General features: G+C 59.8%; 49 protein-coding genes and 1 riboswitch (2 of these 50 only partly in view). Of the genes, 18 read left to right on the top strand and 31 right to left on the bottom strand.

Going from position 1 to position 57,671, the window contains the following annotated elements; all coding sequences use genetic code 11:
- A protein-coding gene (locus J2Y55_RS22945; RefSeq protein WP_310158264.1) for an AprI/Inh family metalloprotease inhibitor crosses the window boundary here: on the top strand, positions 1-258 show its 3' portion. Its footprint begins 453 nt before the window's first position; the window shows 258 of its 711 coding nt (coding positions 454-711); the start codon falls outside the window, past its left edge; its stop codon occupies positions 256-258.
- A 148-nt stretch (positions 259-406) separates the two neighbouring features.
- On the opposite strand, the gene J2Y55_RS22940 is transcribed toward J2Y55_RS22945, so the two are convergent.
- From J2Y55_RS22940 to J2Y55_RS22860, 17 genes are all read right to left on the bottom strand, one after another.
- Positions 407-1,021, bottom strand: a complete 615-nt coding sequence (locus J2Y55_RS22940) for a GNAT family N-acetyltransferase (protein ID WP_310158263.1) — start codon at positions 1,019-1,021, stop codon at positions 407-409.
- A 117-nt stretch (positions 1,022-1,138) separates the two neighbouring features.
- On the bottom strand, positions 1,139-2,557 hold the full coding sequence (locus J2Y55_RS22935) for an ABC transporter ATP-binding protein (protein WP_310158261.1): 1,419 nt from the start codon (positions 2,555-2,557) through the stop codon (positions 1,139-1,141).
- On the bottom strand, positions 2,554-3,513 hold the full coding sequence (locus J2Y55_RS22930) for an ABC transporter permease (RefSeq protein ID WP_310158259.1): 960 nt from the start codon (positions 3,511-3,513) through the stop codon (positions 2,554-2,556). The genes J2Y55_RS22935 and J2Y55_RS22930 overlap by 4 nt, the downstream gene beginning before the upstream one ends.
- A complete protein-coding gene (locus tag J2Y55_RS22925; RefSeq protein ID WP_310158258.1) occupies positions 3,510-4,463 on the bottom strand; it encodes an ABC transporter permease in 954 nt (317 codons plus the stop codon). The genes J2Y55_RS22930 and J2Y55_RS22925 overlap by 4 nt, the downstream gene beginning before the upstream one ends.
- Complete coding sequence (locus tag J2Y55_RS22920) at positions 4,460-5,998, bottom strand: ABC transporter substrate-binding protein (RefSeq protein WP_310158257.1); 1,539 nt, start codon at positions 5,996-5,998, stop codon at positions 4,460-4,462. Before J2Y55_RS22920 ends, J2Y55_RS22925 begins: the two co-directional genes overlap by 4 nt.
- 24 nt (positions 5,999-6,022) lie before the next feature.
- Complete coding sequence (locus J2Y55_RS22915) at positions 6,023-6,835, bottom strand: class I SAM-dependent methyltransferase (RefSeq protein WP_310158254.1); 813 nt, start codon at positions 6,833-6,835, stop codon at positions 6,023-6,025.
- A 127-nt stretch (positions 6,836-6,962) separates the two neighbouring features.
- A riboswitch (cobalamin riboswitch) is annotated at positions 6,963-7,159 on the bottom strand.
- Positions 7,160-7,204: 45 nt separating this feature from the next.
- On the bottom strand, positions 7,205-9,406 hold the full coding sequence (locus J2Y55_RS22910; RefSeq protein ID WP_310158252.1) for a TonB-dependent receptor: 2,202 nt from the start codon (positions 9,404-9,406) through the stop codon (positions 7,205-7,207).
- Positions 9,407-9,462: 56 nt separating this feature from the next.
- Positions 9,463-10,692, bottom strand: a complete 1,230-nt coding sequence (zigA, locus tag J2Y55_RS22905) for a zinc metallochaperone GTPase ZigA (protein WP_310158251.1) — start codon at positions 10,690-10,692, stop codon at positions 9,463-9,465.
- 160 nt (positions 10,693-10,852) lie between these two features.
- Entirely contained in the window at positions 10,853-12,511 is a 1,659-nt protein-coding gene (locus tag J2Y55_RS22900) for an OFA family MFS transporter (RefSeq protein ID WP_310158250.1), read from the bottom strand.
- A gap of 99 nt (positions 12,512-12,610) precedes the next feature.
- A complete protein-coding gene (locus J2Y55_RS22895; protein ID WP_310158249.1) occupies positions 12,611-12,880 on the bottom strand; it encodes a formate dehydrogenase subunit delta in 270 nt (89 codons plus the stop codon).
- Positions 12,877-13,719, bottom strand: coding sequence for a formate dehydrogenase accessory sulfurtransferase FdhD (gene fdhD / locus J2Y55_RS22890; protein WP_310158247.1), 843 nt, complete (start codon positions 13,717-13,719; stop codon positions 12,877-12,879). Before fdhD ends, J2Y55_RS22895 begins: the two co-directional genes overlap by 4 nt.
- Positions 13,706-16,588 carry a formate dehydrogenase subunit alpha gene (gene fdhF, locus J2Y55_RS22885; protein WP_310158246.1) on the bottom strand — a complete coding sequence of 961 codons (2,883 nt, stop codon included), beginning with the start codon at positions 16,586-16,588 and terminating at the stop codon, positions 13,706-13,708. The genes fdhD and fdhF overlap by 14 nt, the downstream gene beginning before the upstream one ends.
- 10 nt (positions 16,589-16,598) lie before the next feature.
- The gene (locus J2Y55_RS22880; RefSeq protein ID WP_310158245.1) at positions 16,599-18,182 is read right to left on the bottom strand and encodes a formate dehydrogenase beta subunit; all 1,584 of its coding nucleotides are present in this window, start codon (positions 18,180-18,182) and stop codon (positions 16,599-16,601) included.
- A complete protein-coding gene (locus J2Y55_RS22875) occupies positions 18,179-18,676 on the bottom strand; it encodes an NAD(P)H-dependent oxidoreductase subunit E (protein WP_310158243.1) in 498 nt (165 codons plus the stop codon). The genes J2Y55_RS22880 and J2Y55_RS22875 overlap by 4 nt, the downstream gene beginning before the upstream one ends.
- A 210-nt stretch (positions 18,677-18,886) precedes the next feature.
- Positions 18,887-19,801 (bottom strand): LysR family transcriptional regulator, encoded by a 915-nt coding sequence (locus J2Y55_RS22870; protein WP_310158242.1) that lies wholly within the window; start codon positions 19,799-19,801, stop codon positions 18,887-18,889.
- Positions 19,802-20,017: 216 nt separating this feature from the next.
- A complete protein-coding gene (locus J2Y55_RS22865) occupies positions 20,018-20,467 on the bottom strand; it encodes a Ros/MucR family transcriptional regulator (protein ID WP_069688922.1) in 450 nt (149 codons plus the stop codon).
- Positions 20,468-20,980: 513 nt separating this feature from the next.
- Positions 20,981-21,385 (bottom strand): hypothetical protein, encoded by a 405-nt coding sequence (locus tag J2Y55_RS22860; protein ID WP_310158241.1) that lies wholly within the window; start codon positions 21,383-21,385, stop codon positions 20,981-20,983.
- Here J2Y55_RS22860 and J2Y55_RS22855 point away from each other — a divergent pair.
- The gene (locus tag J2Y55_RS22855; protein ID WP_310158240.1) at positions 21,378-22,658 is read left to right on the top strand and encodes a relaxase/mobilization nuclease domain-containing protein; all 1,281 of its coding nucleotides are present in this window, start codon (positions 21,378-21,380) and stop codon (positions 22,656-22,658) included. The genes J2Y55_RS22860 and J2Y55_RS22855 overlap by 8 nt on opposite strands.
- Positions 22,659-23,593: 935 nt before the next feature.
- Here J2Y55_RS22855 and J2Y55_RS22850 read toward each other — a convergent pair.
- Positions 23,594-24,448 carry a hypothetical protein gene (locus J2Y55_RS22850; RefSeq protein WP_310158239.1) on the bottom strand — a complete coding sequence of 285 codons (855 nt, stop codon included), beginning with the start codon at positions 24,446-24,448 and terminating at the stop codon, positions 23,594-23,596.
- Positions 24,449-24,554: 106 nt separating this feature from the next.
- Positions 24,555-24,794, bottom strand: a complete 240-nt coding sequence (locus J2Y55_RS22845) for a hypothetical protein (protein ID WP_310158238.1) — start codon at positions 24,792-24,794, stop codon at positions 24,555-24,557.
- Between the two features lie 271 nt (positions 24,795-25,065).
- Between J2Y55_RS22845 and J2Y55_RS22840 the strand changes: the two genes are divergently transcribed.
- From J2Y55_RS22840 to J2Y55_RS22830, 3 genes are all read left to right on the top strand, one after another.
- Positions 25,066-25,644 (top strand): helix-turn-helix domain-containing protein, encoded by a 579-nt coding sequence (locus J2Y55_RS22840; RefSeq protein WP_310158237.1) that lies wholly within the window; start codon positions 25,066-25,068, stop codon positions 25,642-25,644.
- Complete coding sequence (locus J2Y55_RS22835) at positions 25,637-26,860, top strand: type II toxin-antitoxin system HipA family toxin (RefSeq protein WP_310158236.1); 1,224 nt, start codon at positions 25,637-25,639, stop codon at positions 26,858-26,860. The genes J2Y55_RS22840 and J2Y55_RS22835 overlap by 8 nt, the downstream gene beginning before the upstream one ends.
- 74 nt (positions 26,861-26,934) lie before the next feature.
- Positions 26,935-27,387, top strand: a complete 453-nt coding sequence (locus tag J2Y55_RS22830; protein ID WP_310158235.1) for a hypothetical protein — start codon at positions 26,935-26,937, stop codon at positions 27,385-27,387.
- A gap of 128 nt (positions 27,388-27,515) precedes the next feature.
- On the opposite strand, the gene J2Y55_RS22825 is transcribed toward J2Y55_RS22830, so the two are convergent.
- Both J2Y55_RS22825 and J2Y55_RS30145 read right to left on the bottom strand, forming a co-directional pair.
- A complete protein-coding gene (locus tag J2Y55_RS22825; protein ID WP_310158233.1) occupies positions 27,516-28,028 on the bottom strand; it encodes a hypothetical protein in 513 nt (170 codons plus the stop codon).
- A 25-nt stretch (positions 28,029-28,053) separates the two neighbouring features.
- Positions 28,054-28,428: a L,D-transpeptidase gene (locus J2Y55_RS30145; RefSeq protein ID WP_404979011.1), complete on the bottom strand. Its 375-nt coding sequence runs from the start codon at positions 28,426-28,428 to the stop codon at positions 28,054-28,056.
- 321 nt (positions 28,429-28,749) lie between these two features.
- Between J2Y55_RS30145 and J2Y55_RS22820 the strand changes: the two genes are divergently transcribed.
- The 3 genes from J2Y55_RS22820 to J2Y55_RS22810 all read left to right on the top strand — a co-directional run bounded on the left by J2Y55_RS22820 (position 28,750) and on the right by J2Y55_RS22810 (position 36,146).
- A complete protein-coding gene (locus J2Y55_RS22820; protein ID WP_310158232.1) occupies positions 28,750-30,216 on the top strand; it encodes a PIN domain-containing protein in 1,467 nt (488 codons plus the stop codon).
- A gap of 208 nt (positions 30,217-30,424) precedes the next feature.
- Positions 30,425-31,990 carry a hypothetical protein gene (locus J2Y55_RS22815; RefSeq protein ID WP_310158231.1) on the top strand — a complete coding sequence of 522 codons (1,566 nt, stop codon included), beginning with the start codon at positions 30,425-30,427 and terminating at the stop codon, positions 31,988-31,990.
- Positions 31,991-32,081: 91 nt separating this feature from the next.
- A complete protein-coding gene (locus tag J2Y55_RS22810) occupies positions 32,082-36,146 on the top strand; it encodes an NACHT domain-containing protein (protein ID WP_310158230.1) in 4,065 nt (1,354 codons plus the stop codon).
- A gap of 441 nt (positions 36,147-36,587) precedes the next feature.
- Here J2Y55_RS22810 and J2Y55_RS22805 read toward each other — a convergent pair whose 3' ends face one another.
- The 5 genes from J2Y55_RS22805 to J2Y55_RS22785 all read right to left on the bottom strand — a co-directional run bounded on the left by J2Y55_RS22805 (position 36,588) and on the right by J2Y55_RS22785 (position 42,653).
- Positions 36,588-38,564, bottom strand: coding sequence for an ATP-binding protein (locus J2Y55_RS22805; protein ID WP_310158229.1), 1,977 nt, complete (start codon positions 38,562-38,564; stop codon positions 36,588-36,590).
- Positions 38,564-39,886, bottom strand: coding sequence for an SIR2 family protein (locus J2Y55_RS22800; RefSeq protein WP_310158228.1), 1,323 nt, complete (start codon positions 39,884-39,886; stop codon positions 38,564-38,566). The genes J2Y55_RS22805 and J2Y55_RS22800 overlap by 1 nt, the downstream gene beginning before the upstream one ends.
- A gap of 195 nt (positions 39,887-40,081) precedes the next feature.
- Complete coding sequence (locus tag J2Y55_RS22795) at positions 40,082-40,372, bottom strand: hypothetical protein (protein WP_310158227.1); 291 nt, start codon at positions 40,370-40,372, stop codon at positions 40,082-40,084.
- Positions 40,373-40,375: 3 nt separating this feature from the next.
- On the bottom strand, positions 40,376-41,272 hold the full coding sequence (locus J2Y55_RS22790) for an ArdC family protein (protein WP_310158226.1): 897 nt from the start codon (positions 41,270-41,272) through the stop codon (positions 40,376-40,378).
- Between the two features lie 475 nt (positions 41,273-41,747).
- Positions 41,748-42,653 (bottom strand): LysR family transcriptional regulator, encoded by a 906-nt coding sequence (locus tag J2Y55_RS22785; protein ID WP_310158382.1) that lies wholly within the window; start codon positions 42,651-42,653, stop codon positions 41,748-41,750.
- A 128-nt stretch (positions 42,654-42,781) separates the two neighbouring features.
- On the opposite strand from J2Y55_RS22785, the gene J2Y55_RS22780 reads away from it, so the two are divergent.
- The 7 genes from J2Y55_RS22780 to J2Y55_RS22750 all read left to right on the top strand — a co-directional run bounded on the left by J2Y55_RS22780 (position 42,782) and on the right by J2Y55_RS22750 (position 49,821).
- The gene (locus J2Y55_RS22780) at positions 42,782-43,111 is read left to right on the top strand and encodes a nuclear transport factor 2 family protein (protein ID WP_310158225.1); all 330 of its coding nucleotides are present in this window, start codon (positions 42,782-42,784) and stop codon (positions 43,109-43,111) included.
- Positions 43,108-43,896: an SDR family oxidoreductase gene (locus J2Y55_RS22775; protein WP_310158223.1), complete on the top strand. Its 789-nt coding sequence runs from the start codon at positions 43,108-43,110 to the stop codon at positions 43,894-43,896. Before J2Y55_RS22780 ends, J2Y55_RS22775 begins: the two co-directional genes overlap by 4 nt.
- A gap of 404 nt (positions 43,897-44,300) precedes the next feature.
- Complete coding sequence (locus J2Y55_RS22770) at positions 44,301-45,701, top strand: lipase family protein (RefSeq protein ID WP_310158220.1); 1,401 nt, start codon at positions 44,301-44,303, stop codon at positions 45,699-45,701.
- A gap of 44 nt (positions 45,702-45,745) precedes the next feature.
- Complete coding sequence (locus J2Y55_RS22765; protein ID WP_310158219.1) at positions 45,746-46,252, top strand: hypothetical protein; 507 nt, start codon at positions 45,746-45,748, stop codon at positions 46,250-46,252.
- 270 nt (positions 46,253-46,522) lie between these two features.
- Entirely contained in the window at positions 46,523-47,383 is an 861-nt protein-coding gene (locus J2Y55_RS22760) for a hypothetical protein (RefSeq protein WP_310158218.1), read from the top strand.
- A 286-nt stretch (positions 47,384-47,669) separates the two neighbouring features.
- Entirely contained in the window at positions 47,670-48,716 is a 1,047-nt protein-coding gene (locus J2Y55_RS22755; protein ID WP_310158217.1) for a DUF4238 domain-containing protein, read from the top strand.
- 166 nt (positions 48,717-48,882) lie between these two features.
- On the top strand, positions 48,883-49,821 hold the full coding sequence (locus tag J2Y55_RS22750) for a recombinase zinc ribbon domain-containing protein (protein WP_310158216.1): 939 nt from the start codon (positions 48,883-48,885) through the stop codon (positions 49,819-49,821).
- Between the two features lie 465 nt (positions 49,822-50,286).
- On the opposite strand, the gene J2Y55_RS22745 is transcribed toward J2Y55_RS22750, so the two are convergent.
- The 5 genes from J2Y55_RS22745 to J2Y55_RS22725 form a co-directional block, all read right to left on the bottom strand.
- Positions 50,287-50,910, bottom strand: coding sequence for a hypothetical protein (locus J2Y55_RS22745; protein WP_310158215.1), 624 nt, complete (start codon positions 50,908-50,910; stop codon positions 50,287-50,289).
- A 63-nt stretch (positions 50,911-50,973) separates the two neighbouring features.
- Positions 50,974-51,291 carry a hypothetical protein gene (locus tag J2Y55_RS22740; protein ID WP_310158214.1) on the bottom strand — a complete coding sequence of 106 codons (318 nt, stop codon included), beginning with the start codon at positions 51,289-51,291 and terminating at the stop codon, positions 50,974-50,976.
- Entirely contained in the window at positions 51,284-52,492 is a 1,209-nt protein-coding gene (locus tag J2Y55_RS22735; RefSeq protein ID WP_310158213.1) for a hypothetical protein, read from the bottom strand. Before J2Y55_RS22735 ends, J2Y55_RS22740 begins: the two co-directional genes overlap by 8 nt.
- Positions 52,493-53,424: 932 nt before the next feature.
- Positions 53,425-54,123, bottom strand: coding sequence for a recombinase family protein (locus J2Y55_RS22730; protein WP_310158212.1), 699 nt, complete (start codon positions 54,121-54,123; stop codon positions 53,425-53,427).
- Positions 54,124-54,628: 505 nt separating this feature from the next.
- Positions 54,629-55,540 (bottom strand): nucleotide-binding protein, encoded by a 912-nt coding sequence (locus tag J2Y55_RS22725; protein WP_310158211.1) that lies wholly within the window; start codon positions 55,538-55,540, stop codon positions 54,629-54,631.
- Positions 55,541-55,734: 194 nt separating this feature from the next.
- Between J2Y55_RS22725 and J2Y55_RS22720 the strand changes: the two genes are divergently transcribed.
- The 3 genes in view from J2Y55_RS22720 to J2Y55_RS22710 are tightly spaced (at most 24 nt apart) and all read left to right on the top strand, a layout consistent with a single transcriptional unit that may run on beyond the window.
- Positions 55,735-56,307, top strand: coding sequence for a toll/interleukin-1 receptor domain-containing protein (locus J2Y55_RS22720; protein WP_310158210.1), 573 nt, complete (start codon positions 55,735-55,737; stop codon positions 56,305-56,307).
- 18 nt (positions 56,308-56,325) lie between these two features.
- Positions 56,326-56,925 carry a TIR domain-containing protein gene (locus J2Y55_RS22715; RefSeq protein WP_310158209.1) on the top strand — a complete coding sequence of 200 codons (600 nt, stop codon included), beginning with the start codon at positions 56,326-56,328 and terminating at the stop codon, positions 56,923-56,925.
- Positions 56,926-56,949: 24 nt separating this feature from the next.
- On the top strand, positions 56,950-57,671 hold the 5' portion of the coding sequence (locus tag J2Y55_RS22710) for a toll/interleukin-1 receptor domain-containing protein (RefSeq protein ID WP_310158208.1). Its footprint extends 433 nt past the window's final position; the window shows 722 of its 1,155 coding nt (coding positions 1-722); the start codon lies at positions 56,950-56,952; its stop codon lies off the right edge, out of view.

Genomic DNA, 57,671 nt, shown 5'->3' with positions numbered 1-57,671 from the left:
TGGACAGCGCGCGAAGCCACCGGCGGCTCCTGCAAGGTCCAGCTCTCGAGCGCGCCGGCGCTCGACCTCTACCGCGCCAACGCAGCCGGCTGCGCCAATCGCGACCTGCAGAAGGTCACCGCCTGGGACTATCGCGACGGCGAGGTCTATCTCTATCAGCAGGGCGGCTCGGTGGTTGCGCGCCTGCGCGCCAGCGATGGCGGCGCGATGAACGGCGCCGTGACGAAATCGGGCGCCGCGCTCTCGCTCAACCGCTAGGTCTGATCGATATTCGAGCTTCGCCTTAAATCGTCATTGCGAGGAGCGTCAGCGACGAAGCAATCCAGAAGGGCTCGCTCGACGGCCCCTGGATTGCTTCGCTGCGCTCGCAATGACGATTTGAAAGCGCTCTGGCGGCGCGAGCCGGTCAGGCGCGCGAAGAGCGTCCGAACAAGGCCTGCGGCCAGAATTTGCGCTGCAGCGAGAGTGCCAGCGTGGCAAAGCCCTTGGCGTTGTCGAAGGCCTCGTCGAGGATGGTGAAAGGCGTCGGTCCGCCGGTCGCGATCGAGCCCTCGACGTCGTTGTAGCCGCCGACGAGATCGGCCTCGAACTTGCGCGCGAGACGGCGCATCGCCGCATTCTCCGGCAGGCAGGTCATGTAGAGCGTGCGGATGCCGCGATTGCGCCCGGCCGTGATCAGGCGGCTGAACAATTGCTCGCCGAGCCCGCGCCGGCGCCAGGCCTTCTCGACGCTGAAGGCGGCCTCGCCGGTCTGGGTGGCGACGTCCTCCAGCCCGCGCAATTCGGCCGCGCCGCGAACCTCGCCCTCTTCGATATAAGCGTAAACCAGCCCGCCGACGCCGAAGGTCGTGGCGGCGTAGTTGACGAGGAAATCATCGTTCACGGCCGTGCCGAAACGCTCGCGCCGCGTCACCGCGTCGAGCCGAAGCAGATGGGCGGTGAAGATATCGCGTTCCGTGGGCCAAAGCCGACGGATTTCACCATGGCCGGTCACAGCGCCGGCTTGTTTGGAACTTGCCAATGTCATCTCCTGTAACAGCGCGAAATCGCTGCGCTACCGACCAGGAGGCGTGTCTTCCCTAACTCGGACATCAGATCGTATGTTGCGGCGCACAATACAAGAGGCGCGCGGCTGAATTCAGCGCCCGATCGTGATCACGTCGTCGGCCGTCGCCGCCAGCAGGGCCCGGTCATGCCCGATCAGCACAAGTCCGACCCCCTCGCCCGCGACGACCTCCCGCAGCAGCGCGATCGTCTCGCGCTGGACCAGCGGATCGAGCCGCGAGGTCGGCTCATCGGCCACGATCAGCTCCGGCTTCATCAGCAGGATGCGCGCCAGCGCCAGCCTTTGCGCTTCCCCACCCGAGACCTCTCCTGGCCGGCGCCGCAGCAATCGCGGATCGAGCCGCAGCCGCTCGAGCAAGGGCGGCAGATCGCTGGAGAGATCGAGCTCGGGCGCGACCTGCGCGAGGTCGGAGAGCTGCAGGCCGATGCTACGGCCGGGCAGGAAGACGCTGGCGGGATCCTGATGCAGCTTCTGGTAGCGGCGACGCAGGCGCTTCAGTGCCGCGCGATCGCGATAGGGGTCGGCGCCGGCCCAGCTCACCTGGCCGGCGTCGGGCGCCTGCAGCCCGAGCAGGATATTGCCGAGCGTGGTCTTGCCGCAGCCGCTGGGGCCGGTGAGCGCGAGCACGCCACCGCGCGGGACATGGATGTCGAGCCGCTCGAACAGTGCAGGCCGGCCGCGGAAGCCGAAGCGCAGGCCATGGCCGGCAAGCACCGGAGCATCGACCGCGCAGCAGCGCAGGCTCGGCCGCCAGCGCGAGGGATCAGCCTCGACCCAGGCGCGGGTATAGGGTTGGCGCGGCGCGGCGAAGACGGCCGCGCTCTCGCCCTGCTCGACGATGCGGCCCTCGCGCAGCACCGCGAGCCGTCCGCCGAGCGCGCGCGCCAGAGCAGTATCATGCGTAATCACCATGAGCGCCCGCCCGGCCTGCCCAAGCGAGAGCAGGAGATCACGCGTCTGGTCGAGCCTTTCGGGATCGAGCCCCTTGGTCGGCTCGTCGGCGATCAGCAACGGAGCACGCCCGACCAGCACGGAGGCGACGAGCACGCGCTGCGCCATGCCGCCCGACAGCATCGACGGATAGGCCTGCGCCACCTCGGGCGCGAGCCCGACCGCCTGCAGCGCCGCCACCGCATCGCCCCGCCCCGTCCTCTCGAAGAGCTGGCGGCCGATCCGCATCGTCGGGTCGAGCGCCGCGCGCGGCTCCTGCGGCAGCAGCATGGTCTCGCGCGACCAGAACAGCCGCAGGAGCCCGGCCTGCCCGGCATCGACCGCCGCATGGCCGTTGATCGCGATCGTCCCGCCCGCCGTGAAGCCTTGCGGCAAGAGGCCCATCACCGCCTGGGCGATCAGGCTCTTGCCGCTGCCGGTCTCGCCGATCAGGACCAGCGTCCCGCCGGCCTCGACCTCGAGATCGACGTCAGCGACCACTGTCGCGCCATGGCCGTCGCGAATGACGAGACCGCGAATGACGAGGGCGAGCGGGCTCATCCTGCGGTCTCCTTGCCGGAATCGGGCTCCGACAAGGCCTGCCCGAGCAGCGTCGCACCGAGCACGGAGATGAAGATCGCCAGGCAAGGCGCCGCCATCTGCACCGGCGCCTCGGAAATGTAAGGCAGGAGTTCGCCGATCATCGCGCCCCATTCCGGCGTCGGCGGCTGCAGGCCCAGCCCCAGGAAGCCGAGCGCCGAGATCGACATGATCGCGGCCCCAAGCCCCAGCGTCGCCAGCGTCGTGGTCTGGCGCAGCACGGCGGGCAGGACGTGGCGGATCAATAGAGTGCGCGCCGGGAAGCCCGCCAGTCGCGCCGCCTCGACATGGGGCTCCTTGAGCTCGCCTTGCGCGATGGCGCGCGCCATCCGGGCGAATTGCGGCCACAGCGTCAATTTGATGCCGATCAGCATCGGCAGCACGCCGCCGCCAAGAAAACCGGAGATCAGCAGCGCCAGCAGGATGCCGGGAAAAGCCAGCATCAGATCGGCGAGACGCATGATCGCCATGTCGCTCCAGCGCCCGGCATAGGCAGCGATCAGGCCGAGCCCAAGACCGACTCCCGTGGCGGCGCCGACACAGGCGAGCGCGATCCCCAGCGAGCGGCCAGCCCCATGCGCCAGCCGCGCGAACACGTCGCGCCCGACATGATCCGTCCCGAGCGGATGCGCGAGCGAGGGCCCTTCGAGCGCATGCAGCAGATCCTGCATTGTGGGGTCATGCGGCGACAGCAATGGTCCAAACATGGCAAGCCCAGCCACGACGGCCAGCAGGACGAGCGGCAAGGCGAGACCAGCCTTCAACCTATATCCGCCTTCCGCCCTTACCCTGGCGAGCATTCGGAACGAATGCGTCTCGAAGGTTACGCCGGCACGCTCCGGATCATCCTGCGAAACGGAGCTGCGCGGCTCTTCGGAATGAGGCTTGGTGAGTTCGGAAAGCGCCTGCCCGCTCATGCCGCTGCCCTCGCGGCCTGGCGCGGATCCAGCGCGAGGCAGGCGAGATCGGCCAGGAGGTTGACGCCCGCATAGACCAGCCCGATCACCAGCCCCGCACCCATCACCACCGGCACGTCGCGGGCGAGCAGCGCCTTGACCAGCAATTCGCCCAGCCCCGGATAATTGAACAGCATCTCGACCACGACGAAACCGTCGACCATGTAGGCGAATTGCAGGGCGGCGAAAGTCGCGACCGGGATCGCCGCATTGCGCACACCGTGATGGCGGAAGGCCGATGCGGCCGAGCGTCCCCTGATCCGCGCAAAGGTCATGTAGAAGGCGCCGCGCACCTCGACGACCGCGTTGCGGATGACCCTGACCGAGAAGGCCGCCAGGCCCAGCGCCAGCGTCAAGGCCGGCAGGACCATATGCGCGCCTGTCCGGTAGCCCGCCGGCGGCAGCCAGCGCAGGCTGAGCGCGAAAACCGAGATCAGGCCGATGCCGACGAGGAAGCTCGGCAGCGAGGCGAGTGCCACGGCGATGCCCGTCGTCACGCGGTCGAGCCATCCTCCCGGCGCAAAACCGCAGGCGATGCCGAGCGGCAGGGCGATGAGATAGGAGACCAGCCAGCCGAGCGCGCCCAGGCCGAGCGTGAAGCGGCCATGATAGGCGATCTCCTGTCGCACCGGCTGGCGCGAGACCAGCGACTGGCCGAGATCGCCGGTCGCGACGCGGCCGAGCCAGGCGGCGTATTGCACGGCCAATGGCCGGTCGAGACCTTCCTCGCGGCGGATGCGTTCGGTCGTCTCGACCGTCACCCGCTCATCGCCGACGCGAGCCGCGGCGACGCGAAGCGCCATGTCGCCGGGCAAGGCATGCATGAAGGCAAAGCACAGTGTCGCCAGCAGCCAGGCCGTCAGCGCGGCCTGCGCGGCGCGCGCGCCCAGCAATGCGAGCGCCGGCCTCACTTCCAGGCCATCCGTTCGACCAAATAGCGCATCTCATAGGGGTCGATCGCGACGTTCTTGATCCGCCCGGAGACCGCGACGCTGTGTTCGGTCCAGGAGACCGGGACGGCGGGCATCTGGTCGTGCAGCAGGGCGATGATCTGCCCCCGCAGTTCGTCCTTGCGAGCGTCGTCGAAGCTCGCGAGATAGGCGTCCGTCAGGGCCTTGACCTGATCCCGACCATCCCAGCGCACCGTCCCCCAGACCGAGCGCTCACGCGCGAAATCGGGGATGATCGTCGCGATCGGCTCGGGCACATTGACATAGGTGCGCGAGACCAGCGTGAACTGCATGGTCCCATCCTTGATCGCGGCGGGAACGCTGTTGCCGGGACCGACCTCGATGGCGACATCCATGCCGATCCCACGCAATTGCGCCTGAATGGCCGAGGCCATGACCGGCAGCTCCGGCCGGTTGACCAGCGTCAGGAGCTTGGCCGCGAGGCGCACCCCGTCCTTGACGCGGATGCCGTCGCCTGCCGCGACCCAGCCGGCTTCGTCGAGCAGCTTGCGCGCCGCGGCGGGATCATGGGGGATGGCGGGCAGACCCTGGCGATGCCAGCCCGTCATGATCGGCGGCAGGAGCTGCGAGGCGCTCGAATCCGGATGGCGCAGGATCGCCTTGGCGATGCCGTCGCGGTCGACCGCCATGGCGATGGCGCGGCGGACGCGAAGATCGGAGAATTGCGGCAAGCCGCTGTCGAAAAACAGCGCGCGGATCCGCGGAATGGTCAGGCTCTCGACCTTCATCTGGCCGGCGGCATTGATCCGCGGCGTCGCGGTGGGGCTCAGCGTGTAGACGAGATCGGCGTCCCCAGCGATCGCGATATTGGCGCGGGTGTCGCCGTTGACCACCGCCGTGTAGCGCAGCCTGGCGATGGCGGGCCTGGTCCGCGCATAGCCTTCGAAACGATCGAGCTCCAGCGTCGTCTTGCCGTCGATCGCGGCGAGCTTGTAGGGCCCGGTCGCGACGATCTTGATGACCTTGCCGTCAGCACCATAAGCGGAGGGCGCGAGCACGATCGACGCGTAATCGCACAGGAAAGCCGGCAGCACGCTGAAGGGCGCCTTGGTACGGATCACAACGTCGGCGCCATCGAGCGACACGCTGTCGAGCGGCACGGCCGAGAGGCTCTCGCCGATGAAGGACTGCTTCAGGCTGGCCGCCACAGCCTGGGCCGTCACCGGGCTGCCGTCATGGAAGCTCAGGCCCGCGCGCAGCTTGAAGCGCCAGCTCAACTTGTCCTCGGAGACCGACCAGCTTTCGGCGATGCCGCCGACGAGCTGGCCTTCCGGCTCGACCTGCACCAGCGTCTCCGCGACCCCGAGGCGGGTCAGGATATAGCCGATATCGGCCGGATCGTTCGAGGTGTACTCCCAGGGCGCGACGACGCGCAGGACAGGTTCGCCCTGTTGGGCCAGGGACGGCATGGCCGCGAGCGGCAGAATGAACGCGCCGGCAAGCAGAAGGCGGCGGGTCAGGCCCCACGATGTCATGATTAAATCTCCGGTTAAGGCGGTTCAGCCCGGCTTGCGGGCGGACAGGATGAAGGACTGGCCCTGGGCCGCGAGCAGCCGCAGCCGCTCGCTCCAGGAGGCCGTCGCGAATTGGCGGCGCGCGATGCCGCTGAGCGGCCCGACACGCAGGGGCTCGAAGCCCGCCTCGCGCAACATCGCCTCGAGCGCCGGCGCGCGCAGGCCGTCGCGGAAATGCACGCCGTTGAGGATGCGTTGATGCGTCGCCTGATCCCAGGTCGAGGCAACCCCGGTAAGCCTGTCGACCAGCCCGGAGAGCCGCTTCAACAGCACGGATCTGCGCGAAAGCGTGACCCAGTCGCCATCGATGACGATGAGCGCCCCGCCCGGCCTGAGCACGCGCAACCAATCGGCCAAGGCGCGGGCGGGATCGATCAGCGTCCAGACCAGATGCCGGCAGATGACGAGGTCATAGGCCTCATCCGCCATCATCGTGTTCTCGGCGTCGCCGAGGTGGAAGCGAACGGCCGCATTCGCATGCTTCACTTGGGCACGGGCGATCATCGGCTCGCAGAGATCGATCGCATCGACGCTGCAGCCGAGCGAAAGCAGCACGCGCGTGATCTCGCCGGTGCCTGAGGCAAGCTCCAGCGCCCTGGCCCCGGCGGCAACCGGGGCATGGCTCGCGATCAATCGCGCCCAGGCCTCCAGCTCGGCATCGGAGCGGATCCTGTGGCCATAGGAGAGATCGAAGGTCTCGGCGCGTTTGCTCCAATAGGCGCGGATTTCGTCCTTCAGGCCGAAATTCGCTCCTCCGGAGGCGACCGCCTCGGCGTCTAGGGAGGTAGCATTCGACATCCGTCACCGGCTTCCCATGGATGGGACGCGGCCGGTGCTTCGGCGCCGTTCGAACCCGGTTGCGCGACCAGAACGCGCAAGTGAGCGACCGTCATCAGAGCTCCTTCCGGGGCACCCCGCCCGGTTGCATGGCTTCACGACGTCGGCAGGTCTCCTGGCTCGCGGGTCCAAGCTTCGTTCGGCCTTCCCGGGGCAAGCCCAGTGGCATGATCGAACGTCGCTCGCCGCTGACAGTTGCGGGGGCAGCTCCGGAATCGCGCGCTTGCGCGCGCCCACCGGATTCCCTTTTGATCTCTTTCGAGAACCGACCCCGCCAAGGAAGCACACCGCCTTGCGCCGCACAAGGCGCGATCGGCCGATCGCCCCCCATCAGAACTTCGCGCTCAGGAAGGCGCGCACGCCGCGCCCGGGCGCCACGACATCGTCCTTGCGAAAGGACACCGCGTTGCGGATCGTCTCGTTGAGCAGATTGGTGCCGTTGACGCCGGCAGTGAGCTCGATCGGCCCGAGCGGCCCGTCCTTGAGCTTGACCTTGTAGCTGAGCTCGGCGTTGAGCAGGTTGTAGCCGCTGGTCGGCGTCTCCTCGGGCGCGATCCGCTTTTGCGAGAAGGCGTGGATCAGGTTGACCTTGGCGAACCAGGCATCGCCGCCGCGCCAGAACAGCCCACCGCCGAGGCGTTGCGGCGGAATGCGCGGCACATTCTCGTCGCCGGAGAATTTTGCCCGGACGATGTCATATTGCCCCTCGACCCCGAAGACGTTCGGGCCGATCTCGAAGAGGTCGTATTGCGTCTTGAGTTCGCCGCCGAGGAAGCTGGCGTTTCGCTGGGTGTAGACCACCTGCGTCAATGCGGTGCCGGTGCCGCAGCTGGCGAAATCATCGTCGCAGCGCACGCCGGTGACGCGGCGATAGATGAAGCCCTCATAGCGCGTCGCATAGAGCGAGGCGTCGAAGCGCCAGGGACCTGCCGTGCGGCGCAGGCCCAGCTCGACCGTCTTGGCGGTCTCCTTCTTCAAGTTGGGATCGCCGATCTCGAAGGTGCCGGGCGCATCATGCGCGCCGCGCGAGAACAGTTCGGACGCCTTGGGCGCGCGCTCGGTATAGGAACCGGTCAGGCTGCCGGTGAAGCCGAAGGGCAGATCCTGCAACAGGCCGAGGCTCGCGCTCGCCGGCATGAAGCGCCGGCGCCGTGCCGAGGCGGTCGGATCGTCCGCCGTCGCAATTTGCGTCGCCGCACCGGTCTCGGGGTCGATGCCCCCAACGGTCGTGAAACCAGGCAGATAGCTGGCCGGGAAGTTCGTCGCGGTGCCTTTGACGTCGACATAGTCGATACGGCCGGCGGCCTGCAGCTTGGTGCCGGGCTGCAGCTGCAATTCGTTGAAATTATAGAAGCCGGCGCTGTTGGTGTCCGCCGGCGGCAGCAAACCACCGGCTTCCCCGGAGGTGCCGATCTCCTGGCGGCCGAGCTGCAGGCCGAAGGCCGAGGTCAGGCGGCCGATGCCGGTTTCGAGCGGCTTGAGCTGCGCCTCGACGCGCCCCTCGATCTCGCGGTTCTTGAACACGGCGGCGGTCTCGAAGCCGCCGCCCTCGTTCAGCCCCTGCTCCTGATGCCTGTAGACGGAACCGCCGACCCAGAAGCGCAAGGTGTCGATGAAGCCGCCATCGATCTGGAACTCGCCTTTGCCTGCGAGCTTGGTCTGTTCGAGGTCGATGCGGGTGCGCGTCGCCCGCGCATCGGCGCCGGGGATGCCGTAGAGGCTGGTGAAATGCGACAGCGAGACGCCGATGAAGCCGCGATTATCGGGCAGGAAATACGAGCCGCCGATCGCCTGGCCGTCGGAGCGGACATAGCTGTTGAACTGGGTGCCGCCGGGGATGTGATAATCCTCGGCATTGCGATGATAGATGTCGCCATGGACGACGAACTGGCCCGAGCGCGCATCGATCAGCGCCGAATTCTCGATGCCGCGATCGACCGAGGAGACCGAGGAGCGCGTCTCGGCATGGAAGCCCGGCGCGATCAGGAATGACGGGATGCGGTTGTTGTCGACGCTGACGACACCGCCGATCGCCTGCGAGCCATAGCGCAAGGTGCCCGGCCCGCGAATGACCTCGACGCGCTGCGCCGCCAGCGGATCGATCGGCACGCCGTGATCCTCGCCGAGATCGGAGACATCCTGCGAGCCGATGCCGTTTTCCTGGATGCGGACGCGGAAATTATCGAGGCCGCGAATGATCGGACGGTCAGCCGCGCCGGGCGCGAAGCCCGAATTGGTGATGCCCGGCTGGTTGGCGAGCTGGTCGCCGAGCGTGCGGCCGCCATTGCGCAGGAGTTCGCCCGCGGTCAGGAAGCTGACCGAGGAGAAGCTGCGGTTGACCGCAACCGCGTCGCCGCTCGGCGCGGCGGCATCGGGCAGGCCGCGCGGCTGGATCGGGCTCGGCGCCGTCACGGTGATCTCGGGCAGTTCGATGGCGGTTTGCGCCAATGCGCCGGTCGCAATGATGGCGCCCAGCGCGACGCCGGCACTGAGGATGCCGGCGCGGCGCGCCGCTGCAAGGTCGATGGTCATGGGACAATCCGCTGTGAAAGGGGGCTATGCCGCCGCCCGAGGCGGCGGGAGAAAGCTCAGGCGGCCTGCCGGTCCCAGGCGGGGAACGGGTCGTCGAGCGCGAGCAGCGCTTTCGAGAGGCCTGTCGTGGAACTTCCGGTCAGGCAGGCATCGAGCGCCGCACGGATCGCGGCCTCGTCCATCTCCGGTCCGCCGATGAAGACCAGCTCCTGCCGGCGGTCGCCCCAGATCTGCGACCAGTGGCGGCGCATCAGCGAGGCGAACTCCTCCGAGCGCGGCCAGCGCTCCTGCGGCACCGCCGCCCACCAGCTGCCCAGCCCCTCCGTCCGCGTGATCCGCCCGGCGAGCGAGTATTCGCCGACCCAATGCGGCCGCGTCGCCAGCCAGAAATGCCCCTTGGCGCGGATCACCCCGGGAAAGCGAGTGTTCATCAGCGCATGCAGCTGGCGCGGATGGAACGGCCGTCGCGCCCGGTAGACGAAGGAGCGGATGCCGTATTCCTCGGTTTCCGGCACATGGTCGCGGAAGCCGAACAGCTCCTTGTGCCAGAGCGGATGCGTTTCCGCCCTCTCCTCGTTGAACAGCCGCGTGTTCAGGACCTGGTCGAGCGCCACCCGGCCGAAATCGGCCTCGACGATCTCCGCATCGGCATTGAGCCCGCGCACGACGCGGCGCACCCGGTCGCGCTCCTCGGCCGAGACCGCGCCGGCCTTGTTGATCACCACGACATCGGCGAATTCGATCTGCTCGACCAGGAGATCGACCAGCGTGCGCGCATCGCCCTCCCCGGCGGTCTCGCCGCGATCACTGAGGAAATCGCGGCTGTCGTAGTCGGCGAGCAGGTTGATGGCGTCGACCACCGTCACCATCGTGTCGAGCCGTGCGACATCGTCGAGCGAGCGGTCCTCCTCGTCGCGGAAGGAGAAGGTCGCGGCGATCGGCAAGGGCTCGGCGATGCCGGTGCCTTCGATCAGCAGGTAGTCGAAGCGGTTCTCGGCCGCGAGCCGGCGCACCTCGCTCAGGAGATCGTCGCGCAAGGTGCAGCAGATGCAGCCATTGCTCATCTCGACCAGCTTTTCGTCGGTTTTGGACAGGTCCGCCCCGCCCTCGCGCACGAGATCGGCGTCGATATTGACCTCGCTCATATCGTTGACGATGACCGCGACGCGCTTGCCCTCGCGATTATTGAGGATGTGGTTGAGCAAGGTGGTCTTACCGGCCCCGAGGAAGCCGGAGAGTACGGTCACCGGCAGGCGGCGGTCGGTCAGGAGCGAGGCTGGAGGCATGACGGGCTCGGGTGATTGCAAGAGAATTTTGTTACATTATAACATTACCGTTCTGTCAACCCGCGAAATCGCAGCCTGCCCGGGCGCCCAGGAAAGCCGCCCAGCAAAAAGGCCCGCATCGAATGATGCGGGCCTCGGTATCGTCACTGCTGCGGCTGTTTCAGCGGAACAGCGCCAGCGATTTGGACAAGGTGATCCAGACGCCCCAGGCCAGCGGAATGCCGACCACGGCCCAGGCGAGCAGCGCCGTGCCGTCGAAGCCGCCCTTGCCGATGCCGAAGGAGCCATGCGGGCCGCTCGCCGCGGCGCTGGCGGTCCTGGCCTGGAGGGCTGCGACTTCCGCATCCCTCATGAACCATTTCTGCACCACGGGCCGGACCAGCAGATTGGCGATGAAACCCGCCACCAGCATGCCCGCGAGGATATACATCGTCCGATCATAGACCTGCGCGCGCGGCACGCCGGCATTGATCTGCGCCTCGCGGATATAGTTGACCACGACGGGGCCGATGATGCCCGCCGTCGACCACGCCGTCAGCAGCCGGCCATGGATCGCGCCGACGAACTGGGTGCCGAACATGTCGGCGAGATAGGCCGGCACGGTGGCAAAGCCCCCGCCATACATCGACAGGATGATGCAGAAGAAGGCGACGAACAGCGCCAGCGACCCGGCATGGGCGGCCCAGGGCGAGAGCCCGTAAAGCACGATGCCCAGGCCGAAGAAGGTCGCATAGGTCAGCTTGCGGCCGAGCTTGTCCGAGAGCGAGGCCCAGAAGAAGCGCCCGGCGATGTTGAACAGCGAGAGCAGGCCGACGAAGGCCGCAGCAATCGTGGCGATCTGCTTCTTCTGCTCGGCGTCGAGCGCGGCGAACCCGATCTCCGGCTTGCCGATCAGCGAGCCGGCGAAGATCTCCTGCAGCATCGGCGAGGCCATGCCGAGCACGCCGATGCCGGCGGAGACGTTGAGGCAGAGCACGGCCCAGATCAGCCAGAACTGCGGTGTCTTATGCGCGTCCTTGAGATGGACATGGCCAGAGGTGATCATCGCGTTCTGGGTCGCCGGCGGGGTCCAGCCGTCCGGGCGCCAACCCGAAGGCGGAATCCGGTAGCCGAAGGCGCCCGCCATCATGAAGACGAAGTAGATCGCCGCCATCACCACGAAGGTCTGCCAGACGCCGACCGAGGTCGGGGTCTTGAAAGCGTTCATCAGGATGTCGGCCAAGGGCGAGCCGATCATCGCGCCGCCGCCGAAACCCATGATCGCCATGCCGGTCGCCATGCCGCGCCGGTCGGGGAACCATTTCACCAGGGTCGAGACCGGCGAGATGTAGCCCAGGCCCAGCCCGATACCGCCGATGACGCCCGAGCCCAGCCACATCAGCCAGAGCTGGTGGGTGTAGACGCCGAGCGCCGAGATCAGGAGACCGCCACACCAGCACAGCGCCGAGACGAAGGCGGCCTTGCGCGGGCCCGAGCGTTCGAGCCAGCCGCCCCAGATCGCAGCCGACGAGCCGAGCAGCACGAAGAACAGCGTATACATCCAGCCGAGATCGGCGACCTTCCAGTCGCAGGCCGTGGTGAAGAGCGAGCCGATTAGCCCGACATCGGCCGCACAAGCGACCGGCTTGGTGACGCCGATGGCCTGGCTGAGCGGCAGCCAGAACACGCTGAAGCCATAGGCCATGCCGATGCAGAGATGGATGCAAAGCGCCGCCGGCGGCACCAGCCAGCGGTTGAAGCCGGCCTTCGCGATGATCCTCTCCCGGTCCAGCAGACCCGGGGCAGGCGAAACCTGCCCGATATCCTGTGCGATGCTCATGTCAGTTCCCTTTTCCCCAAGATTCTCTAATCGGGCCGGGTTGCTCCCGGCTCGTTGAAATCGCGTTGTGCACGCCTTTTTCAGGCGGGCTCTGCTCCGCTATCCGCCCCGCGCCGGCCTGATCAGCGCCAAGGCGCGCCGCACAAGGGGTTGGAGCTCCTGGGAATCGCTGGTGAACGCGGCGAGGAAATCCTCGCGCATGCGCCGGCTCCAGAACTGGTTGATGTGGTCGGCGATGGCGGGTACCGCCTGCTCGTCGGGATAGGATTTGAAGAAATCGGCGATCTGCCCGGCCATGCGCGCGAGCTTCTCGCATTGCTCGGCCTTGTAGGCGTCCCGCGCCTCCGTCGACAACGCAGCCTCACTCATCGTGCCTGCGTCTCCAGTTCAGGCGCCAGCGCCCCAGTGAAGACGATGCAGCCATCGTCACGGGCGACGCAGACGAGATTCAAGCCGAGCCGCGTCGCCCGCTCGATCGCGAGCGAGGTCGGGGCCGAGATCGAGACCAGCGTGCCGGCCCCGAAGATCGCGGCCTTCTCGACCATCTCGAAGGAGGCGCGGCTGGTGACGAGCACGAAACCACTGCTGGCCTCATGGCCGGCGCGCAAACGCGCGCCGATCAGCTTGTCGAGCGCGTTGTGCCGGCCGACATCCTCGCGCGCCGCCAGGATGGCACCTGAAGCGTCGCACCAGACGGCGGCATGGACGGCATGGGTGAGCCGGTTCAAGGGCTGGTGACGCTCCAGGCTCGCCAGGGCCGCATGGATGGCGCTCCGCGCGATCGGTTGCCCCTCCCGCGCCCCAGCCCGCGCCGTCGGCAGTTCGCTCAGCGTCTCGACGCCGCAGAGCCCGCACGAGGTCCGGCCCGAGAGATTGCGCCGCCGCGCCAGATGCTCGCGGAAGCGACCGGGCGCGAGATCGACCGTGACGACGATGCCGTCCGGCTGCGGCTGGATCGTGATGCCCCTGATCTCGTCGATACCGGTGACGATGCCCTCGGTCAGGCTGAAGCCGGCGACGAAATCCTCGAGATCCGACGGCGTCGCCATCATCACCGCATAGGGCAGATTGCCATAGACGATGCTGACCGGCGCCTCGACGGCGACTTCGGCGCTCGCTGCCAGGCTCCGGCCGCCATCGAAGCGGACCGGCTCGGCCGGCACGGCGCAGGACGCCGGAGGCTGGGCGGGTGGGCTATTCCGCGGCATCGGGCAAACGCCCCGCGATCTGGCGCAGCGAGATGTCTTCCTCGCGGTTGCGCTCCTGCCATTGCGAATAATAATTCGTCCGCCTGACTTCGACCGCGGTCACCTTGTATTCCGGGCAATTGGTCGCCCAGTCCGAGAAATCCGTGGTGATGACGTTGGCGCCGGTCTCGGCATGGTGGAAGGTCGTGTAGACCACGCCCGGCTGCATCCGCTCCGAGACCTCGGCGCGCAGGGAGATGTCGCCGGAGCGACTGGCGAGCGCGACGAGATCGCCAGATTTGATGCCGCGATTCTCGGCGTCGAAGGGGTGGATCTCCAGCACGTCCTCGTCATGCCAGGCAGAGTTGGCGGTGCGCCGCGTCTGCGCGCCGACATTGTATTGCGAGAGGATGCGCCCCGTTGTCAGGATCAGCGGGAAGCGCGCCCCGGTGCGCTCCTCGGTGGGCACGAATTCGGTGATCATGAACTTGCCCTTGCCGCGCACGAAGCGGTCGACATGCATCAAGGGCGTGCCGGTCGGCGCCTTCTCATTGCAGGGCCATTGCACGGAGCCGAGCTTGTCGAGCTTGTCATAGCTCACCCCGGCGAAGCTCGGCGTCAGCCGCGCGATCTCGTCCATGATCTCGCTGGGATGCGCATAGGCCATCTCGTAGCCGAGCGCCCGGGCGAAATCGATCGTGACCTGCCATTCGGCCTTGCCCGAGAGCGGCGCCATCACTTGCCGGACGCGGTTGATGCGGCGCTCGGCATTGGTGAAGGTGCCGTCCTTCTCCAGGAAGGAGGAGCCCGGCAGGAAGACATGGGCGTATTTCGCCGTCTCGTTCAGGAAGAGATCCTGCACCACGACGCATTCCATCGCAGACAGGCCGGCGGTGACGTGCTGCGTATTGGGGTCGGACTGGGCGATGTCCTCGCCCTGGACATAGAGCGCCTTGAAGCTGCCGCCGACCGCCTCGTCCAGCATGTTGGGAATGCGCAGGCCCGGCTCCACATCGAGCGGAACACCCCACATCATCTCGAAGATCTGGCGCGTCGCATCGTCCGAGACATGGCGGTAGCCGGTGAACTCATGCGGGAAAGAGCCCATGTCGCAGGCACCCTGGACATTGTTCTGGCCGCGCAGCGGATTGATGCCGACGCCGTCGCGCCCGATATTGCCCGTCGCCATGGCGAGATTGGCCATGCCCATCACCATGGTCGAGCCCTGGCTGTGCTCGGTGACGCCGAGCCCATAGAAGATCGCGCCATTGCCGGCGCTGGCGTAGAGCCGCGCCGCGGCGCGGACATCGGCCGCCGGCACGCCGGTGAATTCCTCGCTCGCCTCGGGCGAATTATGCTCCTGCGCGATGAAGCGGGCCCAGATCTCGAAATCGGCCAGGTCGCAGCGCTCGCGGACATAATCCTCGGCGATCAGCCCCTCGGTGACGACGACATGAGCGATAGCGTTGATCAGCGCGACATTGGTGCCGGGCAGGAGCTGGAGGTGGTGTTCCGCCTTGATATGGGGCGACTTCACCATGTCGATCCGGCGTGGATCGGCGACGATCAGCTTGGCGCCCTGGCGCAGGCGCTTCTTCATCCGCGAGGCGAAGACGGGATGGCCGTCGGTCGGATTGGCGCCGATCACCAGGATGACGTCGGCCTTGGCGACCGATTTGAAATCCTGCGTGCCGGCCGAAGTGCCCAGCGTCGTCTTCAGGCCGTAGCCGGTCGGCGAATGGCAGACGCGGGCGCAGGTATCGACATTGTTGTTGCGGAAACCGGCGCGCACCAGCTTCTGGACGAGGAAGACCTCCTCATTGGTGCAGCGCGACGAGGTGATGGCGCCAAGCGATTCCCGGCCATAGCGCGACTGGATGCGCTTGAACTCGGAAGCGGCATGGTTGATCGCCTCCTCCCATGACACCTCGCGCCAGGGGTCGGTGATCTTCTCCCGGATCATCGGCTTGGTGATGCGGTCCTTATGGGTCGCATAGCCCCAGGCGAAACGGCCCTTGACGCAGGAATGGCCCTCATTGGCCTTGCCGTCCTTGTAGGGCACCATGCGGACGACCTTGTCGCCCTGCATCTCGGCCTTGAACGAGCAGCCGACGCCGCAATAGGCGCAGGTCGTGACCTTGGAATGCTCGGGCTGGCCCATCTGGATGACGCTGTTCTCCATCAGCGTCGCCGTCGGGCAGGCCTGCACGCAGGCGCCGCAGGAGACGCATTCGGAACCCAGGAAATCGGTCGGCCCCGGGGCGACGCGCGAATCGAAGCCGCGGCCCGTGATCGTCAGCGCGAAGGTGCCTTGCACCTCCTCGCAGGCGCGCACGCAGCGATTGCAGACGATGCATTTCGTCGGATCATAGGTGAAATAGGGGTTGGAGGTGTCCTTGGCCAACCAGTTCTCATTGGCAAGGCCGTCCGCCGTTTTGGCGAAGACATGGTTCTCGCCCTCATAGCCATAACGCACCTCGCGCAGGCCGACCGCGCCCGCCATGTCCTGCAATTCGCAATCGCCATTGGCCGAGCAGGTCAGGCAATCCAGCGGATGATCGGAGATGTAGAGCTCCATCACGCCCTTGCGCAGCGTCGAGAGCTGTTCGGTCTGCGTGCGAACGACCATGCCCTCCTCGGCCGGGGTGGTGCAGGAGGAAGGCGTGCCGCGCCTTCCCTCGATCTCGACGAGGCAGAGCCGGCACGAGCCGAAGGGCTCGAGCATGTCGGTGGCGCAGAGCTTGGGGATCTTGGTTCCCGCGCTCATCGCAGCCGCCATCACCGAGGTGCCGGCCGGGACCGTGACGCTCTGCCCGTCGATCGTCAGCGTGACCTGCTTTTCGGAAACGCGGATCGGCGTGCCGAAATCGATCTCCTTGATCAGGCTCATGAAAGGCTCCTCATTCGGCGGCCAAAGCAGGGAGCGGCCGGTCGAAATCCTCGGAAAAATGGTTCAGCGCGCTCATCACCGGCATCGGGGTCAAGCCGCCCATGGCGCAGAGCGAGGCGTCGGTCATCAGGCGGTTGAGATCGCGCAGGACCGCCATGTTCTTCGGGCGTTCGGTGCCGGCGATGATGCGGTCCATCACCTCGACGCCGCGCACCGCGCCGATGCGGCAGGGCGTGCACTTGCCGCAGGATTCCTTGGCGCAGAATTCGAAGGCGAAGCGGGCTTGCCTGGCCATGTCGACCGTGTCGTCGAAGACGACGATGCCGCCATGGCCGAGCATCGCCTTGATCGCCGCCAGCGCCTCGTAATCCATGGCGACGTCGAGCTGGGCTGCCGTGAGGTAAGCGCCGAGCGGCCCACCGACCTGCACGGCGCGGATCGGCCGGCCCGACAGCGTGCCGCCGCCCATATCCTCGATGATCTCGCGCAGCGTGATGCCGAAGGCGAGCTCGATCAACCCGCCGCGCCTGACATTGCCGCCGAGCTGCACCGGCAAGGTACCGCGCGAGCGGCCCATGCCGTAATCGGCATAAGCCTGCGCGCCATGCTGGAGAATCCAGGGCACGGCCGCGAAGGAGAGCACGTTGTTGACGACGGTCGGCTTGCCGAAAAGCCCTTGCAGGGCTGGCAGCGGCGGCTTGGCCCGCACCAGCGCGCGCTTGCCCTCCAGGCTTTCGAGCAGCGAGGTCTCCTCGCCGCAGATATAGGCGCCGGCTCCCAATCGCACTTCCAGATGGAAGGCATGGCCCGAGCCCAGCACGCTATCGCCCAGGATGCCGGCATTCTCCGCCTTCAGGATGGCGCGCTGCAGGGTGCGATGCGCATGCGGATATTCCGAGCGCAAATAGATAAAGCCCTTGGTCGCGCCGACCGCGACGGCGGCGATCGCCATGCCCTCGATCAGCAGGAAGGGATCGCCCTCCATCAGCATCCGGTCGGCGAAGGTGCCGCTATCACCCTCATCGGCATTGCAGACGATGTATTTCTGCTCCGCTTGCGCGTCGTGCACGGTCTTCCATTTGATGCCGGTCGGGAAGCCCGCGCCACCGCGCCCGCGCAGGCCCGAGGCCTTCACCGTCTCGACGATCGCGCTCGACGCCAGCGTCAGCGCCGTCTCCAGCCCGGCAAACCCGCCATGGGCGCGATAATCGGCAAGCGAGAGCGGGTCGGTGACGCCGATGCGCGCAAAGGTCAGGCGCTGCTGTCGCTTCATCCAGTCGAGCTCTTCGGTGACGCCCAATCGCAGCGCATGGGCACCGCCGGAGAGGAACCCCGCCTCGAACAGGCCCGCGACGTCCCTCGCCGCCACCGGGCCATAAGCGATACGCCCTTCCGCGGTCTCGACCTCGACCAAAGGCTCCAGCCAGAGCATGCCGCGCGAGCCGTTGCGGACGAGCTCGATCGCGACGCCGCGCGCCTGCGCCTCGCGAAAAACCGCCTGCGCGACGCCCTCGGCCCCGACAGACAGGGCGGCGGCGTCGATCGGCACGAAGATCTTGACGGGGGCGAAGATTTTGACAGGAGACTGGCTCATGCCTGGGCTCCCGCATGAAAACTGCCCGCCTGGGAGCCGCAGAGTTCGGCGAGCCGGCCCGCATCGACGCGCCCGATCAATTCGCCATCGACCAGCGCGGCGGGTCCCAGCGCACAATTGCCGAGGCAATAGACCGTCTCGACCGCAACATCCGCCTTGGCCTCATGATCATCGACCGCGATGCCGTGGTCACGCGCCAGCTCCGCGACCAGCGCCTCGCAGCCCAGCGCCTGGCAGGCCTCGGCGCGGCAGAGCTTGATCACGCGCCGGGGCGGCGGCGCGGTCCGGAAGTCGTGATAAAACGAGATCGCGCCATGGATTTCGGCCCGCGACAGGTTCAGAGCCTCGGCGATCAAGGGCACCGCCTGCGGGTCGACATGGCCGAACTCCTCCTGCAGCGCATGCAGGATCGGCAGCGTCGCGCCTTCGAGATGCGCGAGGCCCGCAATGATCGAGCGCGCGCTATCCTGGTCCCAGGCGGGATATCCGGCCATCATTCCTCCATTCGACGCGGTTCACCCTACGGTCGCTTTTGGTGAATGGTGGTCCATACTGGAATGATTTCAAATCGTTTGTTCCAACTGAATGATAGCCTGTGACTATCATGAAACATCGATACCCCTCCGGGAATCGCGATAATCTTTGCTTATCGGGACGTTCTGCGTCGCAGCATAATTTCAACCCCGAAAATCGATAGGCTTCGACTATCGGATAATCGGCCGTCGCGGCAGCGCGGCCTCGGCGACGGCGCGCGACATCATCAGAAGGTTCCTGGCCAGCGGCGCGAAGGGCTGGCGGTCGGCGACAATCAGGCCGATCGTGCGCTGCGCCTCGGGCTCGACCAGCGGCAGGGCCTTGGTGCCCAGGGGCACGCCGAAGAACTCCAGCAATTGTAGCGAGACGATGCTGGAGACGCCCTGGATGCCGGCATGCGAGCACAGATTGAAGATCGAATTGGTCTCGATCGCCGGCCTCGGCGCGAGCCCGACGGAGCGGAAGATGCCGTCGATGATGCGCCGGTTCTGCATATCGGAGGTCAGCAGGCAGAGTTTGAGCTCGCCCGCTTCGGCCCAGGAGATGGTCTCATGGCCGCCGAGCGGGCCGTCCTCGCGCGTCAGCAGCACGTAGGATTCCTGGTAGATCGGTTTCGAGATCACCCGGTCGAGCGGCTCGTTGTCGAGATAGGTCAGGCCGACATCGAGCTCGAAATTGTCGATCCGATCCTGGATCTCGTTCGAGGTCAGCGACAATACAGTCAAGGAGACAGCCGGATAGCGCGAGGAGAACGGCGCGGTGATATGGGCGATCATCGGCAGGGCGGTCGGGATCGCACCCAATCTGATGCGGCCGCTGACGCCCTCCTTCAGTTCCGCGATCGATTCCTTCATCAGATCGGCTTCGGCAAGGATGCGCCTTGCATGAGCGAGCACGACCTCGCCCTCCTTGGTCAATCCCTGGAAGCGCCGCCCGCGCTCGACGATCAGAACGCCGAGCTCCTCCTCGAGCTGGACGATGGCCGCCGACAAGGTCGGCTGCGAGACATGGCAGGCCTCGGCCGCCCGGCGGAAATGCTTCTCGCGGGCCAGCGCATCGAGATAGATCAACTGACGGATGATCATGGCGGCGGAAGAGCCCGGCTGGGTTGACGGCGCGACAAGCAGAAACTGGCGCGCACCCAAGAGCTACTGTGCCGGCGCGTGAACAGGCAAGCGCGCCGGCGTAGTCGCTTGCCGGCGCAGACCGGAGCGCCGGATCTCCAAAACAAAACGCCGCGCGAAGAGCGCGGCGTCCGTATCCGACAACGGGCTTTCGCGGGTTCCCGCGAAAGCAACCGATCAGGCCGGGACCTTCTTGCTGCGACGGGCCGGCTGGGTGGAACGCGCGGCGGCGGCCTTGCGGCCAAGGCCCATCGTCTTGGCCAGGGCAGAGCGCGCCTCGGCATAGTTCGGCGCGACCATCGGATAATCCGCCGGCAGGCCCCATTTCGTGCGGTATTCGGCCGGCGTCATGCCGTAGGAGACGCCGAGATGCCGCTTCATCGACTTGAACGCCTTGCCGTCCTCCAGGCAGATGATGGCATCGGGCGTCACGGACTTCTTGATCGGCACGGCCGGCACGAGCGGCCCTGCGGGAGCGGCAGCCGGCTCCTCGCCGAGACCGGCCAGGGCGGCATGAGTGCTGGCGATCAAGCCCGGCAGATCGGCGCGCGGAACATTGTTATGCGCGACATAGGCCGCGACGACCATCGCTGAGAGGCCAATAAGCGCTTCGCTATCGTCGGACATTCTTCGACCTTAGACTTGAGACAATAAACGACAATATTGCTCTACATCAAGGCAGAAGCAAGGCCTTATAGAGAAGCCGGCATCTTTAGCTGCCCGAAAACTCTAGCCGCAAATGCAGATCGCCCAACGAAGGAGCAACCTGCTAGCACAGAACGCCGTTACCCACAGCGACACCACCAACGAGCCGGAAATACAGCGCCATTTGCGCGCGCCAACGATGAAACAGGGATGAGCCGAAGCATTGGACGAGGGCTTTGCCCAAGAGGCAGCCTGCTGCCTGCGCTGGCGCCTGGACATCCACCAGGCCTTTCGACGATCTACCGGAAAGGCCTTGTGGAGCTGATCCACAACCCGCTTACTCTGCTCTTCCAAGCGATAGGTGTCAAGCCCATACAGCCCCCGAAATTCGACCTCTAATCGTTTGTCGGAACACGGGAATTTGTCGGCTTGATGCTCGTCCGGAAACGGCGGGACATGGACTCCGAAGAGCAGCCAAACAGGAAAACAGCCGTGCTACGCACGGCCGTCGTTAAGCGCGTAGCTCCGATAGACCGAGAACCAACAAGGCCATTTGCCGTAAGGCTGACCGAGGGAGAACGGAACCGCCTTATCGCGGAAGCTGGAAGGCGAACCCTCGGAGAGTATGTCCGAACCCGTCTTTTCGACGGTGATAATTACCCGCGCCGGTGGCAGATGCCCACGACCGATGCCCGGCAACTCGCCCACGTGCTGGCGATGCTCGGACAATCCGACCTGGCGCCGATGCTCCGCGAAATGCTTCAAGCCGCTCGTGTCGGCGCGCTTCCCGTCGATCAGGAAACGCAAGAAGTGATTCGGTCTGCCTGCAACGCGACGCTCGAAATCCGCCGATGCCTGATGGTTGCCCTCGGCCTGATAGAGGGAGCCGGCGATGATCATTAAAGCGTCGCAGCGAGCGGGAGGCAAAGCCCTCGCCGTGCATCTCCTTCGCGACGACGAGAACGATCACGTCCACGTTCATGAGGTGCGCGGCTTCATGGCGGACGATGTCGTGGGCGCATTCCGAGAAGCCTATGCCATCAGCAAGGGCACGAAGTGTCGCCAGTTCCTGTTCTCGTGCAGCTTCAATCCGCCGGAAGGCGAGACGGCCACCGTCGCCGATTTCGAGCGCGCTATCGCGACGGTCGAGGAGCGCGTCGGGCTGAAAAATCTGCCACGCGTCGTCGTCTTCCATGAAAAAAATGGAAGAAGGCACGCGCACTGTGTGTGGTCCAGGATCAAAGCTGCCGAGATGCGCGCGGTGAACCTGCCGCACTTCAAAGTGAAGCTGCGCGATATCACGCGCGATCTGTTCATCGAGCATGGCTGGAAAATGCCGCGCGGGCTGGTGAACAGTGAGGAGCGGAATCCGCTGAACTTCTCGCGCGCCGAATGGCAGCAGGCCAAGCGAATCAATCGTGATCCGAGGACCATCAAGGCAATCTTTCAGGATTGTTGGGCGGTTTCGGATTCGGGAAAGGCTTTTGTCCAGGCGATGGAAGCGCGGGGATATTATCTCGCCAGAGGTGACCGCCGGAGCTTCGTCGCGATCGATCATACGGGCGAGGTCTTTGCGATTGCCCGCTGGGCCAATGTCAAAACGAAAGAGGTCAACGCCCGGCTCGGCGATCCGGAACATTTTCCGAGCGTCGACGAGGTGAAAGCGCTTCTCGCCGAGAAAGTGACGGAGAAACTCAAACGCTTCACGATCGAGGCCAAAGGCGAATTCAACCAGGCCCGGCTTGGCCTACAGGAGCAGAAACGAAAGCTGGTCGCCTGGCAGCGCCACGAGCGCAAGATTTTGATGGAGCTGCAAGCTGTCCGGCAGATCGAAGAGGGGCGCGTCAGATATGAGCGTTTCAGCAGGGGATTACTGAAGGGGATCTGGGATCGTATCACCGGCAAACACGCGGCAATCCGTCAGCAAAATGAATTCGAGTTAGCGGCTGCGCTGGAGCGCGACGCCGCTGACAGGCAGGCGCTGATTGAACGTCAGCTGAATGAACGTCGCGCTTTGCATTGCCAGATCAAAGACCATGAACAGCGCCTCGACACTGAGCTCGTTGCTCTTCACAGTCAGCCCGCAGTTTTGGTGAAGCGCTTTGTCGTGGTTGAAGACACCAATGTCGAAAAGCGAGTGCGCCAACTCCGCAGCCGAAATATTTCCCCATAATCTAGTTCGCGTCGCGCTGATCGCATCGTAGACGCTTGGGACTTGTGCGTTGGATCAATAGGATTAAATTATAATTCAGACAAATTAAATAAAAGGCCCCCAAAAATGGGGGCCAAGTATCATGTCGCCTATTTTTGATGTTTTATCATTATAAATATTTCGGCGACGACGTATGCTGTCAAGAAGAGCGACGCGAGTTGGATGAAATGTTCTCCACCGACTGGGAGGAAGGGCGGCCGAAATACCTTTTCCCAAACGATTAAAGCAACCTCCGACGTTGCCGCTATTCTGAAGGGCATCAGGACTAGCAACATTTTGGCCTCCATTTGTATGAAGGCCCGCTGCCAATAGAGAACGCGGGCTTCTTTCTCCATCAACATTGACATAATTGCAGCAGGTAAGCAGCATGTCAAACATTACTTTTAATGACAACGCGCCATACGTTTGCGCCGGACTGACCTGGCGTCGGCGTGCGGGCGTATGCGCACGCTCCGCACGGGCGCCGATGACCGTGTCGCTGGAGCCGAACCAGCGCGGGAGCCCCACTTCGTTCCTGACTAACTCGTCGATGGTCACCTCCGACAACGGCACGGAGCCGACGATCAATGCCGTGCTGGGCTGGGTCGAAAGGACCTACGTCGAATGTCATTGCATGGCACGGTGCAAGCCGGTGCAGAATGCGTTCGTCGAGAGCCTCAAGGCTGCCTCGCGACGAGTGTCTGAACGAGTATGCGTCCCATTCGCTATCGGAAGCGCGCCGGATCGTCGAAGTGTTGCGGATCGACGACAACACCGTCAGATCGCCTTCGAGCCTCGGTGGCCTAGCGCCGACTTTTTTCCCAAACCGGCTCTCGCAAGAGAGCCAATCTAAATTCTGACCTAACTTCTGACCGGCGGGAAAACGATGAGTACAACAATAGGCCGCAACTTCACGGTTACGGCTCCACCTCATCAGATGGTGACTGCCAGCCCAGCGTCACATTTTGTTCCTGAAGCTTTGCCGCCAACTTGAGATGCGAAGCACTGCTGCGATTCAGAACATATTTGTTAACTTGAGCTCCAAATGGATCGTTAGGATTTCTTAAATTCCATTGAGCGTACGCATAATATAACTTTGGGTCGACCTTACGAATAGCACCCCATGTTAGGTTTTTATCAAAATAGGACTGATAGACTCTTAGTATGAAAACCGCAGGAGTTTCACGATTTTTCGCAGATTTGCCTTGCCAATATTCAGTCGGTTTAATACTCTCCTCAATAACAGGAAGTTTATAATTGCCACTTATCGAGATAACCAATTTAGAAAGGCCGGCTGCATTGAATATTTCTCTCAAAAGAGCAATGCGTTCCGCATCATTTTTGCAAGTTAAGGCAAATGCTTCATTTAAATCCAACGCAGTCTTCTGAATCGCAAATTCTCTTTGTATATCTTCCCGATCTTCAATCACAAATGGCCTAACGCTACCGTATTTTTTAATTTGAAACAAAGCTTTACAAATGAAAAAAGCCTTGTAAACACCTTTTTGTAAGATGCTGTTTTTGTTACGAAATCTGGTAAGTGTCATTATAGAATTAAGTAATATTATCTCTGATCGATAGAGAAACTTGAATAGATTTCCTAAATCGTCGGCTGTATTATCCGAGGAAATGTCCTCAACGCTTGGGATAACCACCATGTTTCGGAGCGCAGCGCGCGCATCCTGGAGCGCCTGTGTTCGAGCTTCTTGAGAATCGCGCTCGTCGGTCAACAGCAACGATGACAGCGCAGCCGAATCGAACTGATTTGACATCAAAACCTCCGTATCACCGACTATCTCACTAACATATGACGTTTGGTGTCAACGAAATGGAATGATCTACAAACAGTGATTTTAAGGCAATTTGACGCCTCAATTTTTAGGAGGAAACAAGTCCGGCATCCAGCGATCCGCATACTTCGCAGGGAAAGCCGGCAGCAGGGCTACGGGTCGTCTCGGAGCTGATCACGCCGGCATCAGGGAGACTGGCGCGATCAGACATCAGAATGAAACAGAGCTTGCCGCCGCGCTCCTGCGTGATCACGCTGAGCAGCGGTAGCAGCTGATCGATCGCCAGCCGGCAGAGCGCAGATCGCTCCATCGCCAGATCCACGATCATGAGAAACGTCTGGAACTGGAGCTGGTATCGCTTCAGGCTTCTGCAGAGAGAAAGGTCGATGCGCCCTTTCGGCAGTGGGTGCCGGAGGCAGATTTTCAGGGGCGACGCCAACGACGGCGGGATTTGGCGCCTTGATGGTCGTACACATAGATTGATCAGTATCCTGATCGAGACTTAGATATTATCAGAATTCTGATCACTCATTGACGAGCGCCACGGTTTCTGATATTATATTCTGATAATAATCGAAAAACGATACGGTATTCTAATCATGTCCTATTTGGGCGAAGACGTCATAAGCGCACTCCACGAAGCTCGCCAAGCTGCGGGCCTGAGTCAGCGCGCACTGAGCGGCAAAGCCGGCCTTTCCCAAAGCCATATCTCGCAGATCGAGAGCGGCATGCTCGAACCGGGACTATCGAAGCTGATTCAGATCGCACGCGCCCTTGATCTCGAACTGATGCTCGTGCCTAGAAAGATGGTGCCCGCCATCAAAAACATTACGGCCTCATCGGGACCTGAGCGTGAATCTCCGACCTTTGCCTTGAAGGAGATCGAGCGCGCAGAACGCATCCTGAAAAAGCAGCTTGCATTGCATGGAACAAGCGTGTCGCTTGATCGGGCGTTTGAGGCCCTTCGCTTTTTTCGCCACGCACCCGTAACACCCGCCGATGTCAAAGCCATCAGCGATGGTGCCGACCATCTAAAACACAATCGGGACAGCCGCTACAGCGCACAAATTCTACACAGCCTTGCTTATGAGTGGATGCTGAGGAGGAACCGCCTCGCGCATGGCGTAAGCGAAGAGCCGCGCCCTGCCTATGCCAGCGACGAGGACGACGATGCCTGATGTCTCCGTTCTCGATGTCCGGCTTTATGATCGCTCGGTCGGTAGCCTGACGCTGCTTCCCGGCGACCGGACTGTCTTCGCTTTCAATGAGGATTACGTCGCGGACGAGAACCGGCCGACGCTCAGCCTCTCCTTCAAGGATGATCTCGGCGGGTTGATCACCAAGCTGCGGCCAACCCAGCGCGTCGTTCCGCCCTTCTTTTCAAACCTGCTGCCCGAAGGCCCCTTGCGCAAATATCTGGCTGAACGCGCAAGCGTGAACCAGCAGCGCGAGTTCTTCCTGCTCTGGGCGCTCGGCAAGGATCTGCCCGGCGCTCTTTCGATCCATCCGGGCGATGGCGAGGCCATGCCGCCCGAGGCCGCTGAGGCGCTTGATCAGGCGCGCGGCAACAACGCCCTGCGATTTTCGCTGGCCGGCGTGCAGCTCAAATTCTCCGCCTTTCAGAACAAGGGGAAGGCTGGCGGCCTGACGATTCCGGCAGAGGGCGTTGGCGGCTCCTGGATCGTAAAACTGCCGTCGCAGCAATTTGCGGGCGTTCCCGAAAACGAATTCTCGATGATGACGGTCGCTAGCATGATGGGCATGGACGTGCCTGAGATCAGGCTGATGGATCTCGCCGAGATCGGCAACATGCCGGACGGACTTGGCGAGCTGCGTGGCCAGGCTCTCGCGATCAAACGCTTCGACCGGACGGAAAATGGTCCGGTGCATATCGAGGACTTCGCGCAGGTGTTCGGCGTGTTCCCCGACCACAAGTACGAAAAGCGCAGCTACCGCAGCATCGCCGAGGTCCTCGCGATCGAGACGACGGACGCAGATGTAGCCGAGTATTTCCGGCGCCTCGTGTTCAGCACGCTCATCGGCAATGCCGACATGCACCTCAAAAACTGGTCGCTGATTTATCCGGACCGGCGCACGCCGATGCTCGCGCCGGCATACGACCTCCTTTCGACGATCCCCTACATCAAGGACGATAGCGCCGCCTTGAACTATGCGCGCACGAGGAAGATGGCCGAGCTGTCGGTCGACGAACTCCGCTACATGGCCGCCAAAGCGCTCCTGCCCGAAAAGCTCGTCGTCTCTACAGCGCTTGAAACTGTCGATCGCTTCCGAACCGTCTGGGATCAAGAGAAGGCAAATCTGCCCTTGGCGGCCAACGTCATTGAAGCTGTCGAGCAGCATTTGACGACGCTCTCAATCGCACAGAAGGCATAGCAATTACACAACCCATCATGTTCAACGGCATAGCTGGAATGGTGATGCACCTAGTGACCAAAGCGGAGTCGAAGATGCGCCTTGCAATCGCTCTGTGCGCGACGTTCTTTTCTTTCACCACTCACGCCGAGACGCGCTTCATGAATCTGAGCGCCGAGACGGTGGGTGGGCGCTGCGTTCTGACCGACGCCGGCGGCATCTATGTGTTTCACGCGGATGGCCGCTACGAAGCCAAGACGATCAGTGGACGATATCAACGCGCGCAATGGTCGCTTGCTTGGGGAAAAATCATCAGGATCACCTTCAAAAACGGTGAAACCGCGGATTTCAATTCGTTCAAAGTCGACGGCGAAGCAAGAATCGGAATTGTTAGCAAGCACGGTTCCAGAAAGCACAAGGTAACCGATATCTTGCCCGAAGCATCGCCAGGCTGCGACGTCAGAGCCGCGGGCGCCACAAATAGACCAGCAACTGCCGCTGGCAGAATACCACGCGTCGTTCGCCGAAACACAAGAGATATCGAATGACGCTGCTACGGATTGGGTTCGTGCGCATCGCAATCGGCCCTTCCGCGGTCAGGATCGAGCAAACTCCCAATACCCGCGTCGATAGCGATCGCTATCTGACGCTCTGATATGCTCATAACGGTAGCCGTCTAGCGTGCACCCTTTGTTCGGCAACCCTGCGATAAACGCTCTAGTGAGATGGCAGGGAGATCTAGCTCATAGCTTTTACCAGAATTCTCCGATCGCCCTACAACAGGAAATTTTTGCTTAGAGAGGTAAAACTGCCAGATTCCGGTATTCATTTCTGGTCCAAATTCAATATCAATGTCGATGCGAGAAGCTTTATTTGCAATCGAGGCTTCTATTTCGGACAGCGGCCTTAAAGACCAAAACGTAGATATGCTTGAGATAATCCGATAAAAATCACCATTAGACTTGCAGGTTGTGATTTTGTTTTCTTTTTTCTGCGTAATTTTAAACGATTTACTTCCAGGTAATCGGCTCGCGACGATATGCAGTCCGTCCCTGGACATCTTAATTTCAGTGACGGCAGCCGGATCGAAGGCAAGGATTTCCTCACGGCGCTCTGCCGATTTTGCATCTCGGTGCACAACACCCAGCGCCGTCAAACAGACAAAAATAAATAAAACAGATAGCCTCATAGAAACAGAGCCTTGAATCACGAAATTAAGTTACTGATACTAACGTTCTAACTGGAGCCCAATCAAACAATTTCTTAGCGTCGGGTTCTTTTAATCTAACACAACCGTGAGATCCGAACCAATCACTGGCCTTCTGTTTCAATATTCTGGTCATATCGAATCCAGGCATGTGGTATTGGTGAATGGCTTTTCCATCCTGCGTGAAAAACAATGCGTAGTGCATTTTTACGCCGTAGGACTTACTGACATGATCTTTGTGTTTCCACATTACGTGAAAGATACCTTTATTAGTTGGATGCGCGGAATCCCCACTGATACAATCAAATTCAAAGATAAGTTTATTGCTGTCGAGCGCGCGGAGCCGTTGAGCCATCAAGTTAACCTCAATTCGCTTCGACATCGCTCTGTCTCTCAATGCTGCGCGCACAAATTCGGAAAGGCGGCATCGTTCAAGTCGACAACCTTAGGTCAACATCCAATCGCATTTCTCACTGAGATAAAAGATCAATCTGCTAGAGGATGAAGAACCAGCACCCGGCGATCCACAAATTAGATAGACAGCCAAATTTTGCCGATTTTCTGGCCGTTGTCTTGGCCGGTTGCCGGACACAGCAGAATGAATTCAACCCTCTGGATCGCCCAGCAATGCCCACCAAGCTTAGCGAGAACGCCTGTTAATTAAATTCTCGACAGGCGAGGCATGGCCCAACATGATACGCAGATGAATAAGAATCGGCTACATCTGTTCCCTGATACGAATTTGTTTATTCAATGCAATGAACTCAAAACTCTCCCGTGGGCTGCCCTGGGTGAGTTCGATGAGATCGAGCTGATCATTGCTCGTCCAATCCAGAAGGAAATCGACCGCCAGAAGGGGAGCGGGAACGGACGATTGGGCCGCCGTGCGCGCCGTGCGGCTGGAGTCCTGCGCGACGTTATTACCAACGATCTTGTGCCAATCGTCGTTCGCGAAAACGCCCCTCGCGTGACATTGGCGCTCCAGATCGCGTTGAAGCCCAACCCTGAGCTCGCCGACAGACTGGATTATTCAGAGCCTGACGATGCCTTAGTGGGGATCGCGCATAGCTTCTCCGAAGGTAACCCTGGCAAGAAGGTCGCTGTATTGACCCATGACGGCGGGGTGATGGCTTCTGCCGTCACAGCGCAGATCCGGCACATAGCTATTCCCGAAAACTGGCTTTCCCCGCCTGAGGATACGAAAGTCGATAAAGAGCTGAAGGCCGCGCAAGCCGAAGTAGTGCGGCTTCGCAATGCGGAGCCGCAATTCCTGATCGAATGCGTCAACCAAACGGGAGCGCTCGTTGAAGCGCTCTCTTTCGAACAGCACATAATTCCGCAGCTCACCGAACGCCAAATACAGGCTCTTCTCGATCGGGCTCGCAGGCGCTTCCCCAAGAAGACGGATTTCTCCAGCAAAAGTCCCAGCTCGGCAATCTCCAGCGACGGAGGCCTTCGACTTGAACTTCTGCGAGGTTTATCCACTCCGCCGGACCAGGCGGATATCGACAAGTATCACAAAGCGTACGAAATTTGGGAAAGTGAGCTGACGGCCTCGCTCGAAAAAATCCATGTTCGGGTAGAGCGGACTAGATCGCGATTTTCATTCACGTTCCGCGCACGAAACATAGGGACTCGGCCGGCAACGGAAGCACTCGTTGAGATGCAGGCACGCGATCCGCTTCTTATTCGTCGCCCCCAAAGGGACAAAGATAGCGGGGATGAGACGACTGATGATCATCTTCCATTGCCGCCAAGCCCCCCGAAGTATCGCCCGCTGGGAACTCTCGCTCTGATCCGGGACATCCAGCGCTTGAAAAATTTCGATATAGCGCCGAGATTTGATCCAATGCTCCTTGGGCATGGACCAAAGGCGCGTGATCCGGAGCTATTTTACTACAAGGGAGGATTTTCGGAGCTCGCCGACACCAGCTTGCGTCTTGAATGCGCGCTTTGGCGACACGGTGTAGAGGCAGAAAGCTTCTCGGGTTCAATCGAACTTGATGGCTGCGCTGATGCGCGCGGCTCTATCCAGTTTCGGATTCGCGCCAGTAATTTGACCGATAGCCCGGTGCTCACGGTTCCCGTCGAAATACGAGCGGTGGAGTCTTCCGCCTACGAGCATGCAGCTATGCTGGTGGATGTACTCAAGGCCGCGCCGCCGGAGTGATTCTGCCCGGATCTCCCTGGTCATGGCGGTGTTGGGGGTCAGGAACGCGCCGCTGACCCGTGATGCACCGGCCGATCGCTGCACTGCGTTGGTTTGGCTCACCATCAGTCCTTCTAGAATAGCCTCTGTTTAGCGAATCACATAATCGGGTCTGGCGGATACTTGCGCAATTTTAATTGCGTGGCGCCACCTATAGAAAGGTCGAACCATGCTTGGAGAAAGCGACGAGATTGGCAATCCGCTAAACAGCGATGAACTCGGCGAAAAAGGCGAAAGCACCTTCAAGACTATTTGCGCCGATGCTCGGTTGATCTGCAACTCAGCTACGCGCGACCGTGCCGGCTGGGACTTTCTCGTGGAGTTTCCCCTTGGCCGCGAGCAACCTGTCACGCTCGACAAGCGCGAGAATCCGATTTCATGCCTCTTTCAGCAGAAAACGATGTGGGATCACAACGACCGCATCAAATTCCGTCTCTCGTCGCTTGAACGGCTGGCCAAGGACTCGCGCCCCTCGTTCGTCTACGTTCTCAAGGTGAGCAAGGAGAGCTTGCAGCCGACAAGTGCCTATCTCATCCATATGCACGGCGACGTGCTTGCGAAAATTCTGAAGAAGCTGCGCCTGGAAGAGGCTGCCGACCGGCTTGCCGTAAACCACGCCGAAATCTACCTCTCTGCGAGTGAGGCTGGCATTGTTCTTACGCCGGATGGCGCGGCCCTGAAGACGGCTATTCAGGCGGCAATTGGATCGAATATGGCCGCCTATGAGGCGGCAAAACGGAACGAGCTGCGCTCCCTGGGCTACGAGCCCTTTGCGCGCGAGATGAAGGTCACCTTCACTGTAAAGGACAAGGACGCGCTCACGAATATCCTCCTTGGGCAAACCAAGGCGGCTGTCGACGACATGCGCACTTTCGAGACGCGCTTCGGGATTAAGCTCGAGACTGGAGATCTCACTGGCGTGCACGCGATCCGGTTTCAGCCGTTTCCGTTCGACAGCTGCGAGGTCGTTGTCCGGCGTGACAAATTCTCAGAACCAGCGACGTTCAAGGGGCACATCTACATGCCGCCCAAGGTACAGGGTGCCGACTTCGCGGCTCGCATCGTGACTGATATGTTCGAAGTGAATTTCCGGGGCACTCAATTCAGCCTGAACACAACGGAGGTCACGCTCGATCTCCCTGTCCTAACACCATCGGTCTGGCGCAAGTACTTTCTGTTGGCCGACGCTTTGTCGGCTGGTGCCGCCGTCATGGAAATTCGCCCAGGCAATCGTGCAGTCAGATCCATGAAGCACGTGATGAACGGCAAAGTGGAAATTGACCGACAAGAGCTTGAGATTGGACTGGAAACAAGTCCAAGGCTCACAACGCTAATCGGGCGGGTTGGGGCGAGCGAGGAGCCGTCGCTTAGCCGCGCCCAACTTGTTTTGCAGGAAGAGTATATCGCGTCAGCCCACGCGATCGTCAGCGGCAAGAGCGTGACGCCGCTATGTTTCAGCGTGGCAGAAGACGCCGCTCACCAGCTTGGGCAAGAGATGCGGGGCTTACACGTGAACTATGTGAGCTTCGAGAAGGACTTCCTGGTATGGGCGGCGGATGTCGTATTCGAGCGATCGGCGGAGTCACCAAACAAATTCACCGCGAAAGAGCTCACATTTCGCGAGATAGCGATAATCAAGCCCGAGACCTACGCCAAATATCTTGATGAGCTGCGGGACGAGGCTAAAGCTGAGATCGTAATGTCCCGGGAATTGGACAACGAAGCGACAAATTGACCAAGCGTGGCGGAACTGATCGGCAGAATGAAGTGAGTATAAGGCAGAGGCTATAATAGAGCGATTTTCTCATTAGGCATATATTGTATCCATGCAGCCTGACTACATTCCCCGCATGCTCGATCACGGCGAAGGTTTAATCGCCGAAGAGGAATTGCTGGTCCGTCACAGTGTCATTGTCGTTCTTGCTGAGCCGGGAGCAGGGAAAACCGAGCTCTTACGAAGCCTTGCAGAACGACTGATGGTCGAGCCGTGCAGGGCCAGTTTGTTCAGGCACCGCACCATTTTCGCGTCTCTTGGCGCTTTGGTGGTAGACGCACTGGATGAAGTAGCGAGAACCGGCCAAACCGCCATTGACGAGGTCATTGTTAAGGCAAGAGAAACACAAGCCGCCAAGGTCATCTTCTCATCGCGGTCGAGCGAGTGGGACAAAGCCCGGACCCAACTCGTGAAGGAGTGCTTTGGCCAAGACCCAGCTATCATTCGCCTGCAGCCATTCAATGATGACGAGCAGCAAGTCATCTTTCAGTCACACCTGCCTGGCGAGGATTTTTCGTCGTTTCACGGCGAGGCAGCTCGTTTTGAACTGCTGCCGCTTCTAGGTAATCCGCAATTTCTCAAGCTGTTCGCCGACGCTTATGTGCAAGGCGGCAGGCGGTTCGCTTCAAAAAAGCAGATATTTGTCGATGCCGTTGAACGGCTGGCTTCTGAACGAAGCACATCTGATTGGCAGCGTGATCGCCCGCCGACTGCAGCTATCGTTTCCTTGGCCGATGAGATCTTCGCAAAATTGATGCTCAGCGGTGCAAGCGGTGTCTCGGTCGTGGACGAGAGCGACGCTGACTTTCCCTACTTAAATACGCTAAGCGCTGTCGACACCGCCCGCTCGCGTTTCGCACTAAATACTCGCCTGTTCAAACCTGCGAATGAACCGAGCCACCACGAACCCGTACACCGTATTGTCGCCGAGTATTGCGCAGCCCGGCATTTAGCACGGCAGGTCAGCGATCCGACCAGTCTGTTGTCCCTTCGCCGGCTGATGTCGGTGATTGCGCCAAACGGTGTCGTTCGCGACGAACTTAGGGGCTTGTTGGGCTGGATGGCTGCGCTGGGCAACGCCGCTTTGCAAGAAGTCTGCATCCAAGCCGATCCCTATGCCGTTCTAGCTAACGGAGACCCCTCGCAGCTCACAGCGGCGTCAAAGAGGCTGCTCCTGAGGCGACTGAAAGAGCTTGCGGAGATAGACCCTCACTTCCGGCGAAGTGACGCGTGGCGCCGCTTTAGCGTCGCAGGCTTTTTCAGCTTAGACATGGTCGAGGAATTGCGTGAGCTGCTCGGCAGCGGAAGCCGCCACCATGAATTGCGTGATCTCATCCTTGAACTGCTAGAGGGATCGGCCGTCGCTCCCTTGCTGATCGATGCCTTGCAGACGCTGGCCTTGGACAAGGATGCAGATCGATATAGCCGTTTTCGCGCACTGCGCCTTTTCGCAGGCATTGAAGGGCACGACATTGGAGCGGGGCTATCGGGTCTCATTAAGAATCAGGACCGTGCTTCGCTCCGGCTTGCGCTGGAAATGGCCGAAGAGGTTGATGTTGCCGCGCTTGACGAACAGACTCTTTTCGACCTCCTGGAACAAGCCGGAAGCTTAGGTCGACGCCGCGCTCGTCGAGCAGGCGAAGATATGGATACTGATTTCCATATCCGTTATCACGTCAAAGAGGTCATCAACAAATTAGAGCTGCCCGCTACGGTATATTTACTGAATACGCTGACGAATAATTTGACGTGTACATGTGGCAAGAAAAGCTCGTACACGTGTGAATGCCTGCCGGGGCCGAGCAAGATTGTCGGATCTCTGCTGGACCGATACTTCACGCTTGAACAATCAGCTCATGACCCAATGCAAATCTGGGGCTGGATCAAGCCGCTGGTCTTTTCCGGGAACAGCAAGCTGCGAAACAGTCAATCGGTGGTGGCTCTGAGAGAGAATCACGAACTCCGCCGGGCAATTCAACGTCTCGCTTTTTACGATAAACCCACCAAGGAAGAGATTTGGGACGCCAGGTCGCAATTCTGGAGTGGAACCAGCCACGCTGGACTACGAATCGATTATGCCGATGTAATGGAAATCAACGATCATGCTTTTAGGACTGCCAACGTGGCGCTTTGGGAAAGCTTTTATCACAGACATGACTATTACGCGCAGGAACGAAAGCCAGATGAATATAGACATCGATTGAGGCAACAGGCGCAGGATAACCCCACGCTCTTACGGGCGTGGTCAAAACTGGAGCGGGCAGTCCGTGTCACAGCGAGGCGCGAGCCCGTCCACTGGACTAGATACAATAGGAAGTGGAAAGAACGAGAAGAGCGAAATCAACAAAAGCAAAAGAACTTCTATCGGAACAATCGAACAGAAATCGAAGCTGGGAAGAACTGGAGAGCAGTCCGGGAGTTGGCTGATTTTTATCTCCTTCAGCCTGAGAAACTGACTGAATTTCTCGATGACATCGGGATGGCCGATAGAGCTCTATTAAATTCTTTCGAGATGCTTGGCCCATTTGTGCCATCACTTGGAAAATTAGTTAAAAAACGCCTTGCTGTGACGCGGGTGCTGCATGCGGCTTGCCTGGCAACATATCGTGCAAATGGAAGCCTCGACGGAATCGGCGACGAGATCTTGCGAGCAGTAAAGACGGATAGTCTAGGTTATCCCGGCGTTCCAAAAGAGGAAGCAGCAACGTTCGAGTCGGCGATCGATCGACGGCTATTCCCGAGCCCTGCACATGCTGAGGCTTACGCTCGCGAATTTATCGAGCCTCAACTCATCAGGAGTAACGACGCAGTTACGGATGTCAGCTGGCTCGATCACGAAGAAGCGTTTAAGCCTCTTCGACAGACATTGGCATTGGAATGGCTGATCCGATTTCCCGCCATGCCTCAGACCGCGCGTGAAACGCTATTCGGCATCTGCGCAAAACACGCCGATCGGCAGCAACTTAACAAGCTGATTGATGCTCGATGTGCGCAATTCATTACGCCCGATCAGGATTTGCCCGGAGCATCGCCAGAGCGAGCATTTTGGTTTCTGCGAGCACTGTTTTTCTTGCCGTCACCTGTACCCGACATCTGGGATTTTTTTGCGGGCGATGCTCAGACCATTTTCAGTATCGAGCACCGCGCCGGGCGTTGGGGGCGTGACGAAGCGGTGGGCTGGCCGCCGCTGTCGGCTGAAAAGGTCTATCGTGTCCTAAGCGCATATGTGGATGCCTGGCCTAAGGTCCATCTGCCGAGCAGCCACGGAACAGGGTCTCCGCCAGGCGAGACGGCTTATCGGTTTCTGACCGAAGTCATATACGCGATCTCTAGGGACGATCCTACTCGCGCTGTGCCGGTGCTCGATCGAATGTTGGCGGATACCCGCTTCGCCAACTTCTACACCGACGCGCTGGGCCTCAAAGCGCAAGCGCTTCGGAAGAGCGCGCATCAAAGCTTTCGACCGCCGTCGCCGGGAGCCGTCGTCAATCTCCTGGACAACAATGGACTGGCGACCGTTGAGGATTTGCGAGCCTTCCTCATCGAAGAGCTCCGCGCATATCAAGCATGGCTGCGCCACGCCGAAACCAACCCCCTCGATGTCTTTTACCCTGGAGGCAGGCGGCTTCAAGAGAATGACGCGCGCAATAGGATCGTCGAAGATATCTCAGCGCGCCTGAGCAGCCGAAATCTCCTGGTCACCATCGAGCACCACATGGCGGACGCCAATCGCTGCGATATTACCGTTGCGGCGATGATTGACGGGCGAAGACACTTGTTGGTCATTGAAGTAAAGGGTCAGTGGCATTCCGAGCTATTCTCTGCTGCGGCAACCCAGCTTCATGATCGGTACAGTGTCCATCCGGATGCAGCGATGCAGGGTATCTATCTGGTGTTATGGGTTGGTGGAGACGAAACCATTGCAGGCCGCCGCGACCCAGCGATTTTCACGGCCGAGAAGCTTGCCGCAACGATCGATGCTGGAATGCCGGCGGAGTTGCGAAACGCTATTGATGTTTTCGCTTTGGATCTGTCTCGGCGCGAAAGCGGCGAGACGCATCCGAAGCGCCAGCGCTCAAAAAAGATTAAGGCGACATCAAACGCGCTGACGAGCTAACCCTGAGTGGGCTCGCATCCAACGGCATCGCCGGGAACGCTGTCATTCGCGATCGGAGCAGGTTCTCGGGACGATCGCCATTGAGACAGTCAGCATGCGCTCAACTCACAGTATTGGAAGCGGCATTCGGGCGAACCGATTTCCGGCATGCAAAGAGTTTACATGTCCAGTGGCTTGAGGTGGTGTTGCCCGACGCTTGGTCCAGGGAGACCGGGTCTCCTTGGTCATGGTGGTGTCGGAGGAGCAGGAACGCGCCGCTGACCCGTGACGCACCGGCGGATCGGTGCACTGGCACGGTGTAGGTTCGAGACCGAAATCCGAGCCAATGGCCGGGGGGATGGAACGGGGGCGCGCAGCGGGCCCCCTTCCCAAGATGGTAATGTTTACATTACACAGCTTGCGAGCAGAGCTCGGCTTTCCTTTTGCTTCCGTAATCCAAAACTACAGTCGGATCAGAGCCGCCCGCTCCTGCCCATGGAACCAGAGTTCACGAATTTTGGCATCATCGCTTTTGGGGAGCGGCTTTGCTTCCCGAACTTTGAACGTGGTGGGAAGCGTCACTGAAGTGCCAAAGACCAGAGCATGCTGTTTGGGGAGCGACGGCAAGCGCTTCAAAACCGCGTCCGAAATGAACGGGGTCATCTGCCTGATTTGTGACAGGTCATCGGGGTTTTGGATACGATGGATCACAAAATTAGAGCATTGGGAAAGGACAGTTTTCGACAGCTCGCTGGGCCGCTGCGACGCAACGAATAAGAAAAGTCCATACTTCCGCCCTTCTTTTGCAATCCTCTCATAAATCTTACTTGCGTCAATTGCGTATCGCGACGGTTTCTCCGAAATGTATCGGTGTGCTTCTTCAAGCAGCAGGTGTACCGGAAATCTGTTCCGTGGCTCGGCTTGACGAAGAAGTCGGAATGCCATCCTGGCCAGGACCGACGACACGAGTTCGACGACCTCGTCCTCCACGGCGTTCATATCGACAATTATGATCTGATGGCCCTTGTGCCACGCCTCGCCGCGTTTCTGTAGGCCGAGCAGATTGGCCATGAACCCTTCGATTGATGGGACCGCTTCACCCTCCTTTGGTGCGTAACGCATGAAAGCATATTCAGACCGATCCCGAAGGGATTTGAAGCGGGTGATCATTTGAGAACAGTAATCTCGAATTTGCCTATTTCCGTGCGCTTCTTCGTAAAGAATAGCGAAATCGAGACACTCTTCGAGGTCATCGAAGGTAAATGGTTCTCGCGTATAGGCCGGAAGCTCGACGTCCTCGCGGATTTTTTTCCGAATTTCTTCTAAGAATAGCGGCAGATTACTGCTGGGTTGAAAATTTCCGTATTGATAGTTTGCTCCATATTTTGTCAGAAGCGTCGAATTCAGATCTTTTGTAGGGTATTTTTGCAGGAGCGACACCACTCGTTGAAATTTACTGACAGGCGAGTCACCGTCTGAACCTCTCAGGCATTCCCCGATGCAAGTGGCGATAAAATGTTCGCGAACCTCTATAGCTCGGGGCGTGTTTTGCCGAAACAGGCCGGTGAGCCCCAGAGCGGCGCGCAAAACGGGGATTTGTGTTCTCTCGCTTGCCTGAAGCAATAGCTCCCATTCTGACTGTTCCAGGAACCAGTGCGGCATTCGGAATTTGCCGGGGGATGCCGTTCCATCCAAGACGACATGAGCAACTCCGATGCCGTTCTCTTTGGCGAGCGGCGCGAGCGCTTCTGCGTATTCCCCGTTGACGTCAAACACGACGAAGGTCGCGCCTCGGGCGTGATGGTCGTCCGCTTTCTCGAAAAGCGATTGAAGCACAGACGCGACTGTACAGGATTTCCCGCTCCCGGTGTTCCCTAGCACTGCCGTGTGACCGCCGAAAAAATCGTCGATCCGGACTTTGACGTCGTAACCGTCGAAGACCACGGACCGCCCGATTGATAGCGACTTGTATCGGGTAGCCTGCTGCGGAATCGGGGCAGATCCACCGAACCCTAGCGAAGGCTCGCTAGGCATGTCGGTCTCGAAGACGCGATCCAGCTCCGCATCAAGGGCGTAAAGGGCATCAGCATAGAGCGAGGGATAGACCGAAACACCAAACCGAAATTTCTCCGCCGTATCCGGGGGCAGCATTCCGACCGGCACCACATCGAGGTATTTCGCAGATGCTGCCTTGTCCAAATCGACACCGGCGCGGCTAGACCCGGCGACATCGCGCTCTCGTAGGCCAACGACTTCGACCACGACACAGTCGGTTTGTACCGGGATCATCAGGAATGACCCCAACCTGGCGACATAATGCACGTCATCGAATCCAACCACGGTGAAGTTGTCGGTTCCCGCGTGCATCTCGATAACGAACTGATCAGCCGCAACTGAAATGACCTTGCCAATTGCGCGTTTGCGATCGTCGCGGCTCATTACGACTTCACCTCAGGCACCAGTGGCGCGGCCGCCCCCGATGGGGCCATGGCGTGAAGGACCTTGGCGATCGCCTCATCAATACGTTCGCTTGGACGTTGCGGCATGAAATGCTCGATGATCGTATCGAAATAATGGGCTTTGCGTCCTTCATCTGGGCCACTGCCACCAATAATCCAAATGCGGGGATCGTTCAGCTTTCGAAGCTTTGCAATATCACCATCCAGCGTGGGATCTACGAATATCACGAGACGAAAGGTCGGGATCGTCAAAGCCTGATAGATAATATTGTTGATATGCTCGTCACCAAAAGCATAGCCTATTGTGAATAGAACGCTTTGCTCTCGGACGATGCGCGATTGAAATTCCCGGAACAGATCGGCATAGGGGGAGCCTAAGCTCGAATTTTGTTTCGAGGGGGTTGGATAGATCATCACTTTTCCCGGCTCAGCTTGAACAGCCGTCTCGCGTATCGGGAACAAGCCATGCTCGTCTTCGGTCCAACTGATCGATCCGTGGAGCTTACAAAGATAAACGAAACCGTCGACCGCGGACCATTTGCGGTTGGTCAAATCGAGCTGCTCCGCGAGGGCATACCGAAAAGTCGCCGGATTGAAGCGCCGCTCGACTACCCCGGAGAACCCATTGGAGTACGGCAAACCGAGCCGATCCATCGCTGTCTCGTTGAACAAGTCGTAGTTCGTCGTAAACACCCACGGTCGGGGTAGCGATCGATCTCTCAGGACGAGTTTTCGGTAAAAGGTCTCGTAGAGATCGGACAACGAAGTGTCGCCCTTCGAAAAAGCCCCGGCGGTGCATTTGCCCCATAGGAATTTCTGTACCTTGGATATTACAGATTCGACAACCAACAGAATTTCCGCAGATTGCTTTAGATTGCTACTTTTCAGAAAAAATTTAACACTGAAAAGCAACTCCATGAGTCGCTCTAAATTTCTAGAATATTCCGGCAACGCGATATCTATACCTAGGGATACATTTAATTGTTCACGCTCAACGACGGTCGGAAATCCGTCTTCGTCCGTTGCTCGTACTTTTGTAAATTCCTTGGCCAACGGCGCCATCGTGGGCACGCCGCGTTCTGTCCAGGCTTCTGCCCCTCCCGCGTCAACAGTTTTGACTACATGCGACGAGCAACCCGCGCCGATTAGAAACGAGATATTTTTTGCGTTCAGCGCTTCGGCGATGGATTTTTTCACGACTTCTGCGCCGTGGGCCCACTCGTATTCGGCAGAAGCCGGCCCGTCGCCACGGACAAAGCTGAACTTCGGCGCCTCAGCCGCTTTAGTATCGGTCGCACTCACAATATTTCTCCCCAGACAATTTTATTATTGAGACGTCATATCTCTAATCTGTTTGCGACAAGGACTGCACTGTGACTGAGCTAACCATAAAAAGGCATCTGCTCATAGCTATTAACGCGCTCTAAGGATAGGGCGGGGCTCCGGGGAGGCGAACACGGTGGAATCGCGTTCGCCTGAGCGGAAGACAACTGCCCCTCAAAAGAGGGGCAGTTGCGCGCTGGAGCGTTGATACTCACGCCACGCCGCGCTCTTCGCTTCGTGATCGAGCCATTTGGTGACGAAGGCGACCGCGCCGCCGTGTCCGGCCAAATCCTCGCCATGCAGAAAGTGCGAGCGATAGCCGGTTTCGGTGATCGGCAGGCGCGCGCGTTCGGGGGTGACGGTCTGGACTTCGATATGATCGAAGCCGGTGCCTGACCAGTTGGCGACATGGCAGATGGAAACCGCCATGCCTTGCCACTGGATTGTATGATCCGTGATGCTCATGACCTACGCCGCTTCCTGCTCGGCCGGACGGCCAAACGCCATGAGGTAGTCGGCAGCCCGCTGCGCATGCCCCGCGGCCGTGAAGATCGCGCGCTTGTCGTTCTTCAGGACCGTGAGCCAGTTTCGGATATAGGCGGCGTGATCCTCCCGAACCTCTGGCGTCAGTTCCAGATCGGCGCAGAGGAAAGCGGAACCAAGCTCGGCAACCAGTTCCTCGGTCGCATAGCCTTCGTCGCCCCAACGCTTCCGCCCGAATTCACGATCCAAACGCGACGTGTGCCGTGTCCAGTGGGTGAGTTCGTGCGCCAGTGTCGCGTAGTAGCTCTCCGGCGCGTCGAACGTTTCGAACAGCGGCATCTGCACATGGTCGCCGCTCACATTGTAATAGGCATTGCCCCCGCCATGCCGCACCTCCGCGCCCGTCGACCGGATGAAGGCCTCGACGCGCTCGATCCGCTGAACAGGCTCCAGTGTCTTTTCCGGCAACAGCGTGAAGCGTTCGGGCAAACCTTCCACCTGCTCGGCATTGAACACGGCATAGCTTTTGAGGAAGGGGATATTGCGCGCGGATTCCTCGCCGGTATGCTCGTCGGTCTCGGTGCGGCTGAGCGTGCTCGCATAGACCACCTGCGCAGCCTGTTCGCCCTTCTTCACGAAGGCACCCAGCTCCTTGGCCTGCTTGAATGTCATCCAGTGCGGGGAGCTGTATCCGCGCTCGATCGATTGCGACCACAGCATGAGGATGTTGATGCCGCGATAGGGAACGCCGTTGCTGCGCAGGGGCAGGCTGATCCGCCCCGATGCATTCTCCACGCTCCATGGCTTCATCCACGGGCGCACGCCTTTCTCGAGATCGGCGATGATACGGTTGGTGATGGTCTGATAGATGTCCTTTTTCATTGAGGTCGGCCTTTCGCTTGGGGTTCAAATTCCTGCGAAAGCTCTTTTCTTTCTGAGCCTTGCGCATGAACCCTTGGCAAGCGCCGAGCGTCCGCCCTTAAGGCGCCGACAGGCGCCAGGACGTCTCGATCGAAAGGCATCGGCTCCAAGATCGAACCCCTTGGGGCGCGTCTTCGCGGTCCGGGCAACACGGGAAGGCGGACCAGCGCAGCGGCTGCCTGAATGGAGCGGGCAGACCGGACTTCGGTCATTGGAAAACGCCGATGGTGTCGATGTAAGCTTGAAAAGAGGGTTCTAGCGCGCGGCCCGCGCGCCCTCATAGCCATGCGGCTGCATCAGCCGCACCGCCGCTCTTCCCGTCAGCGATCGTCACCCGCATGGGCCAAAACCGCCTCTTCGCGGGTTCGGTGGAGGCGGAACGCCGGAATAGAGCGAGCTCTGCCCGGTCGGGGCAGAGGCGGCCATGTCGGAGAGTCTATCGTAGCGCGACGCCACCCGACCGCCGCGCGAAGTCGACGAACGCCTTGAACGCGGCGGTCGGGTTGCGGCGGCTCGGATAGTAAAGGCTCAACGGAGCGCGAGTGGGCGTCCAATCCTCAAGCACGCGCACAAGGCGGCCTGCTTCGATGTCGTCTCGCACGTCGGATTCCATCGCCAAGGCCAAGCCTACAGACGCGAGGACCGCAGTGCGTGCGAGGCTCGCTTCGTCGAGGGTGATGGCGCCCTGGACGTCGATGTGAACCGATTGCCCGTCCTTCTCGAACGGCCAGCGGTAGATCGCGCCGTCGGGAAGCCGGACACGGAGACAGGAATGCCCGGCGAGGTCCTGAGGAATCAGGGGCGTCCCATGCGCTTCGAGATAGGTCGGCGTGCCCACGACGACACTGCGCCGCCCGACACCCAACGGGATCGCGATCATGTCGGCCGGTACGAGGTCGGCACTACGGACGCCGAGGTCGAAGCCGCCCGCGACAATGTCCACCAGGCGGCCCTCCGTGACGATGTCGATGTGGACCTGGGGATGCACGCGCAGGAACGGAAGGACGAGCGAAGTGAAGATCTCCCGCGCCGCCGTCGGAAACGCGTTAATGCGCAGCGTGCCCGACGGCATCGCCTGCTGAGAGCGCGCAACCTCCATCGCCTCATGGATGTCCTGCACCGCAGGAGCGACTTGCGCGACGAACCGCTGACCTGCCTCCGTTAAGGAGACGCTTCGCGTCGTCCGGTTGAAGAGCCGTACGCCGAGCGTGCGCTCCAGCTTTCCCACAGCATTGCTGAGCGCGGTCGTTGAAACCCCGAGTTCGAGCGCAGCCGTACGGAACTTGCCCCGGCGGGCGACTATCAGAACTGCGTCTAGTTCCGCCAGGCTACTTTGCACAATTATCCCTATTTTCGTGATGAGACATCCCGAATTATCCTGATTATCGCGCGACCTGTCTACCGCTATCTTGGCTGGCAACCGCACTTGCAGCCGCCGCGGCTGCGACCGCAGCAAAAAGGACAAAAACAATGACGCTCGAACTTCCCTCACCGATTGCTGCGTATGTAGCTGCGAACGCTCGCCTCGACGTGGACGGCATGCTGGCACCCTTCGCCGCCGAGGCCGTCCTCCGCGAAAACGGCGCCGTTCTTCGTGGGGCCGCCGAAATCAGGTCGTTGCTTGAAGAGGCGGTAGTCGGCGCCAAGGCGATTTTCACGCCTGACACCGTCCGGCACGAAGATGGCCAGGTCGTCGTCGAAGGCCCCGGCCATGGCGACTTCAAGGGCAGCCCGATCCGCTTCACCTACCGCTTCACCCTCGAAGACGACGCCATCAAGGCCCTGGAGATCACGGCATGACCATCAAGGCTGATCCGACCGAATTCGCGGGCAAGCGCGTCCTCGTCAGCGGTGGCACCAAGGGCCTGGGCCGCGCTGCCGTAGAGCGCTTCCTGGCTGGCGGCGCTCGTGTAATCACCGCAGCCCGAGGAGCCGCCGAGCCCATCGAGGGCGCCGAGTTCATCCAGGCGGACCTGACCACGGCCGAGGGCGGTGAGCGCCTGGCCAAGGCAGCGCTCGATCACTTTGGCGGAATCGATATTCTCGCCCATAATCTTGGCGGATCGGCCATGCCGCCCGGTGGCTTCGTCGCCCTGACCGACGACATCTGGCTCGCGGAGCTAAATTTGAACCTTCTAGCGACGGTCCGCCTTGATCGCCTCCTGATCCCGCAGATGATCGAGCGAGGCAATGGCGCGGTGGTGCACGTTACCTCGACCCAGTCGGTGCTGCCCCTTCCCGAGTCAACCACCGCCTACGCCGCCGCCAAAGCGGCGCTGAGAACCTACAGCAAATCGATCTCCAAAGAACTGGGTCCAAAGGGTGTCCGGGTCAATATCGTCTGTCCCGGCTGGATCATGACCGAGGGCGCCGTCGAGTTGGTGAAGAATATGCAGGCAGCCAATGGCGGCACGTACGAGGAGGCACGGCAAGCTATCATGGGCTGGATCGGCGGAATTCCGATCGGACGTGGGGCCGAGCCATATGAGGTCGCCGAAGCCATCGCCTTCCTCGCCTCGGATCGCGCCTCTTCGATCCACGGTTCGGAGCTCGTCATCGACGGCGGCACCGTCCCCACTGTCTGATCACACGGAGAGGTCCACGCTTACCCGAATGGAGCGGGCAGACCGGACTTCGGTCATTGGAAAACACCGATGGCGTCGATGTAATCTTGAAACGAGGGTTCCTTGCGCGCGGCCCCGCGCGCCCTCATAGCCCCGCGGCTGCATCAGCCGCTCCGCAGCTCTTTTCCGTCAGCGATCGTCACCTGCATGAGCCGAAACCGCCTTACGGTTGCGGTGGAGCGCAGCGGAATAGAGCGCGGTCTGCCATTTCGGCAGAGACGGCTGTTCCGTCAGCAAATTGCTGAACTTCCTCGGGCCAAAGTACGGCTCAATGGCATCCGGGAAGGATCATCTGAGCGCACGGCTATTGACTGACCTATGGTCATCGACACAACCTGAGGGTTCCAATCACGGGGAATGCACTCATGTATATCGCGCGCGCTTTTTTCGCGGCAATGTGCCTGGCCGCGTCGATCATAACGACAGGCCATGTGTCGGCGCAGCCAATAGCTCCCCACTCCGCGTTTGTCGGTGGTGCAACATCGCAGGAGAGGCTGATCGTCTTCGTCCACGGTCTCGGCAACAGCGGTGGCGCCTCTCCGTTGTCGGCATGGTCGTCAGCCGCGGGCAAGCCGGACTGGCCGACCCTCATGTCCCAGGATCCGGCCTTCAGCAAAAACTTCGCCATCTTCGTCTATCAATACGGCACCAAGCGTTTCAACGGAAATTTCCACATCCAGGGATTATCCGAGGAAGCCAGCTTGACGCTGAAGAACCAGGCGACTCTCGATAAATTTCAGGAGATCTATTTCATCTCGCACAGCCTTGGCGGGGTGCTGGTGCGGCACCTGTTGTCGAGTGATGAAGCGCTGCGGAAGAAGACAAAGGGTATCTTCCTGTTCGCCAGTCCGATGGGCGGCAGCGACGTGGCGAATGTGGCAAACACGCTTGGGATCGCCGGTGTCCAGACAGCGCAGCTTGGCGCGGGGCCAGACAATCCCGATGCTGTTTTCAATACGATCAAGGACAACTGGTTCAAGCAGCAGATCCGTATCCCGTCCTATTGTGCGTACGAGACGGAGAAGACGAATGGTGTGACCATCGTCGTCCGGCGATCAAGTGTGGAGCCGCTTTGCTCCCACGCGGTAACGCCGATCCGGGGCGCCCATTCCGAGATCATCGCGCCGCCCGACAAAGGCGTCTTCGCGGCACACGAACTGGTCCGCGGATGGCTGTCCGAGAGCCTGAAGGATTTTCAGGATGCGGCCAAAGCATCCGAAAAAGACGATCGCGTGGTGATCGCGAACTGCAACGGCAATGAGGCCTACCGGGGTCCGTACGGCGCGGTTCATACGCGCCTGAAGGGATTACTCGCTGACAACGGCATCCGGAATGCCCGCTATTCGCTTCCCCTCAGCCAGACGTGGATGGATGATCGATCGCGCGCTTCCTTTTACAGCGAACAGGAGCCCAGCCACATCATCATCCACCTGTCATGCTTCCAGAACACGGCTGAAGGCAACGCACAATCAATCGAAATGCGTGACCGCAACTTCCTGGCATTCCTGCAATCATTCCGGACAACCGGCACGAAGATTATCGCTTACTCGCGCGCTTTCCGGCAGGAAGGCTGCCCTTATATCCGCGAAAAGGTGCAACGCGTGGGGCTGGCAGACAACTATCGCGGCAGGCTGACCATGGTTGCGATTGGTGATCGAGAGGTCCCGGGAGATGGCGGTCCCGGCGACGGCTACCTGCTGCAGGCACTGGGCAGAGGGCAACAGCCTTCATCACCGACGGATTGCATCGGGGCACGTCAGCGCTGATAGCGTGATGTCTATGCGGCGGAAAACAGCGGCAGAAAACGGACATGTCGAGCAACGGGCCTGATTGCGACCTCTCGCCTATTCGTCTGGCGATAGAGGACATCGTTCAACGCCAGGGCAAGAGCCTCTACGAGGCGGCCTTCTGGTCCATCGTGTTTGCCGCAAGCCTTGTCGAAGACCGGCTTGGAAAGGACGACCGTGACCGGGTCATTGCGAACGCCGTCGGCGAGATGGACAAGGCACGCGTGGATACGGCAACCGCCCGGAGCGCTCCAATTCGTCAGGCGCGAAAGCGCGCGCGTGGTTTACCGCCCAAGAGCGCCGCGCCTGACTACCGCGGGATGATATTTTCCATCCTGAGGATCACCTCTGAAGAGATCAGCAAGGCGGGCATTCCGAACGAAGAGGTACCGCCTGTTCTGGCGGATTATACGGCGATGCTGGCGCTGGCGATGGGGCAGCAGGCAGGTCTCGAAGCGATTATCGCGCGAATGGGAATGACGCTGGAGGACTATGTTCATCATCGGCCGCCATTCGACGAAAGGCGCTAGTCGAATTAGCAATAAGCGCCCTGTTCATATTGGGAAACGACTTGTTGGGCCTCGTTGATCGCTCTCAAATGCAACGCCGCTTCGAACGTTCATGCGGCAAGAGCGCCGACAGCTCCGTCATTCCAGTTGTTTGCTTGCAAAAACATATGGAATAGCCATTCGTCGTGCTTGACTCCGACAGGCTCCACTAACGTAATCCCGGCGGGGCAGGCATTTTATCCATACAAGCAAGCAATTTTGCATGCACGCTCTCTGGGGGCGGGGGAGTTCATGACAAATCTCGGCTTGGCAATTTGCGGGGTTCTGACAGCAATTGCCGTATCGGGCTGCAATTCCCTGCCTCACGAGGCGGCGGACCGCAGGGTGGGCGTCGCGGAAATCGTCGATAGAGTGCAATGCGAGATCCAGCAGGCAATTGAATCCGACGATTATCTAAAAAAGCTGCTGCCGACATACAACGCGCGCGCCGAGCTGGAGCTTGAGCTGATTGATTCCGGAGATGTTGCCGCCGGCGCGGCAATGATCATTCCCAATTTCCCGGAAGTGATTACGGCGACCTTTGGCGGCGGTGTTGGCGGTTCTGCAACCCGGAAAACCACGCTCAGCTTCGCGATGGACCTGGCCAAGATAAAACACCGGGTATGTTCGCTGCCGACCGGCCTGCCCGGCGCAACCGACAGTCTGGGCCTCGCGACCTGGATCAAGACCGCCTTCCTCGCAGTCGACGACCGCGATCAGGCCGGTCTCTCCGAGGCTACGTATCAGGTAAAATTCATAGCGATTGTGAATGCCAACGGCGGCATCACGATCAGCGCCTATCGGATCAACAGCGCGACGATCGGCGGCAAGGCCGGCAGGCAGCATACGCACACATTGACGGTGGCATTGTCTCCCAAGCCGGGCGCTACCCCGGCAGCCAAGGTCGCGATCGTCAGCTGGCCCGGCTTGTCGGCCTCAAGCGGTGTGCAGACTTGGGAAGCGCCACAGCAAGGCCAAACGCGGGCGGAGACGGGGCGGCAGCAACAGCGGCCCGCCAGTCGTGGGCCGTTCCGGCCAACCGATCCGGGCTTTGACCGTCTGGACACACTCATCCAGCGCGAGCGCTTCAAGACAACGATTATCGAGCGCTGATCTCGCCAAAGAAAGGAACCGCAGGCAGCAGAACAGGAAGATCGGAGCTCCTCATCAAACGCTCTTCCCGTCAGCGATCGTCACCCGCATGGGCCGAAGCCGCCTGCGGGTTCGGTGAAGGCGGGCCGCCGATAGAGCGCTCTGCCCGGTCGGGGCAGAGAAGGCCATGCCGGGGACGCAAACTGAGTTCGACAGGATAGAATGCGGGATCAGCCCTGGTTTTGTAGCGCGAACTTGCGGCACGCTGCCTGCGTCGAAGATATTGGTGCCTGCAAGGTAAGAGACAATGCCAAAAGACCGCTCGACCGCTCGTGGCCAGCATCACGTGCCCATCATGCTTCAGGATGCGTTTGCCAGCCCCGGCAATGGCAAGAAGCCTCAGGTCCATGTGTTCGACAAGCACGAGGATCGGACGTTTCGCACCTCGCCGGAAAACATCCTCCAGGAGCGCGATTTCAATACGTTCGAGAATGGCGAGGTCACCTACTGCCTCGAAGATGGCATGGGGAAGATTGAGGATCAGGCAGCTCCGGCCCTGCGCAAGGTGATCGCAAACCGGACGCTCGCGTGCCTCGATGATAAGGAGCGAGCCGCGATACTGGTTTTCACCGCGCTCCAGAGGATTCGTGGCGTGCACACGCGCGCTGGTATGTTGGATATTGAGACGCAGATAAGAGAGCGGCTCCGCAGCAACGGCGATGACCCGGATCTGGTGCCGCAGCTCCGCGGCAGCAACGAACCGGAACAGATCAAGCTCTCCGCGTTGACGCTAGTCGGGAAAAACCTGCCCGAATTTTCGCGCAGTTACACCAACAAGGTGATGGTTCTGATGGAGGCGTGTCCCGGTGAAACGTTTCTCCTCGGGGACACACCGGTCGTTTTGGCCAATCAGAACGATACGTTTCCTTATGGGAACCTCGGACTTGAGGTGAAAGGGATCGAAATTTACCTGCCCATATCCCCCGATCTGACAATCGCTTTTTGGTGTCCGAGCATCATTTCTTTGATCGAAACGGCTCTACGACGGTGTGAGGAGGCGATCAAAAACACGAATGCCGTCGCTCTTCTGGGGGTCGGTCCCGACGCTCAAAAGCTCCGCGAGCTTCACCCCCAATTGAAGGTGCGAGCAGCGAAGCTCCGAGAGGATCTCGGTGGGATTAAAAGTCAGGCGACTCTCAAGAATGCCCCTGAAAACATGGAGTATATGAACTCGCTGCAAGTGGCTTATGCCGAGCGATATGTCCTGTCGTCGACGGGAGATTTCGCCTTAGCGAAGCGCATGATCGGAGAGAACGGCCGATATCGCCGGGGGCATCGCTGGCAGCTCGCCTGAGAAAACTTTGCAGCCGGCGTGGCAACGGCACCGGGCGACAGGCGGTATGCCCGGCGGAGTCGAACGCGGTCCGCGCCATCGCACGGAGACGGCAAACAGGCGCCGGATCGAAGCTCACATACCGGACGGAGAGAATCTTGGTTCGGGCACGATGCCGAGCTTGAGCATGTCAAAACCAGAGAACATGAACTTATTCTCATATCTGCTTAAGTGCGGCTGCTGTGGCGGCGGCATGTCGAAGATGTCCACCGCTCACTACGGATGCAGCACGGCCCGCAACAAGGGTGAAGCCCTGTGCAAAAACCGGCGCACTATCCGGCAAGAGGATCTGGAACACACGGTTCTGACGGTGCTTCAAGAGCGCCTGATGCATCCTGGCCTCGTTGAGAAATTCTGCGAGGAGTACACCGCGCACATCAATCGCATCCGCGTGGAGCGCAATGCCTCGATCCATGCCTATCACGCCGAGCTAGCCAAGCTGCGCCGGCGCGACAAGCAGATGGTGCGCGCGATTATGGACGGGTTCGCGTCGCCCGAGCTCAAAGACGAAATGGACAAGCTCGTCGCACGACAGAACGAGCTCGTCCGCTTGATCTCGGAGACCGACGAGGCTCCAGTTCTTTTTCACCCGAATATGGCGCTGCGCTATCGCGAAGAGGTTGTCGCGTTGGTACGCGCCCTCAACGAGGAAGAGCACAGGCATGAGGCGGCGGACTTGATTCGCTCGCTTGTCGATCGAATTGAGCTGACGCCTGATCCGCGTTCTGACGGCTTGCTGATCGATGTGTACGGCGATCTGGCAGGCATCCTGAATGTTTCGGTGGATCGAAAGCAGGACAAGGAACTTGATTTAAAGCAGATACGGCTTGTTGCCGGTTTGCCGGACGCTCCAATTAAGGACATTTCGGCAAGAAAAACGGCCTCCGCGCGTCATAACGCGCTGCGGTCGTCAAAGGGTGCGAATGGCAAGGTGGTGGCGGTTGATAACCACCACCTTACGTCGCGTGATTTCAACACGCAGAGTAAGGTGGTGGAGCTGAGGGGAAGCAGTCCTCATGTCAGAAACGTCAGCAAAATCAATGCATCAAATCGACATTTGAGCTAGCCGTATACCACCTTTGTATCCCGATACAAGTCACGCAATAATGCCGGTGGACCGCATTTGACACCGCGCAATCCGCTGTCATGTCCTCGAGCGACGGTACGTGGATATCGGTAGGGCGTCACTTCGTCGCGGGTCTCACCGACGCAGCGAAAACCCAAGATGCCGGCATGGAGGCGATCGCTCGGCCGATCCCTCCTGTGCAGCCAAAGGGTGAGTTGGCGAGCCTCCTTCACGCTCGCTGTCCGGATCTCCGTCTGACCGACATGATTTTGCCGAAAGAACTGCGTTCGGGTCTAAAGCGCATGTTCGCCGAGCAGCTCCCCAGCCAGACACGATACCCCAGCGAGCGCGGCGCAACTCACGGCCGCCGTCCTCACTGCGTATGATGATGTCGACCAACCACGGCGGAGCGACGCTTATGTGAAACCCTAAGCGCTGCCCCCTTTTAGGGCCGGACCTCATTCGTCACTGGACGCACTTGTATTTAGCGCGCGCTCTCCGCAGTTCCTCGGATGATTTGAAGATGACTTCGTTGATCGCATCAGATATTTTTCTTTGCGAAATAGATCTAACGCGCGCATCGGTCGCGTTCTTAACAATATCGATCTCCGTGTAGATCGTATCCTCCAGATTCACTCCAAGCGGAGAGAACGTCGCCACTCTTAACAACCTGTCAGCATTGGTAGCGGCAGAAGCATAAGGCGTAAGAGCGTGCGGTGCAGCCTCATGGAGTATTTTCGTGATAGCCTCATTAATTTCTTTGGGCTTTGACAAGTTTGGCAATGCGCTGCACGCGGAGTTAAGCGCCCGTAGGCTGCCAAAACACTCGCGGAGCGGGTCACCGATCTCCTGATCGAATTCAGCTTCCTCCCTGGCTCGCCTCTTGTCCCACCAGCGGTGGAAAAGCTGCAGAAGCAAAGACCCCAGACCTAAGCCTCCGCTAATAAAAATGCCGATCCAGCGTGGATCCCATTCCTTGCTTTCGGGGCTGCTGAGCGTCGGCTGTATCGAGATCGGAGCCGGTGCAGCGGCAACTTTGTTCGAAAACTCAGCTGGCCGAGGGGGAGGGTGCGCCGTCTGACAATACACCAGCCCGGAGGATCCAATTCCTCCAAAGCTCACTAATAGGATTACGAGGAGGACCCCCCGCACTTATAGCGGGTTCCCGCGAACGAGGCTGTACTCTGCTCCTCGGCGGATCTGAGCCTGCAGGTGAGGCCCTGCCCCATCGAACTGATACTTGGCGAAAAACGCTTCGATGCTCCCGAGCTTCTGAACGCTTCGGCCAAAAAGTCCCAGCACGAAGGATGGAGTGATCGCGTCTAGGCCTTCAGGAAGCCGAACCGAAATGTCGTCGCCCACATGATCGAGCGCCTCAATCTTAAAATCACTTCGGACGGTTTCGCCACGCTGCTTGCCAGACAGCACGCTTGACGGCGGCGATCCCGAAATACGCGACAGGTCAAGCATCTGTGGCATCTTTCTTCCGGCTCCTCGGGATCTCAGACGGGTCGAGGTAGAACCGTAGGGCCACTATCGTCCCAGGGAACCTATGAGGCAAGGCGAAGACATATTTATCGTCTGGAGGCTGGTCAAGTTGGTTGGCCGCATTGAATGCCAGGACACGATGCCCCCCTTCGGACTTGGAGAACATGCGGTGTTCGTCTCGTACCATAATGCAACTGGCCCCGGAGAGAATTGTCAGGCGAGGCTTTTCATCTGGATGAGGGCTTTGGTTGAGGGCATTTATCATCTCTACAACCATCATCATCCCAAAGCCGCCGGGGCTACCCGCGTCGGATGTCGGGATGCGAGAGATGCCATCTTGCAAAGAAATTACCGTCCATAGAGACTCCTCGGTCTGACGTGAACTCGCGAGAGAGCTGACACGATGCCGAGCAACGTAGCGATCAATCGCAGCCTGGGTATCTTCCGGAGCCCTCTGCAGTGACTCGAAAATCGTCGCGCCGGTGCTAATAATTGCTAGGTGGCAGACGAATGTGATTGTTCCATCGTCGCGATAGCGCGCCTCCATAAACCCCGCGATAGCCCAAGATCCGTCAGCCGTAACTGGATCACTGTGACGCTTCGCATTGTCGAGAGCTTCGCCTAGCAAGGTTAAGATATTCGATTTCCCGAGTTGATTTAATTCAAGAGGATGATCCAGTTGGCCCAACCATTTATTTATCGTATCCGTGAAATCTTCGGCAACCTTTTCTTCGGATGTTGCCGAAAAACTGATATTATCACGCCTAGATTTACCCGATGGTCGCCTTGTTCGTAATTTGAACGGATAAACAGCGCCCGTCGGCGTCTTCCCCAATGGATGTACGCCGAGAAATTTATCGAGATCTACGGATTTTATGACTTCTCTAAGACTATTACGTATCCTTCCACCAACAACAACGGGAAGCATGGAGCTATGTATCAACCCGAATACCATATAAGGACTAATATCTTGAATATATTCGTCTTCAAAATTAATAGCCAGCCTTCCGCAATGGGATTCTGCCTCCGCTATTTCGTGCAAAATTCTAATGGTCTCTATGGGATTGTCGATAAACGAAAAATTCTTTAGATCGATAGAACGTTCTTGAGTTCGCTTCCACGAAAATGTCCATTTACTCGACCTGTCGGGATAAAGTGCGTCAAGGACAACATTTTTCTTCATTGACTTTCGAATAATTACCCGAGCAGGTCGTCCATCTTTCCGAAGTTGCTTTAAAAGCCGTCGAACATTCTTTGCGTGCCGCCAGGACGAATAATCTGCCCCGGCTGAACTGCGCTGGAGAACGAGAGCAAACTGCTCATCGGATAGCGCGCGGAGAACTCGCCGGCCTGCCTTAAGACCCTTCCGCCCCGCACCACGTGATTTTCGCCCGTGCAGCGCGCGGATATCCATAATGCTCAAATTGCCCCAGCCCGGCGCTCTTTAGCGGCACCATGCGCAAGGAACCATGTCGACCCATTCTTAGGTTGTCTAGTCCGGGCCGTCACCACCCCAGATAGTCGTCGTGGGTATCGACCAAATCCCGGCGACACGCCATCGAATGTCACGTCGACTACCCCGCGAAACGCATCGCCGACAGCAGAGGATAAGACGAGTTGGGTTAGTTGCGCATGACTCAGGAGGAGATTGACGCACCCGCCTGCCTCCTCGCGCGGTCATTCCAACAAGGTTGTCGCGCCAGAGAATTCTAATGCCGGGGAGAGCCGCGGCCTTGGCTTCGGCCAGCTTAATTTGCAGGTACATGCAAATACAACATAGTGGCGTAATACACGGAAGAGGCGCGGTGAAAATCGTAGCCACCTCTACATCATTGGATGTAAGGCAAATTGAACGTAATATTGATCGATTATAGCAGACATAAATCGTAGCAATTGAGTGTAAAACCGTTCTTATCGAAAACAGCTATAAATTTACGCTCAATTACCGGTAAGGTGTTGTTAAATAATGTATTACATTGTGGATTAGATTGCACCTAGAATCGCGCGTTAGAGCGCAGCGGCCTTTATGAGGCGGATATATTGTGTAGTACAGCGGAGATATCGGGAATTGATATTTTTCCGTAGGATTTTTGACATCACCCGCTATGCCCCGGTCTACTGCGCCGCACCTCGGTTTTGAACGGAAACAATGCGAGCAAGCATGTTCCTGACCTGGCTGCTGGACCACGCCCCGCCCCTTGAGGTCGGGATGCCGCGTAAGGCTAGCTGCCGGCCGATCGATCGCAGCGAAAGGTGGCCTTCCGATTGGATCGTTTGCACTGTGGCTGCGAGATCGCGCGCCCGCTGGTCGGCAAAAGCCTTCTGCGTTGCCCTGGCGCGCTCACAGTCGGCGCTAGTGCCCGGCCGCCCCCTGTACCCACCAAGCACCGTACCGCGCGCCCTGGCGGCCGATAAAGCGGCTTTTGTTCGCTCGGAGATCGCGAGCGCCTCGTGTTCCGCCACAGCTGCCAAGATGTGAATGGTGAGGCGGTTCGCTGTCGGCAAGTCACACGCGACGAAATCCACCCCAGCTTCCATGAGAGCGGAGACGAAGGCGACGTTGCGCGCCAGCCGATCTAGCTTGGCTATAACGAGCGTCGCTTTATGAAGGCGGCATGCAGCAAGTGCGGCAGCAAGTTGGGGGCGGTCCGAGCGTTTGCCGCTCTCGATCTCCACAAATTCCTGGGCGAGCACCCAGCTCCCCCCATTTAGATATTCGTGCACCGCATGCTTCTGCGCGTCCAAGCCGAGGCCACTGCGACCCTGGCGAGCGGTGCTCACCCTGTAATACGAGATGAAGGTTCCGGTCGGCATAGCGGCGTCCATTCGTATGCAACGGTGGTTGCATATGTTTGAACAGTGAATGCAGGTACCTGCAATTCTAAAATGGGCCATTGAATCGACGATCGGATGAAGGCTTCTCTCATTGCGGTGAGCACCCAGCCGGGCCTGCATATGTCGCCAACCGAATTGCTCCGATTAGTAGTGACTACCGACCCCCCATTTCCGAAACTGGAGACGCGCCCGCAACGTCCGAGAGCGGCCCATAGCTGACACTTGGAAAGTCTGCTCGCGGGAATAACGCTTGAAGCGCAGCGAACAGTCAGACTTGCAACCGAGTTGATCTGGCGAATATCCGCCATGCCGCTGCTCTTGCGCCAAGCCACGAAACCCTCCGTTGCGCGAATCTAGGAGCGCCTTGTGTGAGGATTGCGGATTTGCGCTGCGAAGAATTCCGAGAAGCGATTGGAGGCGCGTTCGCCGGCGGCGGGGATGAGGGCGGGCGCTGAAGGAGCCTTATTGATGACGGCGAGATAGATCATAGCCGCATCACCTTGTTCCAGTCGATCACGTATCCCGCAGCTTGTAGCTCAACTGCCAAGCCCTGCTTCCAGGCCCCAGTAGAATCGAATTCGGTCCACACAACGCCTAGGATGTCGCTTGGCAGCTCAAGGGCGCCGCTCTTGAGCGCGCAGACTTTTGACCGACCGAGCCTTCCGATGAAATAGCCCAGCTCCAACACGACATTCTGGCGAGCGCGAAGTTGCAGCTCGGTTCCCTTGGCCCGGCCCTCATCGTCAGCCGTTAAGAGCACGACAGCAAAGCCCACATCAGCATGGGCTTCGAATTTCTCTATGATTGTACGGCCGCTGTTAGCCTGTTCATGAAGCACAATCGGCTCAAAACCAATTCTCTCTATGAAACGTGCTACGGCCTCTCGAGCGCCAATGTCATGCCCATGCACGAGGAAGATTTTACTGCTGACGAGTCTAGTATGGGGCTCCGACGCTGCGGGGACAGATTGAAATTCCAACCGCTCCTGCAGGCTCAAGACCGCCTGCCGCAGGAGATGAAGAGAACGATCTTTGCCCTTCTGAAACGACGCGGCAACATCGGCCGTGTAAGCGGCCGAGCCCGACCGATAAGAGCCATCACCGTTCAGCCCTGAACCAAGGCTCTTATAGCCGCGTGAAGTTGCGGCAGGGTCGAGATCAGCCGCTGCAGCGAATAACAAGCTATCAGGGGTATCGCCGCCGAAAATATCTGTCAGCGTCTGTTTTATGGAAGCCCGCAGGGCCTGAATTGATGGGTCGTCCCCGTCGCCCACAGATTTTGGATCGAATGTAGTCAGGTCGGCAATCCGGAGCTCAAGACGCGCAACCGCCTTGCGCATTTCTACTGCCGTGAGCGTTCTGTTGGCCGCTATCGGAATTGTCTCCTTGTGCGCCAATTGTCCCGTCTCCTATCCCGGATAAAGGTTATTATCAGGGATAGACTTTACTAAACTCGATCTGGGCTTTGAGGCAAGGACGCCCCGATACAACTATCGGGGGATAAGTCGCAAAACTCCATCCTGGAGTTGAAGCAGGCCACTGACCTACCGTAGGGTGATGCTCAGGAAGACAACGGACGAGGAATTTGGACTTGTCGACATTCACGGAGAATTTTGTTCGCACGCGCGCCAAACGGGAAACGCTTGTCGAGACCGCATCTGCCAAGCTGAACCGAAGCGCGAAAAGCGCGCCGTCCACGCAAAAGTACGATATTTTTCTGAGCCACTCGATCAAAGATGCAGAACTTGTCCTGGGCGTGAAGCTTATCCTCGAGGACGCGGGACGTACAGTTTATGTCGATTGGCTCGAAGATCGGCAGATGGACCGCTCTCACGTCACTCCTGCGACCGCCGAGAAAATCCGTGAAAGAATGCGGTCGTGCCGCTCGCTAATATATCTGCATAGCGAAAACGCCACGCAGTCGAAGTGGATGCCGTGGGAGCTCGGCTTCAGCGATGGCCTGCATGGAGCCGTCGCAATCTTACCCGTCACCAAGTCGGAACAGAACGATTTCCAAGGACAAGAATATATTGGTATTTATCCATGGGTCGATAACACCTATAGTTATATAAAATCAGTTGACTTGCGCATACATAATACCGCAACTATTTTCAAAGATTGGTCTAGCTGGGTTTCTAGCCCTCGATCAATAAAAATGGTATGAACTGTTGGCAATAATCATATGACACGACGAACATTCTTCTCTTTCCATTACGCCCCCGACATTTGGCGGGCGTGGAACGTTCGCAACAGCTGGGTCCTAAAAGACGACAAAGAGAGCGTCGGTTTCTTCGATAACAGCGTCTTCGAAGCGTCGAAGAAGCAGGGCGACGACAATCTCAAGCGTTTCCTTCGTGACGGGCTGCAGAACACGTCCGTGACGTGCGTGCTGTCAGGCAAGGATACGTGGCAGCGTAGATGGGTACGATACGAGATCGTGCGCAGCGTGTTGAAGGGAAATGGTATCCTGACAGTCGATATTTATGGAGTTCAGGATTCCCACAAGAATGTGTCACAAAAAGGCGCGGACCCTCTTTCAGCGATCGGATTATACCGCGCCAACTCGAAAATATATTTTGCCGAGTGGCGAGATGGCAAATGGATCAAGTACACGGATTACACGGACCCAATCAATGAAGGCGACCTTTGGTTTGACGCGCCGATGACGACGACGGTCGAAGCATTGAACAAGCATTGTATGCGCTATGATTTTACCGCGCAGAATGGTCGATCTAATTTGGGCGGCTGGATTGATACCGCCGCCGGTTTGGCCGGCCGATAAGGTCGCTCGTTGAGGAGGTGCGATGTGCAGGATGCGAAGTATCAATTGGTGCTTTTAGGGGGCCTCGTAGACCGATGCGGCGATCAGCTTGTCGAGGTCGTCCGGGCACGCCTTTCCGATGTCGGATCTGATGTCTCCGCCTCGCTTCAAGTACTGCGTGCAGCCGATCTGACGTCACTGTCACCAACGGCACCGAGCGTCGCAGTGTATCTTGGGAACGACACGACGACGCATCGCGGCGAGCTGAGAAAGTTGAAGGATGCGGCGGTCCCCGTGTTGCCGATCGTCGTTTCGCTAGAAGGGTTCAGCAGTAATGTCCCGGTCATCCTGTCGGGCGTGAACGGGATCGCGGTGGGCGACGAGTTCGATTTCACTGAGACTGCCAATGTCATACTGGAGAATCTCTCCCTGCTGCGACGTACACGGCGGATGTTCATCAGCTATCTGAGGAAGGATTCCACCGCTGTCGCCCATCAGCTGCGGGTCGCGCTGGACGACAAGGGCTATGATCCATTCCTGGATACGAGTTCGGTTCCCAAAGGCGACGATTTCCAGCCGGTGCTTTGGCACCGGTTGCTCGATAGTGATGTGATGATCGTCCTCGACACGCCCAATTTTCTTTCGAGTAGGTGGACCGCCATGGAATTGGCAGAGGCCTCGGCCATGTCGGTCGGCTTGCTGCGAGTGGTATGGCCGAATGTTCCGACGGCCCGCGGCGCGGAGTTGGCGGAGCAAATCCAACTCAC

Source organism: Allobosea sp. BE125 (genome assembly GCF_031456075.1).
In the GTDB taxonomy this organism is placed as follows: Bacteria; Pseudomonadota; Alphaproteobacteria; order Rhizobiales; family Beijerinckiaceae; genus Allobosea.
This window is presented reverse-complemented; position numbering and strand designations above follow the sequence as displayed.

Excerpts from the sequence above, each read along its gene's own strand:
- J2Y55_RS22935 (WP_310158261.1), bottom strand. The coding sequence starts at position 2,557 with ATGAGCCCGCTCGCCCTCGTCATTCGCGGTCTCGTCATTCGCGACGGC.
- J2Y55_RS22930 (WP_310158259.1), bottom strand. The coding sequence starts at position 3,513 with ATGAGCGGGCAGGCGCTTTCCGAACTCACCAAGCCTCATTCCGAAGAG.
- J2Y55_RS22920 (WP_310158257.1), bottom strand. The coding sequence starts at position 5,998 with ATGACATCGTGGGGCCTGACCCGCCGCCTTCTGCTTGCCGGCGCGTTC.
- J2Y55_RS22915 (WP_310158254.1), bottom strand. The coding sequence starts at position 6,835 with ATGTCGAATGCTACCTCCCTAGACGCCGAGGCGGTCGCCTCCGGAGGA.
- J2Y55_RS22910 (WP_310158252.1), bottom strand. The coding sequence starts at position 9,406 with ATGACCATCGACCTTGCAGCGGCGCGCCGCGCCGGCATCCTCAGTGCC.
- zigA (WP_310158251.1), bottom strand. The coding sequence starts at position 10,692 with ATGCCTCCAGCCTCGCTCCTGACCGACCGCCGCCTGCCGGTGACCGTA.
- J2Y55_RS22900 (WP_310158250.1), bottom strand. The coding sequence starts at position 12,511 with ATGAGCATCGCACAGGATATCGGGCAGGTTTCGCCTGCCCCGGGTCTG.
- J2Y55_RS22895 (WP_310158249.1), bottom strand. The coding sequence starts at position 12,880 with ATGAGTGAGGCTGCGTTGTCGACGGAGGCGCGGGACGCCTACAAGGCC.
- fdhD (WP_310158247.1), bottom strand. The coding sequence starts at position 13,719 with ATGCCGCGGAATAGCCCACCCGCCCAGCCTCCGGCGTCCTGCGCCGTG.
- fdhF (WP_310158246.1), bottom strand. The coding sequence starts at position 16,588 with ATGAGCCTGATCAAGGAGATCGATTTCGGCACGCCGATCCGCGTTTCC.
- J2Y55_RS22880 (WP_310158245.1), bottom strand. The coding sequence starts at position 18,182 with ATGAGCCAGTCTCCTGTCAAAATCTTCGCCCCCGTCAAGATCTTCGTG.
- J2Y55_RS22875 (WP_310158243.1), bottom strand. The coding sequence starts at position 18,676 with ATGGCCGGATATCCCGCCTGGGACCAGGATAGCGCGCGCTCGATCATT.
- J2Y55_RS22870 (WP_310158242.1), bottom strand. The coding sequence starts at position 19,801 with ATGATCATCCGTCAGTTGATCTATCTCGATGCGCTGGCCCGCGAGAAG.
- J2Y55_RS22865 (WP_069688922.1), bottom strand. The coding sequence starts at position 20,467 with ATGTCCGACGATAGCGAAGCGCTTATTGGCCTCTCAGCGATGGTCGTC.
- J2Y55_RS22855 (WP_310158240.1), top strand. The coding sequence starts at position 21,378 with ATGATCATTAAAGCGTCGCAGCGAGCGGGAGGCAAAGCCCTCGCCGTG.
- J2Y55_RS22860 (WP_310158241.1), bottom strand. The coding sequence starts at position 21,385 with ATGATCATCGCCGGCTCCCTCTATCAGGCCGAGGGCAACCATCAGGCA.
- J2Y55_RS22850 (WP_310158239.1), bottom strand. The coding sequence starts at position 24,448 with ATGTCAAATCAGTTCGATTCGGCTGCGCTGTCATCGTTGCTGTTGACC.
- J2Y55_RS22845 (WP_310158238.1), bottom strand. The coding sequence starts at position 24,794 with ATGATCGTGGATCTGGCGATGGAGCGATCTGCGCTCTGCCGGCTGGCG.
- J2Y55_RS22840 (WP_310158237.1), top strand. The coding sequence starts at position 25,066 with ATGTCCTATTTGGGCGAAGACGTCATAAGCGCACTCCACGAAGCTCGC.
- J2Y55_RS22835 (WP_310158236.1), top strand. The coding sequence starts at position 25,637 with ATGCCTGATGTCTCCGTTCTCGATGTCCGGCTTTATGATCGCTCGGTC.
- J2Y55_RS22830 (WP_310158235.1), top strand. The coding sequence starts at position 26,935 with ATGCGCCTTGCAATCGCTCTGTGCGCGACGTTCTTTTCTTTCACCACT.
- J2Y55_RS22825 (WP_310158233.1), bottom strand. The coding sequence starts at position 28,028 with ATGAGGCTATCTGTTTTATTTATTTTTGTCTGTTTGACGGCGCTGGGT.
- J2Y55_RS30145 (WP_404979011.1), bottom strand. The coding sequence starts at position 28,428 with ATGTCGAAGCGAATTGAGGTTAACTTGATGGCTCAACGGCTCCGCGCG.
- J2Y55_RS22820 (WP_310158232.1), top strand. The coding sequence starts at position 28,750 with ATGAATAAGAATCGGCTACATCTGTTCCCTGATACGAATTTGTTTATT.
- J2Y55_RS22815 (WP_310158231.1), top strand. The coding sequence starts at position 30,425 with ATGCTTGGAGAAAGCGACGAGATTGGCAATCCGCTAAACAGCGATGAA.
- J2Y55_RS22810 (WP_310158230.1), top strand. The coding sequence starts at position 32,082 with ATGCAGCCTGACTACATTCCCCGCATGCTCGATCACGGCGAAGGTTTA.
- J2Y55_RS22805 (WP_310158229.1), bottom strand. The coding sequence starts at position 38,564 with ATGAGCCGCGACGATCGCAAACGCGCAATTGGCAAGGTCATTTCAGTT.
- J2Y55_RS22795 (WP_310158227.1), bottom strand. The coding sequence starts at position 40,372 with ATGAGCATCACGGATCATACAATCCAGTGGCAAGGCATGGCGGTTTCC.
- J2Y55_RS22790 (WP_310158226.1), bottom strand. The coding sequence starts at position 41,272 with ATGAAAAAGGACATCTATCAGACCATCACCAACCGTATCATCGCCGAT.
- J2Y55_RS22780 (WP_310158225.1), top strand. The coding sequence starts at position 42,782 with ATGACGCTCGAACTTCCCTCACCGATTGCTGCGTATGTAGCTGCGAAC.
- J2Y55_RS22775 (WP_310158223.1), top strand. The coding sequence starts at position 43,108 with ATGACCATCAAGGCTGATCCGACCGAATTCGCGGGCAAGCGCGTCCTC.
- J2Y55_RS22770 (WP_310158220.1), top strand. The coding sequence starts at position 44,301 with ATGTATATCGCGCGCGCTTTTTTCGCGGCAATGTGCCTGGCCGCGTCG.
- J2Y55_RS22765 (WP_310158219.1), top strand. The coding sequence starts at position 45,746 with ATGTCGAGCAACGGGCCTGATTGCGACCTCTCGCCTATTCGTCTGGCG.
- J2Y55_RS22760 (WP_310158218.1), top strand. The coding sequence starts at position 46,523 with ATGACAAATCTCGGCTTGGCAATTTGCGGGGTTCTGACAGCAATTGCC.
- J2Y55_RS22755 (WP_310158217.1), top strand. The coding sequence starts at position 47,670 with ATGCCAAAAGACCGCTCGACCGCTCGTGGCCAGCATCACGTGCCCATC.
- J2Y55_RS22750 (WP_310158216.1), top strand. The coding sequence starts at position 48,883 with ATGTCAAAACCAGAGAACATGAACTTATTCTCATATCTGCTTAAGTGC.
- J2Y55_RS22740 (WP_310158214.1), bottom strand. The coding sequence starts at position 51,291 with ATGCTTGACCTGTCGCGTATTTCGGGATCGCCGCCGTCAAGCGTGCTG.
- J2Y55_RS22735 (WP_310158213.1), bottom strand. The coding sequence starts at position 52,492 with ATGAAGAAAAATGTTGTCCTTGACGCACTTTATCCCGACAGGTCGAGT.
- J2Y55_RS22730 (WP_310158212.1), bottom strand. The coding sequence starts at position 54,123 with ATGCCGACCGGAACCTTCATCTCGTATTACAGGGTGAGCACCGCTCGC.
- J2Y55_RS22715 (WP_310158209.1), top strand. The coding sequence starts at position 56,326 with ATGACACGACGAACATTCTTCTCTTTCCATTACGCCCCCGACATTTGG.